The sequence below is a fragment of the Sneathiella sp. genome, from assembly GCF_029233945.1.
In the GTDB taxonomy this organism is placed as follows: Bacteria; Pseudomonadota; Alphaproteobacteria; order Sneathiellales; family Sneathiellaceae; genus Sneathiella.
Genome location: NZ_JARGOQ010000034.1, coordinates 1 through 42,187, shown reverse-complemented (window position 1 = coordinate 42,187; position 42,187 = coordinate 1). Strand labels below are relative to the sequence as shown.

The following is a 42,187-nucleotide window of genomic DNA, read 5'->3' as shown; positions in this document are numbered from 1 at the left end:
TGATACGCCGTCAACTTTATCATTCAAAATATTAGAAACCGCGACGAAATAACAATAGAATGATGACTTGGCGGAAGTCGTTCCAATAGCAAGTTTTTGTTCTGCCATTGCTGATGTCGAAAGCAGCATCGCCGTCGCAGCCGCAATTACTCCTAATTTGCCAAATTTTCCCAAAATAACCTCCATTCGTTACAAATTTTATCAACCCTCATGGATTGAAAGTGAATTTTTCATGTTTGATGGAAGCAGGCAAACATTTAGATTCAAAAAGGAATTTATTTTCATTTTTCATACATGCTTATCTAGTAAATTGACTTGCATGAATGCCGTGGCCTCTCCCATTCATTAGGAAATTATATTAATATTTAAATGTTATGATAAATACATTTTTTATTTATCTTAATTTAAAATATTAATTAATTGATATTCAAAATATGTGTTTGATAATGACTAACCATCATATTTTTCAATATACTAAACATATTTTGATCGATTATTGATCATCTTGAAAAAGGATGGAAAAATCGTTGGAAGAAAAGCGGGAATTTTCTCTCATTAAAAAAAATTCCCGTAAAAGTATAATTAAATAAAATTATCCATTAATTTTTTTTGAGATTTCTTGCAACTCAGCAAGCGCTTGGATTGCCAACTTAAGCGCGTTTTCCTCTATGCTTGTATCAATTGTGAACTCGTCTTCCTCAGGATTTTCCTTAGCATAAGCGTTAGCTTCGTCGAGCTCTTCTTTCAGACCGACAATCCTGTCCTTGACGATTTCGATCACATTGTTGAGAACCGGACTTTTCTTTTTCGCCCCAGTAGGTGCGGGATCCAAAATTGCGGCAATGCCATAAGTTCTATGAATATTTAGAAGAACAAACGCTGCCGTCTGCCACAAGTTTCTGTAACGGCGTTTGAAATCAACAGTGCTCATCTCAAGCCAGTCATAAAGTTTCTTAGCAGCTTCATCACCAGTTTTTGACTCCGTAATATCCCAAACCTTTTTGTAAACCTGCATCGTAACAAAGCCGTTTTTTGCCATTTCGAGCAGGTTTCTCGCTGTACTTTCATTATAGATGCCAAAATCCATATCAATTTTTGCATCTGGTTTTGACCTCGCCCGCAATTCCAGATACAGCAAATTCTGCAACATTGCTTCGCGCATCTGTTGGGACAGGTCATACTGCCTGAGCAACTTTAGATACGGGAAAAACTCTTCCGGATTTTTACCCGCGATGTCAGCACCAAAAAGCGCCAGTGTCGGACAGGCACGATCTTGCCCGCGCGCAGCGTCATGCGCAAAATAAGCCCCGTATCGCAGCGCCTCATCAAGATGCGCCCCGGTCACCCAGTAGAGAAGTTTAGCCAATTGCTTCGCTTTGGGTACTTTCATAACATTGATACCAACCGGCACGCCTTCACTCAGATACACCGTACGTTTACCAGATTCCCCACCATACAGATTGAAATCCGAAAAAGAAGTCTTCTTCGTAGGATCTTCGATCGCCTCATAAGGTACTGTAGTCGCAACTTTCGAAAAATTTTCCGAGTTTATCACCGGTTGCTTCTCTCTCAGTTCCTTGATCGTCAGCGGCAAATCTTTTCCGAGTACCTTATAAAGATTCATTGTTTGGAAAACAGCCGGATCGACAACCTGTTTATGCTCATTAATCACCAGTTGCCCGCCGACATAGGAATTTCCCGGTCGTCCCACCTCGACACCAATACGCCCCCAGCCGCCGTTAACCAACTTATATTTCAAGATAATTGAAGAATGCACCGAAATAAATTGAATCGATGCCACAGAAAGGTCCGTTATTTTTCCGCTGTTTTTGTCTTTCTTGAATGTTGTCTTAAAATTATTTGAACAGCCGGGTATAATGCTATCGAGATAACGATTTATCAACGCCGTCGTTTTTTCTTCATCCTGAATATCGTCGATAGTCAGCTTTTTCCCGGTCTGCTCTTCAAGGATACTGTTTAGCATTTCGAATGTAATCGGCGCCGCACGACCCGCATAGAATTGCAGAACATATGCCAGCTCCCCGGGCTCATCTGCAATTTGATCTTCGATGGATTCCACAAATTTCAGATTTCGTTCCCGCTCGCTTTCCAAAGACGCAGAGACGACATTTGCTATCAGTCCGCCGATACGTGCCGTCGGTTTAGCATACTGCCAAGGCAGTTTCAGTTGGCTGTCCGTCGTGATCGGCTTGCCGGCACTGTCCCATCCCGTGACAATTTTTGTTTTTGCAATGATGTCTTCTTCCGCTGTTTCAGGCGTTTTCATTTTATGCGGATCATCGATATTCTCATATTCAGTCTTGCCGCTGAAGAACTCCAGCATATCTATAGTTAAACTATCCAGGCTTCTCGGAATTCCCAGACGGTCTAGAGTATCTTGGTATTTTTTGTCAAAATCTTCATCACTTAAATAACAACCAAGAGGATCCTCGCTTTTGGCGTCATATTTCGTCATGTTCGCATCCGGATAGCTCGTATATTGATAGCCTCTCGAACTGATGCGGAAAGTAGGATTGGCCAACGATGTGGTCGCCGACAATAAATGACGTGCATATTGCCAACCTTTAACTGGAATCCCTTTTAATACAGAGGACATAATTAATTCTCCTTTTGTTTATTTATCCGAAAAATAAGAATTATTTCTTAATTTCCCTATTAAGACGAAATAAAAATATAAATAGTGAAAAATATATTTTAATATATGAGTAAAATTTTTTAATATTATAAATTGAAATCCTATTTTATACTTAAATATTATTTATTTTGATTACAAAATCACTTTTCTGGCAACCAGATCTTGCTGCATAAAAATAAGAAACAGCCAATAGAAATTTTTGAGATCTATATACTTAACTAGCCGCTTCTTTTTGGCTGGTATAATGCCATAAACAAGGGAAGCGGATATGCCGCAGCCTGAAACTATTAGCCTTTACGAATTCTTTCAGCGGTTTCCGAACTAAGAAGCTGCCCGTTTGTACTTTGCGGGTAAGCGTTGGGGCGATACTCCTTACTGCGGACATTGCGGCTCCCTAAGTTCTGCAGAGTGCAAAGTCCACAAGCCAATGGCCTATCGGTGCAAGGATTACCGGAAGTATTTCAGCGCCATACAGGCACGGTACTGGCTGAGAGCCGCCTTCCCCTCCAAAAATGGCTTATGGCCATCTACATGCTCACTACGGCCCGTAAAGGCATCCCTTCCACTCAAATGGCTCGCCAGCTTGGCGTCTCAGAAAACGGCTTGGTTTCTGTCGCAACGCATCCGTGAAACGTGGCTGAGTAACAAGAACGATAGCAATATGAGCGATCATGTTCAGGTTGATGAAACATTCATTGGCGGTAAAGAGAAGAACAAACACGCCAAGAAGAAACTGCACAAAGAGCGCGGTTCAGTCGGCAAGACAGCCGTTGTCGGTATGCGAGACGAAACCGGCAATGTAACGGCCAAGCCCATAGACGACGTTTCCGGTCTAACCCTGCACGGCTTTATTACCGATAACGCAGCCAAGGGATCAACGGTAGTGACGGACAATTTCCGTTCTTATCGTGGGCTGACAGGATACACTCATCTGACAGCAAACCATAGCGTCGGCGAATACGTCCGCGAACAGGCTCACATCAACAATATCGAGAGCTTTTGGGCGCAAATTCACGCGGTTTCGCGGACCAGGACTTCCTTGACCTTGGAGGCGATTTCTTTCAGCGAGAAGGGTTTGGGGAGGAAGTCTATTTTACTGACATCAAAATCGAGATCTTTGCGGAACGCGTCCTCCGCATAACCGGAAATGAAGATAACTTTAAGGTCTGGCGTCTCGCTGAGAATTTTCTTCACCAAGGTCGGCCCATCCATTACCGGCATGACCACATCGGTAATGAGCAGGTCGATCGCGCCATCATGTTCATGGGCAACGTCAAGCGCCGTCTCTCCGCAGTCGGCCTGCAGAACCGTGTAGCCCTTGTTCTCAAGCGCCCGCGCCGCGAACAGGCGAACCGGATCCTCATCTTCCACCAGCAGGATCGTTCCCTTGCCCGTCAAGTCCCGATGCGCCGGCGACGGCGTTAATTCCGTCGCATCGGCACGCCTGGCTTCCTCCACATATCGCGGCAGGAAGATGCTGAAAATGGTACCGGTCTCTTCATTATTCTCAGCAAAAATAAAGCCGCCCGTCTGTTTGATAATGCCGTAAACTGTGCTGAGACCGAGGCCCGTACCCTCCCCGACTTTCTTCGTTGTGAAGAAGGGGTCGAAAATTTTCTCTATCACATGGTCAGGAATTCCGGTTCCCGTGTCCAATACCTTGACTAGAATATAGTCACCGGGCGGGATCAGTTCGTTAAAACCTTTTTGCCCCGGCGCAATCGTCAGGTTTTCAGTCTCAAACGACAGCAGCCCATCGCCCGACATCGCATCGCGGGCATTGACGGCAAGATTGATGACCACCTGTTCAAACTGTCCCCTGTCCACCTTGACCAGCCAAAGATCTCGGGCATGATTGATCTTGAGCTGGATCGCCTCGCCGATCAGACGCCGGAGCAGGTTGGAAAGTTCCGCCAGAACATCGGTGATGTCCGTGACCTCAGGCCGCAATGTCTGCTGACGGGAGAAAGCCAGAAGCTGCCGGACGAGGCCGGCTGCACGATTGGCATTCTGCTTGATCTGATTAATGTCGGAATAGGACGGATCGCCAACCTGATGGCGCAGCAAGAGAAGATCGCAGAAGCCGATCATCGCGGTCAGCAGGTTGTTGAAGTCATGGGCGATGCCGCCCGCGAGTTGACCGACGGCCTGCATTTTCTGGCTTTGGGCAAATTGCACCTCAAGATTTCTCTGCACGGAAGTGTCGATCACATGAACGAGGAGCCGCCCGGCGGAGGGATCATCGCCGATGATTGCACTGATGTAAAAGCTGGCCGCACGCTCTGTTGCACCGAGGAGTTTTACCTCCACCGATGGCGCGGCCATATTGCTCGCCCCCGCTTCGATCAGCTTTTTCTGGAGTGTCTCGCGATCCGTTTCTTCCACCAGTTCAATGACATGGCTGCCGATTGCCTTGCTGATCACAGTGCCGGTCAACGCGCGAAACGCCGGATTTGCCTCCATCACGACACCCTTCGCATCAAGCAACAGGATACCGATCGGCGCAGCCTCAAAAAAGCGACGGAAATGCAGCTCGGCATTAGCCACCCGTTCCCGCCATTCCTGTTCCTGCAGCAACTCCCGCACAACAGAGCGGGAACCCAGCAGTTCGCCATTTTCATCGCGAATGACTGTTTGGGTGACATGTACCGGCAATACCGTCCCATCCCGGCCACGCAAGGTAAGCTTGCCTTCATAAAGCGGCCCGTCAGCGGAAACAATCTCCATCAGGTCGAGCTGATCCTCATTCGATTTGACCACAAGATCCGAGAAGGCGAATTGCCCGTCACTCAGCTCTTCTTGCTGATATCCCAGCCAGTCAGCGAGTATCCGGTTCACAAACTGGATATTGCCATCCCCGCCCAGGGAGTAAAAGCCCACCGGCGCATTGTTAAAATATTCGGAGAGTTTTTCACGCGCGACACGCTCTTCTTCCTCCAGCCGATGCTGCCGTGTCGTTTCCGTTACATACCAGATGATATTGTCAGGCATAACGTCTATGGCATGGGCAAGGATGGAGAGCCAGCGCCCGCTTTTAGCCTTAATATCAATGCGTTCGCCTGTGGTGCCATCATAGATAGCCGCCTTTAGCAGCCTATCGATCTCCGCCCGCACGTCCGCATCGTCCGCAAAATAATCACTAAGCGTTTGACCAATATCCTTCGCCGGAAGCTCCAAAAGAGTGCAATAGGCCTCATTGGCATAAACGAACCGCCCATCCTTCGTGGTAAGCAACCGCCCTTCCGGGCTGGCGGAAACCACGTCGGACAGGAGATCAAGATTGCCACTTGCCGCCTGGCGCAACCCGTGAAAGATCAGATACCAGAGGCCGAGGCCCATGGCCCCAACAACCATAACGCTAAGAATGGCGATATTGATAAAATCCAACTCCTGCCCCAACAGGGCGGAAATGACGATCAGAGCGGCAATCAGAAAAAAGGCAGCCGCCAGCTGACGGGCGTCAACACCCATGAAAAACTTCGGATTTCGCCGTTTGTTTCGCCTCTGCGCCATCTGGACCTGCTAGTTCTTCTGCTTCTGTTTATTGAGCCGCATGACATAGCCGATAATTTCAGCCACCGCCTTGAAATGCTCATAGGGGATTTCATCGTCAAGATCACAGGCCTTGTGGAGCGCCCGCGCAAGAGGCGGATTTTCAACAATCGGAATGGCGTTTTCGTTGGCAATCTCACGGATCTTGGCGGCGATATTATCCATCCCCTTGGCGACAACCACCGGCGCGCGTTCCTCCTCCGGCTTATATTGCAGGGCAACTGCGAAATGGGTCGGGTTGGTGATCACGACATCTGCCTCCGGCACCGATTGCATCATCCTCTGACGGGAGCGCTCCGCCCGCAAGGCCCGAAGGCGCGCGCGGATCATGGGATCGCCCTCCGTCTGCTTGAACTCGTCCTTGATCTCCTGCTTGGACATGCGGAGCTCTTTAATGTGATTATAACGCTGATACATAAAGTCGAGCCCGGCAATGATGCTCATCACTGCCACCACACCCGCCAGTAACAGAAGCGCCTGATCCTGGATCAGTTCAAGGACCTGCGGCACGTCATAGGAAACAACCACCGGGAGCTGGTCCATCGACGGCAGGACGAACAGGACCGCGATTGACCCGACAAGGGTCAGCTTGAACAGCCCTTTTATGAATTCGACGATTGATTTCAGGGAAAAAAGCCGTTTGAAGCCTTTTAGAAGAGAGAGTTTCTCCAGCTTCGGTATAATTCGCTCCGCCGAGAAGACCGGCCTGTGCTGCACCAGATTTCCAAGCAGCCCAGCGATCATCAGGGTCCCGAGCGCAGGCGCAACAACCCAAATAACAGCCCAGCCAAGATCGCCGAAGACCTGACCCAGATGGAAGCGGTCCGTCGCGATGGCGTGGGGTTGCTCGATAAATTTAAGAAGGTCATAGGTCAGGCCGTTGCCAAGCCCGGCAATGAAGATCATGACAACCAGCGTAATTCCAATGGTCATGAACCAGTGGCTTACCTCCTGCGATTTCGGCACCTGCCCTTTCTTGAAGGCGTCTTCAAGTTTCTTCGCGGTCGGTTCTTCGGTTTTTTGGGCATCATCTGTATCGTCAGCCACCTGCCCCTACTCCCCAAGAAAGCGGATCAGCGCTTCCTCGTAATAACTGATAAACCACATCATACTGGCGCCAATTGTAATCGCCAGAATGGCAAAGGAAAGGATAATCTGCAGCGGCATGGCGACAAAGAAGATCTGCACCTGAGGCATCAGGCGGTTAATCAGGCCGATCCCCATGTAAAAGGTAATCCCGAAAACGAGGAAGGGCGCGGACATCTGAAACCCCAGCAGGAAGGACTGCTGCACGAAATCCGTTATCAACATGCTGATACTGCCAAAATCCGGGACTGCCCCGACCGGGAAAAGGCGATAGGTAGCGAACGTTCCCTCGATAAAGAGATGATGCATGTCGGTGACAAAAATCATCGTCAGCCCCATCAATGTCATGAAGGTACTGGTGATCGCACCCTGGGACATTTGCGCCGGATCGAAGAATTGCGCCGCGGCAAGGCCCGACTGCTGCGCGATAATCGTTCCCGCCACATGCAGGCTGCTAAGCAGCAGCCGGAGTACGCCGCCCATGACGAGCCCGATTACCATCTCCCCCACGATCAACAGGAGAAGCCCAACAGGTGTCGAGGGCTCCGGCGGGATCTGACCGGCCGCAACGGGCATGACGATAAAACTTACGGCAAGCGCAATGGCGAGCCGTACACGCGGCAGAATAAAGGCCTCCCCAAATCCGGGGACCACCATGAAGGCGGCACCGAGGCGGATGAACACCACGAGAAAGGCAAAGATATTAACGTTGAGAAACTCGTCCAGCATCTAGCGGCCACCGGCAGTCATACGCCCGAGATACGTTGGGCGATCTGTTCCATCAGCCCGATCATCGAGGAAATCATGAACGGCATGAAAATAATCAGGGAGAGAAAGATCGCCAGGATTTTAGGAACGAACACCAGCGTCATTTCCTGCACCTGTGTCAGGGCCTGGATGAGAGCGATCACAAGACCAACTCCCAGCGCGACTAACATGACCGGCGCGGAGACAGCGAGCAGGACCCAAATCGCCTCACGTACTACGTCAACGACATCGGCTGGGGTCATGTTGCATCAATCCTTATGCTGTAAAATACTATTACAGCCTAGATTGGCATTTTTATGATGTCTTGATAAGCCTGAATTACACGATCACGCACCGCAACCACGGTTTCAAGGGTTGCCTCGGCGTTACTGACAGCCGTTACAATATCCGCAAGGCCGGTATTGCCGGTGATGGCTTCCATGCTGACCTGCTCCGCATTGACGCCGGTTTCAATGGCATTTGCTCCGGCATCAGACAACATTTCCGCGAAGCTTGGTCCTTCAATCGCAGCCTCGGAGGCGGCTTCCGGCTTGGCGCCCAGAGAATTGTTAATTGCTTTTGAATAGGCCTGTGTTGCCGCTAAGGCACTTGTATCAGCCATTTTCTACCCTCCACTCGTTCCTATTGTTTTAGGATGTCCAGCGTCCGCATGATCATCTTTTTTGATGCCTCGATAACACCCAGATTGGCCTGATAGGACCGTTGGGTTTCCTTCATATCCATGATTTCGACCAGGGAATTGACGTTCGGCATCTTCACATAGCCATCCGCATTCGCGGCGGGATGGCTTGGATTGAACTTGAGGTCAAAATCCGTCTTGTCTTCACCAATACGGCCAACCTTGACCTTGGTCACATTTTCCTCGCGATCGAGAACATTGCGAAAAGAAATAGTTTTCCGCCGATAGGGATCTTCGTCAGGCGTCTTGCCCATACTGTCCTTATTTGCCAGGTTTTCAGAAATAACCCGCATCCGCTTGCCCTGGGCGTCCATGCCAGAGGCCGAGATAGACATAGTTTTCAAAAGATCCATGTTACCGGTTTCCTTTTCTAATCCGATTAACGGCGACCAAGGGCTGTTTTTAACATCCCCAGATTTTTCTTATACAGCGAGGTGGTCAGCTCATACTGTATTTGCGTTTCCGCAACTTTCATCATCTCTTCTTCCAGAAGCACGGCGTTTCCGGTGGGCGTCATTTCGCTTATATCCCGGTTTACCTGTGTCTCATAACTTGTTATTTCATCAACAAAAATATGCTTTTTATTTGTCCTGCTGATCAGAACGCTCTTGTCTTCGGGCGCATCAATCATTTCGCGAAATTCCAACGGCTTGAGATCACGCGCGCGGTAGTTCGGCGTGTCGGAATTGGCAATATTCTGCGCCAGCACCTTTTGCCGGGCTGTCAGCCATTTCATTTTCTCCGTCAGCGCGGCGAAAAGAGGAATTTTTTCCAAATTCATATCAGGATCGCTTCTGTTCGCGGTTTTTCCTGACCTTACATTAGGCGAGAAACCTTAACAGACTGTGAATTTGCGGAATTTGAGGACGGGAGGCACAAAAAAACGCCCCGAAAAATCGGGACGTTTCTGTTCTTCTGAGCTTAGCCGCGATTTCAGGCGGCTTCCCAGGCTTCCGGCTCATAATTCCGGATGCGATCGGCAAATTTCTCGATCAGGGCATCATCCGCGAGCTTACTGGTGACCAGCATATCGTCTACATGCGTCTCGGCCTCGACAACCGTTACGCTTTTTTCCTGCAGGGCGTCATTGATTTCCTCCGTGGAGACCACGCTGCGTCCGTCCAGCAATTCAGCCACGGCAAGAATTTTCGGTGCATCCTCGATGAGGGCGACCGGCTTGTTGTCTTCCATAAAGCCGCGCATGAAGCGGGCCGTTTGCGGATCCGAAATAAGCCGACTGACATGGCGCGAGCCGCCCGGAATAATAACGGCGTCGAAATGATGGGACATAGAGGTTGCAAGATGCGCATTCGCCGGGAAGAAATGTCCCCAGCCATTGCCGTGCCAGCTATTGACGACGCCTTTTTCCGGCGAGACGATTTTTACATCCGCCCCGGTCAGGACGAGAGCTTTATGCAGGCTCGTCATATGGGATTCTTCAAAACCGTTGGCAACAAGAATGGCAACGGACTTGCCATTTAACGCATTTTCCAAGTCACTCATATAATCCATACCCCTTTGGTCTGTGGCATCCACCGCGCGTTTCAAATTACTGAACGGCGGGAGCATTCAATCTTACATGGCAATTCTTTAGCGGAACGGCCAATCGTGTCACAATGACATTTGTTCAATTTCTGTTGTGCAAATCGGAGCCATCGCTCCTGTCAGTATTGCTGCACAGTGCCGTAAACAATTAATAAAGGCTATGTCGCCATTGCCCGGCGAGGCGGAACATAGTCGTTCCCAATCCGAGTTGCAAGAAAGAAGTTGCCTATTCGGGTCATTTCAGCGTCCCGGTTAAGTAAAATTTAAGTACAAATATCTATCTTCAGTGACGCAGGTCACTTTCGGCCGGAGATATAGATGTCACAAAATGAAAAAGACGTCCCGCAAAGCGCCGATGACGCCATCGCTGTTGCCTTGAATTATGACGAGTCTCCGGCATCCCTGGCTCGGGTGACCGCAAGTGGCAAAGGCGAAGTTGCTGAACAAATCTTGCAATTGGCGTTCGCTCGTGGTGTAAAGGTGCGCACCGATTCTGATTTGGCTCAGATTTTATCGGAAATTGAGGTGGATTGCCCCATCCCGCTTGAGGCTTTCGCCGCCGTTTCGGAAATTCTATCCTATCTGTATAAGTGCCAGGATAAATAGTCAGTTTGATTAGTAAGCCTCTAATGGAAAATTTTGCCAAGATAAACGCCGATATATCCGACGTGCTGAACGACATTACGGAGTATCTGGAACAAACACGGCGCGGGATCATGATCGACATGGGCCCGCTACCCGAAAAAATTGTCCGGCTTCAGGGGCGGGTTCAGAGCGCGCCGAAAAATGAGCGCCAAGAACTGTCGCATTTTATGGGACAGGTCATGCAGTCCCTCAACACCCTGTCCGACGAAATCCAGCAACGATTTGATTCATTAAGCCGCGATATCAACACGCTCGAAAACACCGCCCATAAAGAATAGTTTTCAAAAACCCTTTGGCCCGCTACTGTATGTCCGAAACGCGTAAAAATGATCAGACGGATATTTTAATGGCAGGCAAATGGAACCCGTTCAATACCTGAAATATATTGTCGGCCTGCTGATTGTTCTGGGTCTTATTGCGCTCATCACTCTGCTCGCGCGGCGGCTTGGCATGGTGCCGAGAGCCGCGAGGGATCCGTCCGCCCCAAAACGTCTTTCCGTAACCGATGTCATGTCCATCGACGCCAAGCGGCGCCTTGTCCTTGTCAAACGCGATGATCGGGAACATCTCCTGCTGCTCGGCCCGGAACGGGATGTCGTTGTCGAGCGGAATATTTCCGTCAATGAAAACGCCGAACAGGGCGATGTGAAGAACGCATGATAAAATATCGAAGTCTGGGCCGTCTTTGCGCCTCCAAGCTATCCAATGGAAACCTCGCCGCCCTGGCTGTCGCCGTGATTGTCATGGCCCTGCCGCTCGACGTTCTGGCGCAGTCCGTCTCCCTCGATCTTGGGGAGGATGCGGGACCGCTGACCGGCCGCATTGTTCAGCTTGTTGTCCTGATGACGGTGCTCAGCCTGGCGCCCGCCATCCTGATCGTCACCACCTCCTTCACCCGCCTGATCGTGGTCCTCTCGCTCCTTCGAAGTGCACTCGGCGTGCAGGCGACCCCACCGAATGTGGTGATTATCTCGCTCGCGCTATTTCTCACGGCCTTTATCATGGCCCCAACGTTCGAGGCCGCCTATGAAAACGGCATTGTCCCGCTGATCGATGAGGAGATCAACGAGACCGAGGCGTTTAATCGCACGGTTATCCCGTTCAAAACCTTCATGCTTCAGCATGCGCGGGAGAAGGATATCCTTCTCTTTATGGATTTAAGCGCGACCCCCGCCACCGAAACGCCGGAGGAAGTGCCGCTTAAAGTTCTGGTGCCGGCCTTTATGATCAGCGAACTCAAGCGCGCATTCGAGATCGGGTTCCTGCTGTTCGTGCCCTTTATCGTGATCGATATGGTGGTGGCCTCCATCCTCATGTCGATGGGTATGATGATGCTGCCACCGGTGATGATATCCCTGCCCTTCAAGCTGATCTTCTTTGTTCTGGTGGATGGGTGGAACCTGGTTGCAAAAAGCCTCGTTGAGAGTTTCGCCAATGGGTCGGGCTAACGGAATTTTCTCCATTTTGAGGAGAACATCTCTTCGCAAGGTGGGAGTTACCGTCGCTCTGCTTGGCTGCCTTGCCTTTCTTTACATAGTCGTCCCGCTCCTGTCCAACGAAGCGCCCGCGCGCGGGTTTTGGACTGAGACATCCCCGTCGCTCAACCTCACTCATATTTTCGATGGGGAAATCAACCGGCATGGCAAGCCGGTCGGATTTCATGTTGCCCCGAAAGAGCCGATGGGCGCAACTTCGCGCATCAAGCATATCCTGTCCGGGCCAAACCATGCCGGTGTCTATACGGCTATGGTGGAGATTTATGATTCCGACGATCGCCGCTGGAAAGAAAAATTCTCCAGCTTCTTCCCCGATGATTTTTCCCGGCAGCAGGTTGTCGATAGCATATTATTCGCCCATTCAAACAACCGCCTTCCTGAAGGATCTCGCTGGCGCGGCCCGTCGGGGCATGGCTTCCTGATCGAAGGCTATCGCTTTGGGAACGGCGATATAAACACAGCTTACCCTCTATATGCCAAGGATTAAGGCCTGACCCATGCTCGAAATTCATCTGGAGAGAGATAAGGAAACCGGCCTGATTGAATCCAGATTATCGCCTGAAAACAATCTGTTGAAAGAGTTTTTTGAAACGGAAATTCAGGATGATATGGCGCTTATAAACTATTTGCGAACAAAAACCATCGATCAGGAGGGAGAGGATTATGAAATCACCGGCAACAGCTTCACCCTGACCCTGACCCTTGATCGCTATATTATCACACCGATTTATGAAGACACGCGTCCACCGCAGGACGGGCCACGTGAAGATTTCTTCTATCTTCTCGATCGCTGGCGACAATTCCTGAAAAGGGAAGCCCGGGAAAATTAACGGTTTGTTAATAAATTTACTCCTATAACGTGTTAATTAGAAAAATAGTATTCGTATAAATATTATTTAAAATTGTATTGATTGGAGACAATCATGACGTCAATTCTAGGCTCAGCGATCAGCGGCATGGCAGCCGCAACAAAACGGGTCGAAGTATCCGCGCAAAACCTGGTCAATGCGAACAGTGTCGGTACACCCGGCGCTACGGACGAAACTCAGTCCTACAAAGCCGTTGAACCTGTTCAGACGACGGATGAAACCGGTGCGCCGACCGTCAAGGTTCGCGAAAAGGATCCGGCGACAGCACATGTCTATGCGCCGCAAAATCCGCTCGCCAATGAAGAAGGGCTTGTTGAAAGCCCGAATGTGGATATAGCGGAGGAAATTGTGAACCAGAATGTCGCGCTGCACAGCTACCGCGCAAATCTCAAAATGTTCGAGGTATGGAGTGAGCTTCAGAAAGTCACCATTGACTTAAAAAGCTGATCAGCCGGACCTCTATATATATCTAGCCTAAATCTTCAATCGATTTGACGGTGAACCGGGGCTCAAACAGCCCCGCGACACTGCAGGCGCCAGCTATCTTCGCAAGCTCTATCGGAACCAAACTCGCCTTTGGTTCATCCGGCTTACGATAGGAAACCGGCCGCCCTGCCTCAATCGCGACATCGATATGCCGGGGATCGAGCGCCAACCCCTCCCCCGTGACTTTCATACGAGCCTCCTTCGCGGTCCAGAGCCAGAAAAACAGCTCCCGCCGGGACGCGGCTTCCGTCAGGGCCGCAAGCGCGCCCTGCTCCGCTTTTGTATAATAATGCCGGCTGAGATCGTCGATTTCCACTTTGCGATCAAACATCTCCACATCGATACCTATTTCGCCGCTTTGCGTAACGGCATAAACGGCGGTATCCGCTGAATGGGACATATTGAAATAGAGATCATGTGATGAAATGAAGGGCTTTCCACGCGGTCCCGTTTGCAGGGTAATTTCCGACGGCGCGACATCCATATAGGCCGCGAGGATATGCCGGACATGGCCATGCGCCCGCACATAGCGGTTGCGATGGAGGTCGAAGCGGAACCGCTCCGCCCGCGCCTGCTCCGACGGCGTCAAGGCCTGCCAGCAATTGGTATAATCGAGCGGGCCGCCATCGCCGATATCGACGTGATAGATATGAGTATTTTCCTGCCCGAATGTAATCATGAAACCTGAAGCTCACTGAAAATAACCGAAATTTACCGGCACCCGCATGATAGCGAGAAGAAAACTATTGCGACAGGGCCAAATTCACGGCCCAGATTTTACGCCAATATGAAATCTTCAGTTGATCGCGATCAATGCCACCTCCCGCCTACTGCGTATAGTAATGATTACCTCAAAATAGATCAGGGAGGTTTCATGTCACAGGTCATAGCAAAGCTCCAGGAGGATCATCGGAGAATGACCGTACTACTGGAAGTATTGGAACGGGAAACGGTCGCTTTTTCGAAAGGTGAGAACCTGAATTTTTTCATGGTTGAGACGATCCTCGATTATATCGTGAATTTCCCCCAGAGATGCCATCATCCGATTGAGAACTTTCTCCTGAAAAGCCTGACCCGCCGAAATTACGAAGCGGGCGCCGTGGCGGCGGAAATCCTGAATGAGCATGAAGAGCTCACGAATATCATTTCCCGCTTCGCCAAAGAAGTAGAGCAGGTCAAGCTGGAGGAACCCATCCTTCGGGAAAACCTTGTCAATACGGTCCGCGAGTATAAAGAGCTTCTGCTGGAGCATATGCATAAGGAGGAGACGATTTTCTTTCCCGCAGCGGAACAATCGCTTATTCAGGCCGACTGGGATGTGATTGAGACGCGCATGCGCGACAAGGGCGATCCCGTCTTCGGGCGAGAGGCCGACCGTGAATATCGCGCGTTGCATAAAGTCATCGTTGATTGGGGCGGAAGGTAGATCAACACCAACCCGCTTTCCCACTCACTTTGCTACCGCAGTCGCCACGCCTGCGTCCGCTTCAGGATACCCTTCGATACGACGAGATGTATGATGCGGGCGGCGGCATTGGTGTAGAAAATCATCATTCCCATTGCGGCGGCGGGTGCCACATCGCCTGCATCATCCATGTTCAGCACCGCAATCGAGGCAAGCGCCGTATCCGTCGAGTAAAGAAACACCACCGCCGAAACCGTCGTCATGGCATTCACGAAGAGATAGATCGCAATATCCAATATGGCGGGCATACAGACCGGCACCGTCACGCGCGTGAACAGCTTGTAAAACGGCTGCTTCAGGGAGGAGGCTACGGATTCAAATTCCCCATCCATCTGCTTGAGCGCGGTGACCGCCGTCAGATGCGAGACTGTATAGAAATGGGTAATGGTGACAATCACCAGGATCGCCATCGTGCCATAAATGCTGTTGAGCGGATTGCCGGGATCATTGAAAAAGAAGATGTAGGCAAGGCCCAGCACCATGCCCGGGATCGCCATCGGCAGCATCGCGAGAAACTGGAACAGGCCGCGACCGAGACGAAAGCTTCTTGTTTTATCCACCATATAGGCGCCGATGAAGACCACGACGGTCCCGAAAAATGCCGTCAGCAGGCCGAGCTTGATGGAATTACCGTAAGCCTCCCACCCACCGCCGTCCATTACATCGAAATTATAGTTTTTCAGGCTGAGGGAGAGATCGTAGGGCCAGAACTTGATCAGCGCCGCAAACTGGCAAACGCCGAGAATTCCGAGAATGAAAACCGCAATCAGGCTGCAATACATAAAACAGAGGCGATCGAACTTCCGGTCCGGTTTGGGCTCGAACACCACCGAACGGGCGGAAAGAAGAGAGACTTGTTTCTTCTGCACCTGACGATCAACGGCAAAGGCGACAAAGGCCGGCATCAGCAGGACGACGGAGACAACCGCGCCCATCTCGAAATTCTGCTGGCCGATCACCTGTTTATAGATATCAACGGCCAGCATGTTGTACTGCCCGCCGATCACCTTCGGCAGGCCAAAATCGGTGATCACAAGATTGAATACCACAAACGCCGCCGAGATCAGGCCGTAACGAGCGCCTGGAATCGTGACCGTCCAGAAAGTCTTCCAGGGGCTCGCCCGGAGGGAGACCGCCGCCTCATACAGCCGTGCATCCGAGATGGCGAGCGCAGTCGTGATAATGATAAAGGCATGCGGGAAGGTGAAAAAGATCGACCCCAGAACGATACCATAAGGCCCATAGATGGATTCCCCCATCATCACCTCTTTCAGCATTCCCTGATTGCCGAAAAGATAGACGAGCGCGATCCCCGGGAGCAAGGACGGCACGAGGATCGGGGCCATCGCAATCAGGCGAAACGCCCCTTTCAGCCGCATGCAGCTTCGGCTCAGCGCATAGGCGAAGGCGAAGGCGAGACTGACCGTGACGATGGTGCTGACGATCGAGATAAAAAGAGAGTTCTCAATGGATCGAAAGAGCGAGGGTGTCGAGAAATATGTTGTAAAGTTACTGAACCCGAAGGACTGGACCGGGCGGAGGACAATGCGCCGGAACGTATTGGAATCCACTTCGCGCCAGTCCGTGCCCGTCATCCGGTCCGAACCGATCAGGTAAACCGTTTCCGCTGTCGTCCCGCGTATTTTATAGAGAACCGGACTTCGAAAACTGAAATCCGGAAACAGCGGTGTCAGGCTCAAGCGCCCGTCGCTACTCGTCGCCATTTCATCTTCCGGTATGGCGTCCAGTTCCCCATTGAGCGTGGCAGCCGAGAGGATCGTGCCGTCGAACTTTCCGTTCTCATCGCTGACCTGAAACTCGATTTGCGAAAGATCAAACTGGAATGTCGAAAACGCCTTTGACAGCATCGCATAGAGCGGAAACGCCAGCGTTATGATCAGGTAAAGCGCGATGACGAGGATAAAGCCCCGCATCATCAGGTCATCCTGCCCGAGCTTCAGCTTGACGGGGCGCTCATTCGGAAGACTGTCAGGCGTTGTGACGCTCATCCCTACTCACCCGCTGGTCGTGCAAAGACTTTTAACCGGTTACTCGGGATTTCAATCACGAGATCCTTCTCCGCCTCAAGTTCCAGCCGCCGCACCGCATTGATGGAAAAATCGGCGATAAGCTCTTGCGCGCCAAGCGCCTCACTCGTCAGGCGACACCGCCAGAACGAGCCCAAAAATTCCATCTCGGTAATCCGGCAGGTAATGGCGTTGTCCGGCTCTTCCATGGGTTCCTTCGCCGCCTCCCCATGCGGAATAATATCCTCCGGCCGCACCGCGGCGATAACCTCGCTTCCGGGCGGGAAATCACTGCCGCTGGATTTAAAGTCCTTCTGTCCGATCGTTACCATTCCGGCAGCGGCGGCAATCGCGGGGAGCTTGTTCATCTCACCGATAAAATCCGCAACAAAGAGCGTGGCGGGCTCCCGGTAGATGTCGGTCGGTGTGCCAATCTGCTCGATCACGCCATGGTTCATCACCACGATCCGGTCGGCCATGGAGAGCGCCTCCTCCTGATCATGGGTCACCATGATGGTCGTGATGCCAAGCTTGCGCTGCAGATCCTTCACCTCATGCCGCAAATGCACCCGCACCTTCGCATCAAGCGCAGACAAGGGCTCATCCAGCAACAGGAGACCCGGCGACATGGCAATTGCGCGCGCAAGGGCGATACGCTGTTGCTGTCCGCCGGAGAGCTGGGCCGGATATTTCTTCCCCTGATCGGGCAGGCCGACAAGCTCCAGCAATTCTGTTACCCGGGCCGAAATCGCGGTCTTCGACAGACCTGCATTCTCAAGGCCGAAGGAGATATTCTTTTCAATCGTCAGATTAGGAAAAAGGGCGTAAGACTGGAAAACAATACCAAAATCGCGTTCCGCCGGCGGCAGGTTGGAGATGTCATTGCCCGCCTGTTCGATTGATCCCCGGCTTTGTATATCAAGGCCGGCGATGGCGCGCAGCAGGGTCGTTTTTCCGCAGCCCGATGGCCCCAGAAAGCAGACAAATTCCCCTTCCGAAATGCTCAAGGAGATATCTCTCAGCGCAATAAAATCGCCAAATGCCTTCCACAGGCCGTCTATCTTGAGATAGGCCTCCCCCTGAGGCTGAGCTTCATCCGCATCCAATTCACGCGTTGCCTCGGTTAGCATGGTTCCCCGTCCCTATATGTCTCATTCATACAGTATAAAAAAAGGCACCGCAAATGCGATGCCTTCTTTTTTGGTTGCTTGGATTAGCTCTTGGCCTCTGATTTCGAATCGTAGCGTTTCTGCCACTCTTCCAGAATTGCCTTGCGGTTATTCGCGGCAAATTCAAAATCATTGTCGATCATCTTCTCCAGCAGGTTATCGGGGAAGAATTTGACCGGCTTGGCAACGCCAGGATAGGCAACAACGGCGTAACCGGTGTTGTACATCATGTTGGCGTCCTTCGTAATTGTCCAGTCCACGAGCGTTTTGGCCGCGTCGAGATTATCCGTTCCGGCGACGATCGCGGTCGCTTCCATGTCCCAGCCGACACCTTCTTCAGGCACGATAATTTCAAGCGGTGCGCCGTCTGCTTTGGATTTTGCGCCCCGGAAGGCGAAGGAAACACCGATCGGAATTTCACCGGCGGCCGCCAATTTACAAGGTTTGGAGCCGGAGTGAGTGTAGCGGGCAATATTTTCGTGTAATGCGTCCATATATTCCCAGCCACCTTCTTCACCGAACATCTGCAGCCAGCTGGAAACGTCCAGGAAGCCGGTGCCAGAGGAATTCGGGTTCGGCATGATGACATGGCCTTTATACTCAGGCTTCGTCAGGTCTTTCCATGTTTTTGGCGCCGTCAGGCCGAGTTTTTCAGCTTCCACCGTGTTAAAGCAAACGGAAGCAACCCAGGCGTCCATGCCTGTCCATGTTGGCGGCGTGCTCTTGTCAATGAACTTCTTGTCGAGATTCTCGACACCCTTCGGCGCATACGGCTCAAGCATGCCTTCTGACTTCATCAGCAGCAAGGACGTTGCCGCAAGGCCCCAGATAACGTCCGCCTGCGGATTGTTTTTCTCCGCCAGCAATTTCGCCGTGATGATACCGGTAGAATCGCGCACCCAGTTGATCGTGATATCAGGATGCGCCTTGTTGAACTCTTCCGCATAACGCTTCAAGTCTTCTGCTTCAACGGCAGTGTAGACGGTCAGCTCGGCTGCCATAACGCTGTTCGTAACGAACAGGCCCGCAATGGCGGTCAAAGCCAGTTTCTTCAATTGTAACATCTTGTCGCTCCCCCTTTTAAGAGATTAGTTGAGAATTAAACTAGATCATACCCACAAAGATCCACAAAGATCCACAAAGATCCAAATTTGAATCGCAATCATTTATTACTCAATGCAATACTGGCGTAATGTGACAAATAGAAGAAATCTATTATATTTATGTATATATAAATTTTATCGATATGTTAAATATTTCCATACTTTCATATAACCGCAAAATTCTGCGAATTTTTCTTTAGTTTTGAGGCCAGGGCAAGGAATAAGTCTTGACGTTAGTGAAGAACTTCATCGCTTCCAGCACACCTTCTTTAACGCCATTTCCTGAATCCTTGATTCCCCCAAAGGGCGACATCTCGATACGATAGCCCGGTTGCTCCCATATATTCACAGTTCCAACATCCAGCCCATCGATAAACCGCGTGATGCGATCCAGACGATTGGTGCAGACCCCGGCAGAAAGGCCGAAGGGTGTTGAATTGGAAATCTTGATCAGGGCTTCGTCATCATTGGGCACCCGGACAATCGGAATGATGGGGCCGAACGTCTCATCAAACACAAGCTCGCTGTCGTGCGGCACATGATCAACAACGATAGGCGGCAGTAAGGCCCCGTCCCGTCCCGGATGATAGAGAATCTGCGCGCCCTGTTTCTCGGCCAGCAGCACCCGATTCTCGAACGTCTCGGCGGCCTTCTCATGAATGACACAGCCAAGCTGCGTTTCCGGGTCCTCCGGATCGCCAAACTTGATTTTCTTTGCAATCTCAAGGATATGCGGGACGATCTTGTCGGCGACATTTTCCTGCACAAGGATTCGCTTGATCGCCGTGCAGCGCTGACCGGAATTGCCTGTCGCGCCCGCAACTGCAATTTCCGCCGCCTTGATGAGGTCCGAATCGCTCAAATCATCAAGAACGATGAGCGGATCATTGCCGCCAAGTTCCAGCGCGAGACGCTTATACCCTGCCTTTTCGGCTATCATCTTGCCGACCGGTACACCGCCGGTGAAGGTGACGATATCCGCATGTTTATTGACGATCATCTCTTCGCCGATATCCTGCGGCCAGCCGGTCACGACCTGAAACATCTCGGGCGGCAGGCCCGCCTCATAGAGGATATCCGCCAGCGCAATCGCGGTGAGCGGTGTCTGTTCCGTCGGTTTGCAGACAACACAGTTATTTGTGGCAATGGCCGGTGCAATCTTGTGCGACACCATATTGAGCGGGTGATTAAACGGCGTGATGGCCGAAATCACATTAACCGGTTCGCGCTTGGTGTAGATTTTTCGCGCCTTGCCATGGGGCGTGAGATCGCAGGAGAAAATCTGCCCGTCATCGAGAATGGCAAGCTGGCCCGCCAGCATGAAAACGTCATAGGCCCGCCCCGTTTCATAGAGGGCATGCTGATGACAGATGCCAAGCTCCAGCGTGATAACCTTCGCGAGCTGTTCGCGCCGTTCGCGGATAAGCTCTGCCGCCTTGAAAAGAATCTGCTGCCGTTCATACCGGGTCAGCGTCGGGTGGTACTTCGCCGCAATCTCAAAGGCTTCGCGCGCATGCTCAGCGCTGCCGGCGGGCACCGTCCCGATAACCTCGTTGGTATAGGGATAGCGCACCTCAACAACATCTTTGGTCGTCACTTTTCGGCCACCGATACGCATCGACTCATTAATCACCGGCCGCGTGGATTTTGAGGCTGTCATCTTATTCATTCGGCAGTGACGAACGCCGCGGCGCGCGTTGCATAGTAATAGGCGTCAAAATTACGGAGGGTTGGTTTCGATGGCAAATCCGGCATGGCGACATTCACGATGAAGGGGACAACCTGCTCGCTGATCCCACCATGAGAGCGAAGCGGCACTTCAAGGCCGGAAAGATCATGCCGATCCGCCGAGGTGCCGAGCACCTGATTCTCCCCCGACACAATCACAAGATCGCCGATCCGGTCGGACGGCAGTTGGAACCGTTCCGCCGCCGCTGCCTTATCGAGCACGAGTTCAATTCCTGCCGTTGCCTCCAGCGTGGCAATCACCGCGGCCTGATCAACGTCCGGCGGGAGATACGCAGTCGCGAAGGAACCAAGTGCACCATGATGCACCACATAAGGGTCGGTAATCGGCAGGATAACCCGGCTCGCCCCCGCGCCGATTTCCTTATCCAGCAGGTCTTGCAGATAGATCACATCCGGTGTGCCATCGTCTTTATGCTTGGGTTTCATCCCGTGATCAGCGGTGACAACGATTGCCGCGCCGAGGGCATCAAGCTGACCCAGATAGGAATCAAACATTTCATAGAAGGCATTGGCATCCGGTGTTCCCGGCGCGGCCTTATGCTGCACATAATCCGTTGTCGTCAGATACATCAGATCCGGCATGAAGGAGGTCATCAACTTTACCCCGGCATTAAAGACATATTCGGACAGCTCCGCCGAATAGACGGACGGCACCGGAATATCGAGACTTTTTGATGCATTGTCGATGCCATGCTCCGCCACGGTGGTGCTGTCGGATTTCTCCGTCGAGAAACAAAGCGCCCGCCCCTCATCAAACTTGAGGCCGTGGCCGAGCAACGCCCGGAGCTTGTCCTTCGCGGTAACAATGGCAATACGCTTGCCCGCATCATAAAAGCTTTTGAAGATCGTCGGCACCCGAAGAAAGCGCGGATCGTTCATCATCACTTCTTCCCCGGTTTCCGGATCCAGCAGGAAGTTGCCACAAATGCCATGGACTGCCGGTGGCTGCCCCGTCGCAATCGACATGTTGTTCGGGTTTGTGAAACTCGGGATCACGCAATGGGCGAGATGCATGCTGCCTGTCTCGCGGATGCGCTTCATCGTCGGCATCACACCAGCATCGATCGCCGCCTCGATATAGGCGTTCTCACACCCGTCAAGGCAGATCACAACCGCCGTGCGGCCCGGAAAGGGATAGCTCCGGTCATTCACGGTAACGCCGTTTGAGGACATGTTATTCATCGTCTATATAACTCCAGTTCAGATATTTCAGGCCGCGAGGCGGGCACGTTCTTTCAGCGCGGCGTCAGGCGGGCTCGCGCTATCGACATTCATTTCAGCGAGGGATTCACGCGCCGCCGTCACGACTTTACGCATCACCTGTTCATCCAGCCGCCCGATGCAGCCAATCCGGAAACTGTCCACCACGGTCAGCTTGCCCGGGTAAATGATAAATCCCTTGGCCTTCATCAGGTCGTAAAAAAGTGGAAAGCTGAAATTCGGATGCGCCGGGTTGAAGAAGGTCACGATAATCGGTGACAGCCAACGATCCTTCAGAAGGGTCTCAAAACCAAGATCCCGCATGCCCGCCACCATCACATCGCGGTTACGTTCATACCGCGCGAGCCGCGCCGGTGCGCCGCCCTCGGCCTCATGCATTTCCAGCGCCGTCATGAAGGCAGCAACCGCATGGGTTGGCGGTGTGAAGCGCCACTGCCCCGTCTTCTTGAAATTCGCCCACTGAGCATGGACATCAAGGCTGAGGGAATGGCTGTTGCCTTTTGCGGCCTCCAGCTCGGATTTCCGGGCAATGATAAAGCCAAAGCCCGGCACACCCTCGATACATTTATTGGCGGAGGAGATCATCGCTTCATATTTGATGTCGCGCACATCAAGCGGCAGTGCGCCAAACGCACTCATCGAATCGATCAGCAGCTTGCGCCCCGCCGCTGCAACAATTTCAGAAATTTCCCTCACCGGATTGAGAATGCCGGAACTTGTCTCGCAATGAACGAGGACGACATGCGTTATTTCGGAATCTCCCGCGAGAGCCGCCGCCACCTCTACGCCACGCGGCGGCATATAATCACCCTTGTCGATGACCAGATGATTGCGCCCGAGATAGCGCAGGGTTTCCGCAATGCGCTTGCCATAGGCGCCATTGACCAGCACCAATGTCTTGCTGTTCGGCCCCAGCAAAGAGCCCAGCATCGCTTCGACGGCGAAGGTTCCGCTTCCCTGCATCGGGACGCAGTCATATTCCGTGCCATCGTCACCGGCGATGGCCAACAATTTCGTGCAAAGTGAAGCCGTCATTGCCCGGAAATCGCCATCCCATGATCCCCAATCCTTCAGCATCGCCTGCTTGACCTCATAAGAGGTTGTTAGCGGACCGGGAGTCAACAGATATGGCTCTCCCATATGCGGTGCCGGAAACGCTGAAGCCGGCCGATTTTTCTCATCCATCTGCATTATGTAAAACCTTCACCAAAAAATTTCACCGCGGGTGATCCAGAACCTAGTAAACAACGTAATATATGTAAAATCGTTATTTACAATTGACACATAGATTAAATCGATATTAATGGCCTTTCATTTGGCTAGAGCTATATTATTGGTATAGAGGATCGGAAAATAATATGCGGTATGTTCAACTACGTGCCTTTCACTTCGTTGCCATCCATGGGGGCTTTTCACGGGCCGCCGAGGCGCTATCGCTGACCCAGCCCGCCATATCCGATCAGGTACGTAAGTTAGAGAATGAGTATGACGTTTTGTTGTTTAACCGACAAAAAAAGCAGGTCGCCCTTACGGATTTCGGTAAAAAGCTTCTGGAAATCACCCATCGGATGTTCGACGTGGAGCATCAGGCCCATGAGTTGCTCTCGGAATCCCGGGCGCTGGGATCGGCAAAATTGAGGATTATTGCCGACTCCGTGCAGCATCTTCATCCGATCCTCGGCCCCTTCCGGCAGCAATACCCGGAAGTATTCATCTCGGTCAGTACCGGCAACACACCTGAAATCATCGAAAAGCTATGCAGCTATGAAGCGGATGTCGGCGTTTTGGGAGAAATTCCAAAAGGGCGAGAATTCGATATCGTGAAACTGAGTTCCACCCCCATTATTGCCTTTGCCTCGAAAAGAAGCTCAGCCGGGCGGATGAAATCCATCTCCCTGCAGGAGCTCGCCAGCAAACCCCTCGTCCTTCGGGAGAAGGGATCGAAAACCCGTCAAAAGCTTGAACAGATTGCCGCCTCCGCCGGATTGACGCTTAACCCCTCGATAGAGGCCGTCGGTCGGGAAGCCATTCGCGAAATCGTGGCGAGCGGCGCCGGGATCGGCATCGTCTCGGAAGCCGAGTTCGGCTATGATGAGCGCTTGTGCAAAATTCCGATTTCAGGGTGCGAGCCGCTGATGGATGAAGCGCTGATCTGCCTGAAGGAACGCAGCAAGAGCAATCTGGTGAGTGCCTTTATGAAAATGGCGAATGACCGTTTGAGCCTGGAGCCAGCCTAACCTCAGCTTATGACGACACGGCCCTGTCGACCACCCGCTGCAGCATAGGGGCGTAATGCGCGAAATCCGGTGTTTTCTTGCCGGGTATCTTGCCCTCATCATCCCATTTGCGCACCTGGACGATCGCGTCGATATCACTGTTCGCGGCAAATCTTTTTGCGGCCGTCTCGCTCATCGGGCCGCCCTGCAATTTCAGGCTGAGGACCGAGGCTTCGGACAGTTTCGCAAAATATTCAGGTTCAGCCGTGCAAAGATAACACTTCGCCGAGACATGATGGCGCACGCAATCAGTCACGATTTTCGGAAAAAACGGCGCAAGAACTGCAGCCCCCGCCCGGTCATGATGGCTGTCGATCCCAAGCTCCGCCGCGTTATCAGGGAACTCGTTGGTAAAATGCCCAATATCATGGAGCAATGCGGCAACGATCAGTTCCTCGCTGGCGCCCGCTTCTTCCGCCAGTTCCGCTGTCTGGAACATATGTTCCGAGATCGTCACCTCTTCCCCGAGATATTCCTCCGCCCCGCGGCGGGCGAAAATATCAGCGATAAACTCAACAACATTGTCTTTGGATATTTTCGAGAAATCCGGTTTAGGCATCATTATCTTCCAAATTCTTATTTTCTAGACTCGCAAGCGTCGACAACAGGCCATCTTTATCAGGATAGCACCCCTGAAGCCAGCGCGATCCATGTCCGGAATAGGCATTTCGGGCATGCAGCACGCGCGTGTTATCGACAATGAAACAGTCGCCGGGTTCAAGCCGGAAACTGACGGCCATAGCCGGATCATTGATGATTTCACTCAAGGCCCGGTAAGCCGCGTAATAATCCGGCATTTTATCGAACGGAACATCCGTAACCGGCGCGATGGACCGGTTATTAAAGCGGACACCGACAAGCTCCCCATCCGGTTCCAGTTCAATCATCGGTTTGCGCGATTGCAAACAGACATCCGCCTGCCCGGCATATTCATATCGGGCATTATAGCGGGCCAAAATGTCAAAATGATCAGGATTATTTTCCTGCAGGCGTTTGACGGCCTTGAACCCATCCACCAGAAGTGAATCCCCGCCCGTCGCCGAATTCTCAAGCGCATAGAGGATCTGCATTGTCGGCACCGGGTCCCGATAGGGGTTATCCGTATGGGCCTGCAACCCTGCCGAGGTAAAGGCGAGATTGGTCGGCGTCACCTCGGCGCGCACCTCAAACCATTTGCCGTAATTTGTCTCCCGCACAAAGCCGAACAGCGCCGCTACATCCAGAAGCGCCCCGCTTTTTACCGGTCCGCCGGTCATTTTTGCAAAGCCAAACCGCCGAATATCGCCAAGCCATGCCGCAAGTGCCGCCTTATCCTGCGTGACCGTCTCATAATCGGCGGTTGGAATGCGGTTATTCAACGCTTTATCCCAAAGCTCAACCTTCGGATCGAGCCATCCTGCGGATTTTTCCTCCGCCACATCATAGGCATGTCGCTTCAGCCAGTTCAGCGAATAGGTGAGTGATTTTTTCTCCGGTTGAAATTCGATCTTCAGACTATCCGGCCCGTCCAGCGTCGCCGCGGAAACCCTTGTCTCCACCGGAATGTCATCAATGGTGATAAGACGCTGACCGTTTTGCGGGGAGCGAGTCTCGGCATCCAACGCGTTATCGCGGAGCCACATGGCGTGAAACCGTAATGCACCGCCGTCTTTCTGGTGAAGGATAATATAGTCCCCCTCCCCGGCCAGCTCGACATTCTCTATGCGGCTCTCATCATGCATTGTTATTCGGCCTCAACCCGATGCAATCACGATTTAATTTTCTTTATCTGCGGATCATAAAGGGGCTCCAGATGCACCCGGCATGGCACCCGTGTCAAGGCAACATCAAGCTCATAGCTGCCGCTCTGCACGAATTCCGCATCCACCCCATCCAGATTGCGGATGTATCCATAGCCGATTGATTTTTCAATAGTGTGACCGTAACCGCCACTGGAAAGCCAGCCGACCCGTTCCCCATTTCGATAAATCGTCTCCCGCCCCAAGAGGATGACATCCGGGTCATCGACCGTGAAGCAAGCCAGCATTTTCCGAACGCCCTTTGCCTTCTGCGTCTCAATCGCCGCGCGGCCCTTGAAGTCACGTCCCGACTTTAGTTTCATCGCCCAGCCAAGCCCGGCCTCAACCGGGGTGTGGTCCGGTCCGATATCCGATCCCCAGGCGCGATAGCCCTTTTCAAGCCGGCAGCTTTCAATCGTGCGATAGCCCGCATTCTTCAGGCCCAACGGCGCGCCCGCACGCATCAGGGCGTCATGCACAGCGCCCACCTCATCGACAGGCATATGCAGTTCCCAGCCGAGTTCCCCCATATAGGTAAGCCGCAGCGCCAGGACAGGATGGCCCGCAATCTCGATCATACGTCCCGTTGCGAAGGGAAAACCGTTGTGGGAGATATCATCTTCCGTCACCTGCCCCAGAATTTCCCGCGACAATGGCCCCATCAATGAAAGAACGGAACGCTCTCCTGTTATATCGCTCAAAGTGCAGTTTGCATGTGATGGAATATTCTTCAGGATCCAGTTATAGTCATGGGTCGCGAAACCCGTTCCCGTGACGATATAAAATTCATTCTCCTCCAGTCGAGTAACGGTCAGGTCACACTCAATCCCGCCCTTCTCATTCAGCATCTGTGTATAGATAACCGATCCGTTGGGCCGCAGGACATTGCCTGCCGCAATCCAGTCGAGCGCCGCTGCGGCATCCGGCCCGGACAAATGAAATTTAGCGAATGAGGTCTGATCGATCAGGACCGCCGCTTCCCGCGCGGCTTTATGCTCCCGCGCGACAGCCTCAAACCAGTTGGCCCGGCCAAAGCTATAAATATCTTCCGGTGTCTCCCCCGCTTCTATCTCCGCGAACCAGTTTGGCCGCTCCCAGCCCAGCTTCTCGCCAAAGCAGGCCCCCGCCGCCTTCAGCCTGTCATAAAGCGGGGAGGTTCGAAACGGGCGTCCGCTTTGATGCTCTTCATGCGGCCAGGCCATGGTGTAATGCTTGCCATAGGCCTCGACGGTGCGCTTTTTAATCCAGTCGTCATCGAAATGCGGCTTTCCGAAGCGGCGGATGTCCGCCGCCCAAAGATCATAGGGCGGCTCCCCTTTTGCGACCCATTCCGCCAGCACCATGCCCGCCCCACCGCCGGAGGCAATACCAAAGGCGTTGAACCCGGCGCCGACAAAGAAATTTTTAAGCTCCGGCGCTTCGCCCAGAATGAAGTTTCCATCGGGCGTGAAGCTTTCCGGACCATTCACCAACTCTTTTATTCCTGCGGTCTCCAGCGCCGGAACACGACCAAGCGCCAGTTCCATCATCGGCTCGAAATGATCAAAATCGGATTGCAGCAGCGAAAAATGAAAATCCTCCGGGATACCGTCTTCCGCCCAGAGGATCGGGTTGGGCTCATATCCCCCCATGACGAGACCGCCCACCTCCTCCTTATAATAGGTCAGCCGGTCAGGATCGCGCAAAGTGGGGAGGTTACGCGGCATATCCGGAATAGTCTCGGTAATCAGATATTGATGCTGCACCGGGACGAGCGGCACATTCACGCCGAAACGCTGCGCGAACTCGCGCGTCCATTGACCTGCGCAACAGACAACGATTTCACATTCAATAAATCCCTTATCCGTCTGAACGCCTTTTATTTTTCCATTTTCAATCCGGATATCCGTGACGCATGTATCCTCAAAAATTGACGCCCCTGCCATGCGCGCTCCTTTTGCCAGCGCCTGTGTAATATCGGACGGGTTCGCCTGCCCATCCGTCGGAAGGAATGCCGCTCCAACCACATCCTCCACCGACATGATCGGCCAGAGATCCCGCGCCTCGGACGGGCTCAGGAGCTGCATTTCAAGACCAAAGGACTGCGCGGTCGTTGCCTGCCGCTTGACCTCTTCCCATCGGGCGTCGTTACAGGCGAGGCGAAGGCCGCCATTCATCTTCCATCCGGTGGCGAGACCGGTTTCCTTCTCCAGCCGGTTATAAAGATCGACGGAATATCCCAAAAGCTCCGTGATATTGGCGCTGGAACGCAGCTGCCCTACCAGCCCCGCCGCATGAAAGGTGGTGCCGGAGGTGAGTTTTTTACGCTCCAGCAGAACCGTATCCGTCCAGCCAAGTTTCGCCAGATGATAAGCTGTCGAGCAGCCCACAATCCCGCCGCCGATCACAACCGCCTTCGCCGTTGTCGGAAGTTCTTTCGCCATTCAGAGGTAATCCTTCTTATAGCTGTCGTAAGTCGTCTCGAACCTTTCAAGGCAGCTTTCGGTATATTGTCCATAATCGAATTCAAGCGTGGAATAAAGCTCCGACACCATGCTCCACATCACCTCCCTGAGGAGGGAGGCGACCTTCATTGCCTGATAACGGGCCCAGAGGTCATCGCTGAGCGGAGCCTCGAAATAGCTTTCCAACATGGTTTTTTCCATCTCTTCGACAAAATCATTATTGGAGGCGAGCCCTGCAAGATCAAAGAGCGGCGTGTTAAACCCTGCATATTCCCAGTCGATCAGCCAAAGCCGCTTTCCGTCATCCAGGAAATTAGCGGCGAGCAGGTCATTATGGCCGAAGACGATATCGTAGGGGCCAGAGCGCGCCTCCGTCTCCGCCGTAATTTTAAGGAAATCCGCAATCCTGCTCACATGAAGGCTATCGCCGTCGGACAAGAGCCGTGCATACTCCCGCAATACATGGAAGACCCAAAAAATCGGCGTGGACCCCTGGAGTTTTACCGGAATCTCCCGATGCGCCTGCCGGATGAGATGGATCGCCCTATCACGCAAGGGACCATCAAGCAGATCCTCCGGCGTGAGCGTTCTCCCCTCGATATAGTCAAGCACCAGAACACCCGGCTCATCATGGACAACGGCGGGCGAGATCCCGGCGGCATGAGCGGCCCGGCTAGCGGATAGTTCATATTCACGGGAGATGTGATGAAACGGAATATCTTCGCCAAGCCGGACAACATAGCGACAACCACTTTCCGTCACGAGGAAGTTCGCATTTGTCATACCCCCGTCCAGCGGCTCGATAGAAGGTGTTGCTCGCCAGAGAGATAGCCCGGAAATTTTCTCCTGTGCCGAAGTCATGCCACCGTCCACTAAATTCCACGAAGTGCAATGCCGCCTTTACCGCTCAGATTTTGAGCGAAAAGGGCCCATCCTACCTAGCAAAGAATGACAGCAAGGGGAAGCTATCCAATTCTGGTAGAAAACATCCAAGTGCTGTAAGTAGAGTCAGGGAAAAAGCATCACACCTGCCCTGTCCGCCATTCGCAAAAAATCTATTATGTATGCCTTGTAAGCGACGAAAGAACGCCACAATGAAAAGCAAGAAACAGGATCCCTGTTATGACCTGAATATAGGGCGTCAACTGATCTACTCGGCACTCCTCCTTGTCATTGTCCTGATTGTATTCGAGGCCACCCATCTTGACTTTTATCTTTCGAATTACTTCTTCGACGGCAAGGCATGGGTTATCAACGCGAACGAACCGACCTTGAGATTCCTGTTTTATAACCTGCCAAGATGGCTACTGATTGCTTACGCGAGTTCAGTATTACTGCTGTTTATACTTTCCTTCATCCTAAAGGCGTTTGCAAAATTTCGAACCCGCAAGCAGCTTTTTATCATTCTATGCGCCATTCTCGTTCCGCTGACCGTGGGGGTCGGAAAAAAGATTACCAATGTCTATTGCCCGTACCAGCTTGAGGAATATGGCGGCACAAAACCCTATGTGCATCCATTCCAAGACAGCCATTTGGGCAATGGCGGCAAATGTTTTCCAGCTGGGCATGCCTCCGCCGGATTCGCCCTGCTTCTCTTTATCCCCCTGGTCAGGTCAAAAAAACAAAAACTCCTCGCCCTTGCCGGTGCCTTAACTGCCGGTTGGGTTATGGGAGGGTATCAAATGCTCAACGGAAGGCATTTTCTCTCCCATACGATTGTTACAATGCTCTTGAGCTGGATAATCGTTTGCATACTATATTTCCTGATATTTAAATGGCGACTTCGCAAAGAGTGACACCCCAGGGAAATCGACCTGTACCGATGCGGCGCAGGGGCGAAATTAGAGCTCTATTTTCGTCGATCGCGGCAGGGCCGCAAGCTCGGTGGGGCTTGCAAAAATCCAGTCGACACCGCGCGGAAATAGAGCCTGGTTAGCGGCGATATGTACCCAGAGAGACGGCGGATGCTCCTCCACGCAGAACCGGCGCGGCTCCGTCATTCCGGGACCGTGAAAAAGCGGCCCCTCCCCGTCGATCAGCCGCTCGGATTCGAGGATGACCGTTGCCGTGCGATCCGGATATTCTGCGAGACCAAGGCCCAAATCCTTTGTGATTGACAAGTCCCGCTCTACGGACATGACTGCGAACGCGGCAAGCTCCGGCTCCGCCACGATGGGACACCCGGTATGAAAGAGAAGATGTGCCCGGGCTTCCGTCGTGTCGCATTCCGGCGCCAACCAGACGGGCGTCTCGGCATCTGCGAGGGTCAGCAGGATAACAACCGCGCCCATCATCAATCCACGCGGCGCAGCAACGGTAACAGGCAACTGAAAAATGGTCGCCGGATTTGACGTCGCCTCATGCAGGGTGCTGTAGCAGGCTAAGGAATCTGAGGCCTTATTGCTAAATCCGCCTATAAGTGAAGGAATGCCTGAATTCGTCATCAGCCATCCTCTCCCTTTACCACGGCAAGCCGTCCGCCAGATCATCCATCCAGCGACGATAAGCTTCCTGAGCAATTTCCAAACTGTTACCGGACAAAATGTCCCCTCGCCGCGTCATCACACGAATGCCTTACAAAGCGACGACATGGTGGCGGGGTTCTGTGTAGAATTGCGGATGGTTTCAAGAAATTTATGTGACAGGCGGCCGTAAATCCGTTTGCCTGCGTCCGATCGTGAATTTTAGTGAGAGAACGGAGGAAAGTGTGGCGGAGACGGAAGTCTAACGCGAATTGGTCTCCGGCATTTCTGAGTTAATGAGGCTATATGGTAAATTTCCGCCAAAACCAGCGGCTCCATCTCCCGAACTCATTCATTTTGTTTTTTACGCCTTCCCGCTAATCACGCCTTGGCCGCATGCCGTCGAAGGCAAATTGCAGGAAGATTTCTGTTAAGTCCTCCGCAGTCAGGTTAGACTCTGGTCTGTACCATCGAGGAACCCAGTTCAAAGCCCCGATCATAAAAAATTCCGTAATTCTGGGATTACTTATCGCGATACTTTCATCTGCGACGCCTTGTTCAATAAATCTGAGAATAAAATTATCAACCTCACGGGACCGGACAACGATGTCTTCGCGCTGGCTCGGTTTCAAGGCGGAGATATCCCCAAAGACCCATGCCGTCCCCTCCTTACTGATCAAGGCATGAAACTGGCTCCGAATATATCGTTCCAGCTTCTCGATTCCGCTGCCACCGCCCTCGTCCGCTGCTTGAGCCAAAATCAGGCTTTTCTCGATCGCGCTCAGGTGGCAGTGATGCAGGAGGTCTGTCTTGTCGGAAAAATAATAATAAACGGCGGCGGGCGAGATACCCAGCGCCTCCGAAATATCGTTGATCGATGTCGCGTGAAATCCAGTCCGATTAAACAGATAGGCCGCCGTTTGAACCATTGCCTTTCTCTTGCGTCCGAACTCCTCACTTCGTTCAAAAGCCGGGTGTCGACGTTTCGCATGCTTGTTTGACTTTTTTGCGCCTATAGCTTTATTCATTTTTCCTGCCATCCGGGAGAAGCCGCGCCGCCTTCATTCAGCGGCCGCGCGCTTCATTATACCGTTTGCCAATACATGCCGATGCACTTCCGACGGGCCGTCATAGATACGGAACGCGCGTATATCACGATAAGTGCGCTCAACAATCGTATCACTGGTGATCCCGAGACCGCCAAGAACCTGCACACAGCGGTCAACAACCCGGCCCAGCGCTTCAGAGCAATAAACCTTGCTTTGGCTGGTTTCCTTGCGGGCCATTTCTCCCTGATCCATAAGCCAGGCGCAATGTAAAATCGATAGTCGGCAGTGATCGAGGTCAATTTCATTGTCCGCCAGTTGAAACCCTATTCCCTGATGATAGCCAATGGCCTTGCCAAAGGACTGCCGCCGCTGGGCATAGTCAACCGCGATATCATGGCATCGGACTGCCTGCCCCAGCCAGCGCATGCAATGGGTCAGCCGCGCCGGCCCGAGCCTTACTTGCGCATTTCGGAATCCTTTTCCAACCTGTCCCAGTATGTCTTCGGCTTTGACCTTGACGTCCTTCAGTTCGACAACGCCATGACCGCCGGGACTGTTGCTGTCCATGGTGTCAAGCAGACGAACCATCTTCATGCCCGGCGTCCCTTCGGGAACAAGAAACATGGTTGCGCCAACATCCTCACCGGCTTCATCAAACGTTCTGGCCATGATGATGTGAAGCCCTGCGCCCGGATATCCCGTGATCAGCCATTTTGTACCATTTATAATATAGTGATCGCCCTTTTGGCGCGCCGAGGTCTTCATCAAGGACGGATCGGAGCCCGCCCCGTTATCCGGTTCGGTCATCTGGAATACCGTTCGGATCTTACCCTCGACCAGCGGACGCAGCCATTTTTCGTTTTGCTCCGGCGTTCCAACCTTCGCCAGCAAATTCGTATTTCCCTCATCCGGCGCTTGAATATTCAGGGCCAGCATCCCGAGTGACGAATAGCACGCCGCCTCGAATATGACAGCCATGCCAACATGGTCCAGGCCTAAACCGCCCCATTTTTCCGGCGCGTGAGGCGACAAAAAGCCCGCTTTGCGTGCCATCTCCTGCATTTCCCGAATTAACGCATCTTCCGGCCCGTGCGGTCCCTGCCGGGGATCATGCTCAAGCGGGACAATTTTCTCTCGAATGAACTGCCCTATGCGATCGCGCAGTTCCAAAAGCTCCGCAGAATGCGAAAAATCAACCATTATAATGCTCCCGTTTTATTAGATGTATGTGAAGGCGAGCTCAACTCGATGCCGCGCTCAAATAATGTATCAACGCTGCCGATCATCCGTTCCCAGAAATCATCCGTGCGTTTACCGCGCTGATGCAATCCGATATTCAGCGTTGCAATCGCTCCCAACCGGTAACAGGCGAGCGCTTCAAACCATTCTTTATTCTCAACCTTTTGGCCCCGTTCCTTTTCGTAAATCGAGACCAGTTCTTCTGCGGAAATATCGCACACAGGCTGCCAGTTATCGTGCCAGGCATCCTTATCGGCCATCATCAGCAGCCAGCCCAGATCCAGATTTTGCGGGCCTATGAACGCAAGCTCCCAATCTATAATCCCGGTCAGTTTCATATTGACATATAGTAAATTTCCGGGCTGGAAATCACCATGGACAACGCCTGTGGGGCCCGGGGCGATCGGATTATCCGCGAGCTGCGCCGCCAGCTTCTGTCCTTTGGTGAGCCATGCTTTATTCTCCGTTTTGGCCAGTATCGGCGCCCAGAAGGAAAGTTCATCCGACAGCGCGCGAACACGGCCCCAGCCAGACAATTCCGGTTGCCAGTCATATCCATGAATTTGCGCAAGTGCCTTCGCTCCTTGCCGCCAAATTGGTCCTGTTTCCTCAGGCCGAAAACTAGTATGAGGAGCCCAGATCACAAACGTACGCCCGGGAAGCCGTTCCATTATAATATACGGCGTTCCAAGCTCGGTTTCGTCCGGCGACGAATAAGGAACATCCGGAACGGGCAGACCCGCAGAGAAAAGCGCATGGAGCAAAGGTGCCTGACGATAGACATCGGTATTTCCACTGCGACGCACTCCGAATGGCGCGACTTTCAGGATATATTCATCGCGGCGACCATCTAGCCCAATTGCCGAAAAGCCAAAGGTCAGGCCCGCATGGCCGTCGGGCATGACTTGGAAATCCGAAATAGATTTCTGCCCGCCGCTGTCACGGCTGAATTTCAGTCTGAGGCGATCCTCAATTTCTTTGCTATTCAAGCTAGTCTCCCCATTTTTGATCTATAATTCAATAATCTGAATTGAGATTCAAGTTTTTAATTTACGTTTTCACTGGGGCGCTTCATAAGCAACCAGGTGAAACCGGGATCAGGCAGGATTTCTTGCTTGAATATAGATAACCGGGGAGTGGAGTTGACGAGCGGATTACCTGGATAAGGACAGCAAAGCCCTTCTATCCAATATACGCTTTCTCCGCTTTCAAAGTACCGAACGCGGTAATATGTCCGCTCTAATGAACTGCCGCATACATAATTTTTTTCTCGGTCGCTTCTTCCGTACTGAATTCCTCGATTATCTTTCCCTGTCGCGCGACAAGTATGCGGTCCGACAGGTTCAGGATTTCTGGCAGATACGAAGAAATCACGACGACAGCGAGTCCCTGATCGGCAAGCCTGTTCAGATGATCGTGAATTTCCTGGATCGCGCCGACATCAACACCCCGGGTAGGTTCGTCGAAGAAAATAATTTTAGGGTTCTGGCAGAGAGATTTGCCAATGACGACTTTCTGCTGATTTCCACCGGAAAGCTCAACCACACGCGCGTCCGCATTGAGCGCCTTGACGTTGAGTGTCTTGATCCATTTTTTGGCGATATTGTCATGACGCTTGGTCGAGAGAATAGCTTCCTCCTGACCTGAAACTGCGAGGTGACCCATATAGATATTATCGCCAATTGACATGGTCTCGAAAAAACCCTCGATTTTTCGATCTTCCGTCACATAGGCGATGCCGTCCCGCATGCCTTGCTTGGGCACATTATACCGTATCGGTTTGCCTTCCAGATAAACCTCTCCCCCATGAAAGAAATCACGCTTGACGACCCCGGAAATAATTTTGGCGGTTTCCGTACGGCCCGACCCGATGAGACCGAAAATACCCGTGATCTGGCCCGCATAAATAGAAAATGAGTTATTTTTGACAATGCTTTGCATGGACAAATTCTCAACACTCAGTATTTTCTGACCGCGGGCGCGGCGTGTCGTATTCGCATGTTTCGAATAGAGTTTATCAGACAGTTCCCGCCCGACCATGGCCTGCACAACCTTGTCCCTGTCAAAATTTTGGGCCGCATCTGTTGCGATATGCTGACCATCGCGCAGGATTGTAATGCGATCGGCATGGTCGAGCGCCTCCTCCAGCGCATGCGAAATGAAAATGACCCCAACCCCTTTTCGTTTAAGGTCTTTCAGTAGGTTGAAAAAATGCTGCTTCTCTTCCGGTGTCAGCGTTGCCGTTGGCTCGTCAAAAATAATGACCTTGGCGTTATGCAGAACCGCACGTGCGATCTCAACCATCTGTTTTTGAGCGGCTCCAAGCATGGCAACATTAACCGTTGGATCGACACCAAAATTCAATCCCTGCAGAAACTGCTGGGCGGAGATATACAACTCTCTCAGGCGGTTAAAGAACTTTTCCTCCCCCAAATACAGATTCTGGGCAACTGTCATCGTCGGCACCAGGCTGGTTTCCTGAAAAACCATTGCTATTCCGGCTTCCAGTGCTTCGCGGGGGTTTTTGAAGTTGCATTCCTTGCCTTCCAGAAGCAAGCGGCCTTCTGTCAAAGAGACAACTCCCGCGAGCGCTTTCGTGAGGGTCGATTTGCCGGCGCCGTTTTCTCCCAGAATGGCGTGCACCTCGCCGGGATATAAGTCGAAATTAATGTCCTGAATGGCATAAACGCTTTGATAGATCTTTGACCCATGTTCGATTTTTATCAGGGGTTGGTTGGTATCGCTCATTTTACGGTTTCCTGTTCTACGATCGCAAGATCAACGGCGCGAACCTGACCCGCCCCCCGGCTCGTCACATACAGTATCCCATCCCTTTCGAGCGCCGAGGTGACTCCGTGAAAGAGCCCGCCTGCCCGGCTATGAACGCTTAGTATCGGATTGAAATTCGCATCCAGTTTTACGGCAAGCCCATATGAGCGAGGTGGCGCCCAGGGTTTCTTGATGCCCAGCCGCTTGACACCGCCCTGCTGCAAAGGATCCATAAAATGTTCCCGCGATGTTAGCGACGGAGCGACCCAGTACTCAGGAGGGACAGTTTCCAGCATTTGAGTGCGATAGCTATCTTCGCGAAGAATAAATTCTATCAGCTGGGTCCGCATTCCGAAAATTGCCAGCCAATAGCCCCCGTCCGGTGCTTTGGAAATACGGGAGGGGTAGCCGGGCAAATTCCGGCTGGCGGTGGCGGCGATATTCTGGTTCTCCAATATCGAAACGCAGTGATTCCAGCTTTGAGAGACTGCAATCTTGTGGTCAGAGGTTTCCGTAAGACCATTCGCGTAGGCGAGGTGAGAGGCCAGAATTTCTTCCGCACCACTTTTCAGATCGATTGCCAGCACATCGCCGCCAATATTGCGTTCCAGCAAATCCCGTGACCAGTCGTCAGCTTGCGTCCTGTCTGAACCATTGGCGACAATCAGCCGGTTTCCCTGAAAATAGAGCGCTGTCGGGCAGTTAATGGAGCGCCCCGCTATCTCCGTTATAACGCGATTTTCAGGATCTCCACCGCGAATGCATATGCCGCCGTTTGACAGGCCAACGGCAACCAAGTCGCCATTAATCGCGAGTGCTGTTACGTCGTCATCAAAGCGAGCAACAGGATCAGATGCCTCTTCCCCAACAGGGTAAACGCTATCGCCAGCCGACAGGAAAAGCCGGCCCTTATCCACAGCGAGACAATCAGCACCGGGATGTTCCGCGACAACCTGTGCCTTTTCCAGAAAATCATTGGGCCGAAACGCCCCGTCAAGCATCGGAACGGTAATACTGGCCTCACCCCGCCCGAGGTATTTTGCAATCGGCCCGAAATCAAACAGCTTCATTTTGATTTCCCCCAATAGGTGTCGATGCCCACCCAGTCGGGATCGGCGTTATCCAATTTGTAACGACCGATGCGGTTGTTGGAAAGTCCGCCAAGATACAGATGCCCCTTATGTTCGCGCATGGAGGTAATCATCGGATGGCTCTCCCCGCCGAGGTCCCAATAGACATCAAGAATCTCCCCCGCCTCATTGAATTTCAGAACACAGCCGGAATTGATATTGGGGAACAGCCATTCATCCGGTGCGACGCGCCGGGCCATGCGCCGACGAAAGGACGGCATTTTCATGGCAAGGTCGAAGGTCGGTGTGCGCATACCAACCAGTGCCAACCAGTAATTACCATCCGATGCACGGTTAATATTATCAGGATAGCCCGGCAAATTTGGAATGACCGGCTCAACCTTCCCGCGCTTCGGCCCATCAATCCAATAGCGGGAAATGGCGCATTTCCAGGTTTCGGCAAACAAAATGGACTTACCGTCAAACGCCGTACAGATGCCATTTGGAAACAACAGATTGCGGATGACGGTTCGGGTTTTCTTCGTGTTCAGATCGTAGCAGATGATGCGCCCGTTCCCTCTTCCCTCCAGGCTATCCAGCGACCAGCTATGCATTTCATAGCGTATGGTCGCCTCGCTGAAATAGACTTCGCCGTCGGGTGTCACATCACAATCATCAGCCAGCCGCAATCGGGAGTCATCGTTGATGGAGTGCCAAGTGCGGTTTGTCTGATCCGTCAAACGATAGACTTCACCGCTCGGCTTGATCCCATAAAGGCCCATCCCGCCAACACAGGACAGCAAATTACCATCCGGATCGAACGCCATACCCAGAGGATGGCCCCCGATATGAGCGAATACTTCCTGCTTTTCGTAATTAGGACCGGAAAACTTGACGATATCGCCATGTCGCGTGCCGGTAAAAAGATTATCCTGATGATCAAGAATAACATCTTCAGGACCTTCAATATTGCCAAGGCCGATGGCCGTCACGGTTTTCAGGCGATCATTGACTTCATAGACCGTACCGGAATTCTTTTCTGCGGAAGGAGCCGGCACCAATTCGAGATAGGCCGGGCTGACATAGACCTTACTGATAATCTTGTGCCGGTTCTTGAGCCATTTCACATCAATTCCGACAGCGATCAACAGAATGACGCCAAGTGCCACAGAGCTGGAGCCCCCCTCCATTCCCATTCGCAGCATACCGTTGGTGATCAGGAGGACAATAGCGCTGCCCATTGTTGCTTTTGCGACAGAGCCTCGCCCTCCGCCAAGACTAATCCCGCCCAACACCGCAGCGGTCAGGATCGCGACTTCCATCCCCACGCCGACGTCGGAGCCCGCTGTACCGAGACGAGCAGCGAAAAAGACAGCCGCCAAAGCCGTCAGGATACCTGACACAACGTAAGTCATGAAGATCGTACGATTTACGGCGACTCCAGCGTTATAAGCTGATCTGCGAGCGCCGCCAATGGCCAGGATATGCCAGCCCGGGCGAGTCCGGCTCATGACGAGGTGACCGCCGATCGCAACCACCAGAAAAGCAATCAGGCTTGATGGAATGCCAAAAACATCCCCATCCCCAATGAACTCCCACACTTCCGAATCCAAAAATCCTCCGGAAATTTCAACCGCAAAATTTGATAGCGCAATGTCGAATAACGCTCGGTAAATGATTAACGTCACGAGGGTCGTGAGAAAGGCGCGAAGCTTGAGATACCCGATAAGATAACCGTTGATCGCCCCCAACGCCGCCCCAAAAATGAGGACAGACGGAATGGCAATCCATAACGGCCATTCCAGCATATTGATCAGCGAAAGCATGGCGACATTACAAAGCGCAAACATGGAACCGATGCTAAGATCAACGCCACCGCCGATCATGACCAACGCCATCGCCAGCACAACAAGCCCGAATTCCGCATAAAGACGCCCGAGGTCCATGAGATTGATCGGCGACAAATAGTTCGGCAATGTATTGACGAGGTACAGAAAAACAGCTGCCAAGATAATCGTTGGGACGGCCGATTCCATCCAACGCTTTGACAGTAGTTCACCAACCAGATGATCCGGAAAATACTTATAGCGGGCCCGCACAAGAGCGTTCGAAGAAGCCACGTCTGTCTCCTTAAGCAACCAAGCAGAAAAAAGAAATACTAACGGCCGGATCCCCCTTAGCAGGAAATCCGGCCTACATTTTTTTATTTCTTCATCGACCAGCAATCTGTCGGATCAAAATTTTCCATGCTGATTACTTTGAGAGGTGTGTAAAGCGCCACCCGCATATCGCCCGGCTTCGAATTCGACTGGAATATCACCTTGATCATGTCAACCATGTCGCGCGCCTGCCCGGGAACATCATAACTCCAGACCTTGTCAAATATACCTGATTTCACATTGTCACACGCCATTTGGTTGCCGCCGCCATTCGTCAAGATTGCAACCTGATCCAATTTTCCCGCTTCCTTGACAGCCGCTCCCACACCGAGGGTCATGCTATCCCAAAAGCCAAAAACGGCACAAAGATCAGGATGCTGTTGCAAAACCGTCTGGGTAATCGCCTTGGCCTTGGAGGCGTCCCAATCCGCCGCCTGGTTGGCGACAATTTCAATATCATCGCGGCCTTCCAGAACATTCATGACGCCCCCAATCTGGTAGACGCTCGCGGCCCCGGTCAGCACACCCTGTATGATGGCGACCTTTCCGGATTTTCCTGAATCCTTGCCGCAGCGCTTTACCATTTCGTTCGCCCCGGCTTCGCCCATTTCAACCCAGTCCGCACCCACATAGACATTGGTGGAATAGCTCGATTTCATATTGACCTGGATTACGTTGATACCCGCTTTTTCAGCCTTTTTCAGCAACCGGGCATAGGACTGGACATCCGGGTTATGCACGACAATAATATCCGGCTTCTCCGCAATGAGGGCCGTAATTGCTTGCGTACCAGCATCCGTACTCCAGTTCGGATCACGAACCACAAACTCGAAACCGTATTTATCTGCAGCAGATCGAATGCCATCTGCCCACCCTTCCGTCAGATCGACGCCCATTGCAACCGGCACAAAGGCCACTTTTTTGCCTTTAAATGACTCTAGATAGGGGTCCCGCAGTTCGTCTTTCAATTCCGCCATGGCAACATTCGCCGTTAGTCCGAACGTCGCTGCTGTTGCAAGTCCAAGGATTAATTTTTTAATCGAATTTCTTTTCAACATTATTTCGCCTCCTCCTGTTATATGTCGCCCTGTTGAGCTGTTTCTTCGTTGCGTGGATGTAAAAAACTGTCGAGAATGATAGCACCGAGCAGTATCAGGCTTTTGATGAGATTCTGCATCGTGTACTGCATATCCATGATGGTCATCCCGTTGAGCAAAGTGCCAATCAACAGTGTTCCAACGATGACATTTCGGATACTCCCCTTACCGCCGCTTAATCCGATGCCGCCCAGGACGACAACCAGGATAACGTCGTAAATCATCGTCGAATGAAATATGCGTGTATTCATTGACGAGACAGCAGTAGAGACAATAATTCCCGCAAAAAATCCGATGAAGGATGCCAATGTATATTGTGCCGTAATGATAACGCGGACCGGGATGCCGGTAATGCGCGCCGCCAAGGGGTTATCGCCGGTACCGTATATAAACCGCCCGAACCTTGTTTTGGAGAGGAACAGATAGGCCGCGAGCATCGCCAGCCCGCAAAAAATGACCGTCATGGGCACCGGCCCCAGCCTACCTTTACCAATATCCTCAAACCAACCGAGATTTTCCGGCAGATAAATTACATCAAGATCGAGCAGCATGGACTTGCCGACACCATACAAAAAAATCCCGGTCGCCAGGGTCGCAAATAAAGCCGGAATTTCGACAAAAGCGATGAGCAGCCCGTTTATAATGCCAACGCTGAGGGCACATAAAAGACCAGCGAGGAGCGCCACTCCCAAACTATGTCCGTCTTGCATAAGTTGGAGTGTCCAGGCGGATGAAACGGCCATGACAGCAATCATCGACAGATCAATACCCCGGCCGATAACGACAATCGCCATGCCAATGCCGAGTATGCCCAGCACCGATACATTCCGCATCAGGTTTATCAGGTTATCAAGCGCGAAAAAACCACTCAATGCAATTGAGAAAAAAACAAAGAGAATAACGGCAAATGCAAACACAATTCGTTCTTGTGTAAACCAGGCGCTGTTCAGATTTTTAAGATATTGCTTTAATTGCCGACGAGTCCCATTACTCTCGGCATTTCCCCGCGATTCCAATTAGCTATCTCCCCGAAAGTCACGGCAGTAATTGTTATTTTTATCACTGCTCCGACAGAAGCTTATGAGAGTTCACTTATACTGTCAATTTTTTTGGTTTATGAATCAATAATCACATTTTTGCTGATTAAAAACCATTTTGATAATGCCTGAAAATAGATATTGTTACCTCTACCAGTTGATATGGTGAAAATTGGAATTTCTATAACAACCTGAGATTAATACGATAGCAACCTATTCCCAAAACGAAGCGTCTTCTATCGATAGGTACGCTCGCTAATATCAGTTTGGTCTATGCGGGTAATCAGCGCG

General features: G+C 52.0%; 39 protein-coding genes and 1 pseudogene. 11 read left to right on the top strand and 29 right to left on the bottom strand.

The window, feature by feature from the left end; all coding sequences use genetic code 11:
- Positions 1 to 592 precede the first annotated feature (592 nt).
- The gene (locus tag P1U71_RS12065; protein WP_301105857.1) at positions 593 to 2,617 is read right to left on the bottom strand and encodes a hypothetical protein; all 2,025 of its coding nucleotides are present in this window, start codon (positions 2,615 to 2,617) and stop codon (positions 593 to 595) included.
- Between the two features lie 307 nt (positions 2,618 to 2,924).
- Between P1U71_RS12065 and P1U71_RS12060 the strand changes: the two are divergent.
- Positions 2,925 to 3,668 (top strand): annotated as a pseudogene (locus tag P1U71_RS12060) (IS1595 family transposase); the annotation flags it as partial.
- Here P1U71_RS12060 and P1U71_RS12055 read toward each other — a convergent pair.
- The 8 genes from P1U71_RS12055 to P1U71_RS12020 all read right to left on the bottom strand — a co-directional run bounded on the left by P1U71_RS12055 (position 3,668) and on the right by P1U71_RS12020 (position 10,244).
- On the bottom strand, positions 3,668 to 6,127 hold the full coding sequence (locus P1U71_RS12055; RefSeq protein ID WP_301105856.1) for a PAS domain-containing sensor histidine kinase: 2,460 nt from the start codon (positions 6,125 to 6,127) through the stop codon (positions 3,668 to 3,670). The pseudogene P1U71_RS12060 and the gene P1U71_RS12055 sit on opposite strands and share 1 nt — an antisense overlap.
- Positions 6,128 to 6,178: 51 nt before the next feature.
- Positions 6,179 to 7,255 carry a flagellar biosynthesis protein FlhB gene (gene flhB / locus P1U71_RS12050; protein ID WP_301105855.1) on the bottom strand — a complete coding sequence of 359 codons (1,077 nt, stop codon included), beginning with the start codon at positions 7,253 to 7,255 and terminating at the stop codon, positions 6,179 to 6,181.
- A 6-nt stretch (positions 7,256 to 7,261) separates the two neighbouring features.
- Positions 7,262 to 8,023, bottom strand: coding sequence for a flagellar biosynthetic protein FliR (fliR, locus tag P1U71_RS12045; protein ID WP_301105854.1), 762 nt, complete (start codon positions 8,021 to 8,023; stop codon positions 7,262 to 7,264).
- Between the two features lie 17 nt (positions 8,024 to 8,040).
- Positions 8,041 to 8,304, bottom strand: a complete 264-nt coding sequence (gene fliQ, locus P1U71_RS12040) for a flagellar biosynthesis protein FliQ (RefSeq protein ID WP_301105853.1) — start codon at positions 8,302 to 8,304, stop codon at positions 8,041 to 8,043.
- A 38-nt stretch (positions 8,305 to 8,342) separates the two neighbouring features.
- Positions 8,343 to 8,663 carry a flagellar hook-basal body complex protein FliE gene (locus P1U71_RS12035; protein ID WP_301105852.1) on the bottom strand — a complete coding sequence of 107 codons (321 nt, stop codon included), beginning with the start codon at positions 8,661 to 8,663 and terminating at the stop codon, positions 8,343 to 8,345.
- 20 nt (positions 8,664 to 8,683) lie between these two features.
- Positions 8,684 to 9,094 carry a flagellar basal body rod protein FlgC gene (gene flgC, locus P1U71_RS12030; protein ID WP_301105851.1) on the bottom strand — a complete coding sequence of 137 codons (411 nt, stop codon included), beginning with the start codon at positions 9,092 to 9,094 and terminating at the stop codon, positions 8,684 to 8,686.
- A gap of 26 nt (positions 9,095 to 9,120) precedes the next feature.
- Positions 9,121 to 9,522: a flagellar basal body rod protein FlgB gene (flgB, locus tag P1U71_RS12025; RefSeq protein ID WP_301105850.1), complete on the bottom strand. Its 402-nt coding sequence runs from the start codon at positions 9,520 to 9,522 to the stop codon at positions 9,121 to 9,123.
- Between the two features lie 152 nt (positions 9,523 to 9,674).
- Positions 9,675 to 10,244, bottom strand: coding sequence for a DJ-1/PfpI family protein (locus P1U71_RS12020; RefSeq protein WP_301105849.1), 570 nt, complete (start codon positions 10,242 to 10,244; stop codon positions 9,675 to 9,677).
- 360 nt (positions 10,245 to 10,604) lie between these two features.
- Here P1U71_RS12020 and P1U71_RS12015 point away from each other — a divergent pair, with 360 nt between their 5' ends.
- The 7 genes from P1U71_RS12015 (at position 10,605) to P1U71_RS11985 (ending at position 13,743) form a co-directional block, all read left to right on the top strand.
- A complete protein-coding gene (locus tag P1U71_RS12015) occupies positions 10,605 to 10,892 on the top strand; it encodes an EscU/YscU/HrcU family type III secretion system export apparatus switch protein (protein ID WP_301105848.1) in 288 nt (95 codons plus the stop codon).
- A gap of 23 nt (positions 10,893 to 10,915) precedes the next feature.
- Complete coding sequence (locus tag P1U71_RS12010; RefSeq protein WP_301105847.1) at positions 10,916 to 11,209, top strand: hypothetical protein; 294 nt, start codon at positions 10,916 to 10,918, stop codon at positions 11,207 to 11,209.
- 79 nt (positions 11,210 to 11,288) lie between these two features.
- Positions 11,289 to 11,591, top strand: coding sequence for a flagellar biosynthetic protein FliO (locus P1U71_RS12005; protein WP_301105846.1), 303 nt, complete (start codon positions 11,289 to 11,291; stop codon positions 11,589 to 11,591).
- A gap of 83 nt (positions 11,592 to 11,674) precedes the next feature.
- A complete protein-coding gene (gene fliP / locus P1U71_RS12000; protein ID WP_367281186.1) occupies positions 11,675 to 12,379 on the top strand; it encodes a flagellar type III secretion system pore protein FliP in 705 nt (234 codons plus the stop codon).
- A 16-nt stretch (positions 12,380 to 12,395) separates the two neighbouring features.
- The gene (locus P1U71_RS11995; RefSeq protein WP_301105844.1) at positions 12,396 to 12,914 is read left to right on the top strand and encodes an EndoU domain-containing protein; all 519 of its coding nucleotides are present in this window, start codon (positions 12,396 to 12,398) and stop codon (positions 12,912 to 12,914) included.
- A gap of 10 nt (positions 12,915 to 12,924) precedes the next feature.
- Entirely contained in the window at positions 12,925 to 13,257 is a 333-nt protein-coding gene (locus P1U71_RS11990; protein ID WP_301105843.1) for a hypothetical protein, read from the top strand.
- Positions 13,258 to 13,350: 93 nt separating this feature from the next.
- Positions 13,351 to 13,743 carry a flagellar basal body rod C-terminal domain-containing protein gene (locus tag P1U71_RS11985; RefSeq protein WP_301105842.1) on the top strand — a complete coding sequence of 131 codons (393 nt, stop codon included), beginning with the start codon at positions 13,351 to 13,353 and terminating at the stop codon, positions 13,741 to 13,743.
- A 22-nt stretch (positions 13,744 to 13,765) separates the two neighbouring features.
- On the opposite strand, the gene P1U71_RS11980 is transcribed toward P1U71_RS11985, so the two are convergent.
- Positions 13,766 to 14,461, bottom strand: a complete 696-nt coding sequence (locus P1U71_RS11980; RefSeq protein ID WP_301105841.1) for a 4'-phosphopantetheinyl transferase superfamily protein — start codon at positions 14,459 to 14,461, stop codon at positions 13,766 to 13,768.
- Positions 14,462 to 14,569: 108 nt separating this feature from the next.
- Between P1U71_RS11980 and P1U71_RS11975 the strand changes: the two genes are divergently transcribed.
- Positions 14,570 to 15,208 carry a hemerythrin domain-containing protein gene (locus P1U71_RS11975; RefSeq protein WP_367281185.1) on the top strand — a complete coding sequence of 213 codons (639 nt, stop codon included), beginning with the start codon at positions 14,570 to 14,572 and terminating at the stop codon, positions 15,206 to 15,208.
- Positions 15,209 to 15,240: 32 nt separating this feature from the next.
- Here P1U71_RS11975 and P1U71_RS11970 read toward each other — a convergent pair whose 3' ends face one another.
- From P1U71_RS11970 to P1U71_RS11945, 6 genes are all read right to left on the bottom strand, one after another.
- Positions 15,241 to 17,256 (bottom strand): putative 2-aminoethylphosphonate ABC transporter permease subunit, encoded by a 2,016-nt coding sequence (locus P1U71_RS11970; RefSeq protein WP_301105839.1) that lies wholly within the window; start codon positions 17,254 to 17,256, stop codon positions 15,241 to 15,243.
- Positions 17,257 to 17,258: 2 nt separating this feature from the next.
- Entirely contained in the window at positions 17,259 to 18,404 is a 1,146-nt protein-coding gene (locus tag P1U71_RS11965; protein ID WP_301105838.1) for a putative 2-aminoethylphosphonate ABC transporter ATP-binding protein, read from the bottom strand.
- A gap of 83 nt (positions 18,405 to 18,487) precedes the next feature.
- A complete protein-coding gene (locus P1U71_RS11960) occupies positions 18,488 to 19,507 on the bottom strand; it encodes a putative 2-aminoethylphosphonate ABC transporter substrate-binding protein (protein WP_301105837.1) in 1,020 nt (339 codons plus the stop codon).
- Between the two features lie 235 nt (positions 19,508 to 19,742).
- Entirely contained in the window at positions 19,743 to 21,206 is a 1,464-nt protein-coding gene (phnY, locus tag P1U71_RS11955) for a phosphonoacetaldehyde dehydrogenase (RefSeq protein ID WP_301105836.1), read from the bottom strand.
- Positions 21,207 to 21,211: 5 nt separating this feature from the next.
- Positions 21,212 to 22,477, bottom strand: coding sequence for a phosphonoacetate hydrolase (phnA, locus tag P1U71_RS11950; RefSeq protein ID WP_301105835.1), 1,266 nt, complete (start codon positions 22,475 to 22,477; stop codon positions 21,212 to 21,214).
- Positions 22,478 to 22,504: 27 nt separating this feature from the next.
- Complete coding sequence (locus P1U71_RS11945; protein ID WP_367281184.1) at positions 22,505 to 23,701, bottom strand: 2-aminoethylphosphonate--pyruvate transaminase; 1,197 nt, start codon at positions 23,699 to 23,701, stop codon at positions 22,505 to 22,507.
- Between the two features lie 173 nt (positions 23,702 to 23,874).
- Between P1U71_RS11945 and P1U71_RS11940 the strand changes: the two genes are divergently transcribed.
- The gene (locus tag P1U71_RS11940; protein WP_301105833.1) at positions 23,875 to 24,753 is read left to right on the top strand and encodes a LysR substrate-binding domain-containing protein; all 879 of its coding nucleotides are present in this window, start codon (positions 23,875 to 23,877) and stop codon (positions 24,751 to 24,753) included.
- A gap of 7 nt (positions 24,754 to 24,760) precedes the next feature.
- Here the strand turns inward: P1U71_RS11940 and P1U71_RS11935 are convergent, their stop codons facing one another.
- Genes P1U71_RS11935 through P1U71_RS11920 form a run of 4 tightly spaced genes read right to left on the bottom strand, consistent with a single transcriptional unit; the run spans position 24,761 to position 29,875 of the window.
- Positions 24,761 to 25,351, bottom strand: coding sequence for an HD domain-containing protein (locus P1U71_RS11935; RefSeq protein ID WP_301105832.1), 591 nt, complete (start codon positions 25,349 to 25,351; stop codon positions 24,761 to 24,763).
- Positions 25,344 to 26,513, bottom strand: coding sequence for a gamma-butyrobetaine dioxygenase (locus tag P1U71_RS11930; protein WP_301105831.1), 1,170 nt, complete (start codon positions 26,511 to 26,513; stop codon positions 25,344 to 25,346). The genes P1U71_RS11935 and P1U71_RS11930 overlap by 8 nt, the downstream gene beginning before the upstream one ends.
- Before the next feature lie 26 nt (positions 26,514 to 26,539).
- Positions 26,540 to 28,993: an FAD-dependent oxidoreductase gene (locus tag P1U71_RS11925; RefSeq protein ID WP_301105830.1), complete on the bottom strand. Its 2,454-nt coding sequence runs from the start codon at positions 28,991 to 28,993 to the stop codon at positions 26,540 to 26,542.
- Positions 28,994 to 29,875, bottom strand: coding sequence for a choline kinase family protein (locus P1U71_RS11920; RefSeq protein ID WP_301105829.1), 882 nt, complete (start codon positions 29,873 to 29,875; stop codon positions 28,994 to 28,996). It lies immediately after the preceding gene.
- Positions 29,876 to 30,108: 233 nt separating this feature from the next.
- Here P1U71_RS11920 and P1U71_RS11915 point away from each other — a divergent pair, with 233 nt between their 5' ends.
- Positions 30,109 to 30,810 carry a phosphatase PAP2 family protein gene (locus P1U71_RS11915; RefSeq protein WP_301105828.1) on the top strand — a complete coding sequence of 234 codons (702 nt, stop codon included), beginning with the start codon at positions 30,109 to 30,111 and terminating at the stop codon, positions 30,808 to 30,810.
- Between the two features lie 45 nt (positions 30,811 to 30,855).
- Here P1U71_RS11915 and phnH read toward each other — a convergent pair whose 3' ends face one another.
- The 9 genes from phnH to P1U71_RS11870 all read right to left on the bottom strand — a co-directional run bounded on the left by phnH (position 30,856) and on the right by P1U71_RS11870 (position 41,776).
- The gene (gene phnH, locus P1U71_RS11910; RefSeq protein ID WP_301105827.1) at positions 30,856 to 31,458 is read right to left on the bottom strand and encodes a phosphonate C-P lyase system protein PhnH; all 603 of its coding nucleotides are present in this window, start codon (positions 31,456 to 31,458) and stop codon (positions 30,856 to 30,858) included.
- A 395-nt stretch (positions 31,459 to 31,853) separates the two neighbouring features.
- On the bottom strand, positions 31,854 to 32,504 hold the full coding sequence (locus tag P1U71_RS11905; RefSeq protein WP_301105826.1) for a TetR/AcrR family transcriptional regulator: 651 nt from the start codon (positions 32,502 to 32,504) through the stop codon (positions 31,854 to 31,856).
- A gap of 33 nt (positions 32,505 to 32,537) precedes the next feature.
- Positions 32,538 to 33,725, bottom strand: coding sequence for an acyl-CoA dehydrogenase family protein (locus P1U71_RS11900; protein WP_301105825.1), 1,188 nt, complete (start codon positions 33,723 to 33,725; stop codon positions 32,538 to 32,540).
- Positions 33,725 to 34,753 (bottom strand): phosphotransferase family protein, encoded by a 1,029-nt coding sequence (locus tag P1U71_RS11895; RefSeq protein WP_301105824.1) that lies wholly within the window; start codon positions 34,751 to 34,753, stop codon positions 33,725 to 33,727. The genes P1U71_RS11900 and P1U71_RS11895 overlap by 1 nt, the downstream gene beginning before the upstream one ends.
- Positions 34,754 to 35,003: 250 nt before the next feature.
- The gene (locus P1U71_RS11890) at positions 35,004 to 36,512 is read right to left on the bottom strand and encodes a sugar ABC transporter ATP-binding protein (RefSeq protein ID WP_301105823.1); all 1,509 of its coding nucleotides are present in this window, start codon (positions 36,510 to 36,512) and stop codon (positions 35,004 to 35,006) included.
- Complete coding sequence (locus P1U71_RS11885; RefSeq protein WP_301105822.1) at positions 36,509 to 37,603, bottom strand: hypothetical protein; 1,095 nt, start codon at positions 37,601 to 37,603, stop codon at positions 36,509 to 36,511. Before P1U71_RS11885 ends, P1U71_RS11890 begins: the two co-directional genes overlap by 4 nt.
- Positions 37,600 to 39,723, bottom strand: coding sequence for an SMP-30/gluconolactonase/LRE family protein (locus P1U71_RS11880; protein WP_301105821.1), 2,124 nt, complete (start codon positions 39,721 to 39,723; stop codon positions 37,600 to 37,602). Before P1U71_RS11880 ends, P1U71_RS11885 begins: the two co-directional genes overlap by 4 nt.
- An 83-nt stretch (positions 39,724 to 39,806) precedes the next feature.
- Positions 39,807 to 40,820 carry a sugar ABC transporter substrate-binding protein gene (locus P1U71_RS11875; RefSeq protein ID WP_301105820.1) on the bottom strand — a complete coding sequence of 338 codons (1,014 nt, stop codon included), beginning with the start codon at positions 40,818 to 40,820 and terminating at the stop codon, positions 39,807 to 39,809.
- Between the two features lie 17 nt (positions 40,821 to 40,837).
- Positions 40,838 to 41,776: an ABC transporter permease gene (locus P1U71_RS11870; RefSeq protein ID WP_301105819.1), complete on the bottom strand. Its 939-nt coding sequence runs from the start codon at positions 41,774 to 41,776 to the stop codon at positions 40,838 to 40,840.
- Between the last annotated feature and the right edge of the window lie 411 nt (positions 41,777 to 42,187).

What these genes read in the sequence shown, in the direction of transcription:
- P1U71_RS11965 (WP_301105838.1), bottom strand. Translation starts at nt 18,404, where the DNA reads ATGCTAACCGAGGCAACGCGTGAATTGGATGCGGATGAAGCTCAGCCT.
- phnY (WP_301105836.1), bottom strand. Translation starts at nt 21,206, where the DNA reads ATGACAGCCTCAAAATCCACGCGGCCGGTGATTAATGAGTCGATGCGT.
- P1U71_RS11905 (WP_301105826.1), bottom strand. Translation starts at nt 32,504, where the DNA reads ATGAATAAAGCTATAGGCGCAAAAAAGTCAAACAAGCATGCGAAACGT.
- phnA (WP_301105835.1), bottom strand. Translation starts at nt 22,477, where the DNA reads ATGAATAACATGTCCTCAAACGGCGTTACCGTGAATGACCGGAGCTAT.
- P1U71_RS11970 (WP_301105839.1), bottom strand. Translation starts at nt 17,256, where the DNA reads ATGAGCGTCACAACGCCTGACAGTCTTCCGAATGAGCGCCCCGTCAAG.
- P1U71_RS11875 (WP_301105820.1), bottom strand. Translation starts at nt 40,820, where the DNA reads ATGTTGAAAAGAAATTCGATTAAAAAATTAATCCTTGGACTTGCAACA.
- P1U71_RS12055 (WP_301105856.1), bottom strand. Translation starts at nt 6,127, where the DNA reads ATGGGTGTTGACGCCCGTCAGCTGGCGGCTGCCTTTTTTCTGATTGCC.
- P1U71_RS11900 (WP_301105825.1), bottom strand. Translation starts at nt 33,725, where the DNA reads ATGGTTGATTTTTCGCATTCTGCGGAGCTTTTGGAACTGCGCGATCGC.
- P1U71_RS11885 (WP_301105822.1), bottom strand. Translation starts at nt 37,603, where the DNA reads ATGAAGCTGTTTGATTTCGGGCCGATTGCAAAATACCTCGGGCGGGGT.
- P1U71_RS11990 (WP_301105843.1), top strand. Translation starts at nt 12,925, where the DNA reads ATGCTCGAAATTCATCTGGAGAGAGATAAGGAAACCGGCCTGATTGAA.
- P1U71_RS11930 (WP_301105831.1), bottom strand. Translation starts at nt 26,513, where the DNA reads ATGCATGATGAGAGCCGCATAGAGAATGTCGAGCTGGCCGGGGAGGGG.
- P1U71_RS11920 (WP_301105829.1), bottom strand. Translation starts at nt 29,875, where the DNA reads ATGACTTCGGCACAGGAGAAAATTTCCGGGCTATCTCTCTGGCGAGCA.
- P1U71_RS11890 (WP_301105823.1), bottom strand. Translation starts at nt 36,512, where the DNA reads ATGAGCGATACCAACCAACCCCTGATAAAAATCGAACATGGGTCAAAG.
- fliP (WP_367281186.1), top strand. Translation starts at nt 11,675, where the DNA reads ATGGCCCTGCCGCTCGACGTTCTGGCGCAGTCCGTCTCCCTCGATCTT.
- P1U71_RS11940 (WP_301105833.1), top strand. Translation starts at nt 23,875, where the DNA reads ATGCGGTATGTTCAACTACGTGCCTTTCACTTCGTTGCCATCCATGGG.
- P1U71_RS11960 (WP_301105837.1), bottom strand. Translation starts at nt 19,507, where the DNA reads ATGTTACAATTGAAGAAACTGGCTTTGACCGCCATTGCGGGCCTGTTC.
- P1U71_RS12065 (WP_301105857.1), bottom strand. Translation starts at nt 2,617, where the DNA reads ATGTCCTCTGTATTAAAAGGGATTCCAGTTAAAGGTTGGCAATATGCA.
- flgB (WP_301105850.1), bottom strand. Translation starts at nt 9,522, where the DNA reads ATGAATTTGGAAAAAATTCCTCTTTTCGCCGCGCTGACGGAGAAAATG.
- P1U71_RS12010 (WP_301105847.1), top strand. Translation starts at nt 10,916, where the DNA reads ATGGAAAATTTTGCCAAGATAAACGCCGATATATCCGACGTGCTGAAC.
- flgC (WP_301105851.1), bottom strand. Translation starts at nt 9,094, where the DNA reads ATGGATCTTTTGAAAACTATGTCTATCTCGGCCTCTGGCATGGACGCC.
- P1U71_RS11925 (WP_301105830.1), bottom strand. Translation starts at nt 28,993, where the DNA reads ATGGCGAAAGAACTTCCGACAACGGCGAAGGCGGTTGTGATCGGCGGC.
- phnH (WP_301105827.1), bottom strand. Translation starts at nt 31,458, where the DNA reads ATGACGAATTCAGGCATTCCTTCACTTATAGGCGGATTTAGCAATAAG.
- P1U71_RS11945 (WP_367281184.1), bottom strand. Translation starts at nt 23,701, where the DNA reads ATGGATGAGAAAAATCGGCCGGCTTCAGCGTTTCCGGCACCGCATATG.
- fliR (WP_301105854.1), bottom strand. Translation starts at nt 8,023, where the DNA reads ATGCTGGACGAGTTTCTCAACGTTAATATCTTTGCCTTTCTCGTGGTG.
- P1U71_RS11935 (WP_301105832.1), bottom strand. Translation starts at nt 25,351, where the DNA reads ATGCCTAAACCGGATTTCTCGAAAATATCCAAAGACAATGTTGTTGAG.
- P1U71_RS11915 (WP_301105828.1), top strand. Translation starts at nt 30,109, where the DNA reads ATGAAAAGCAAGAAACAGGATCCCTGTTATGACCTGAATATAGGGCGT.
- P1U71_RS11980 (WP_301105841.1), bottom strand. Translation starts at nt 14,461, where the DNA reads ATGATTACATTCGGGCAGGAAAATACTCATATCTATCACGTCGATATC.
- P1U71_RS11985 (WP_301105842.1), top strand. Translation starts at nt 13,351, where the DNA reads ATGACGTCAATTCTAGGCTCAGCGATCAGCGGCATGGCAGCCGCAACA.
- P1U71_RS12020 (WP_301105849.1), bottom strand. Translation starts at nt 10,244, where the DNA reads ATGAGTGACTTGGAAAATGCGTTAAATGGCAAGTCCGTTGCCATTCTT.
- P1U71_RS12035 (WP_301105852.1), bottom strand. Translation starts at nt 8,663, where the DNA reads ATGGCTGATACAAGTGCCTTAGCGGCAACACAGGCCTATTCAAAAGCA.
- P1U71_RS12015 (WP_301105848.1), top strand. Translation starts at nt 10,605, where the DNA reads ATGTCACAAAATGAAAAAGACGTCCCGCAAAGCGCCGATGACGCCATC.
- P1U71_RS12005 (WP_301105846.1), top strand. Translation starts at nt 11,289, where the DNA reads ATGGAACCCGTTCAATACCTGAAATATATTGTCGGCCTGCTGATTGTT.
- fliQ (WP_301105853.1), bottom strand. Translation starts at nt 8,304, where the DNA reads ATGACCCCAGCCGATGTCGTTGACGTAGTACGTGAGGCGATTTGGGTC.
- P1U71_RS11975 (WP_367281185.1), top strand. Translation starts at nt 14,570, where the DNA reads ATGAAATCTTCAGTTGATCGCGATCAATGCCACCTCCCGCCTACTGCG.